Origin of the sequence: Desulfogranum marinum (assembly GCF_016918565.1) — a bacterium.
Taxonomy (GTDB): domain Bacteria; phylum Desulfobacterota; class Desulfobulbia; order Desulfobulbales; family Desulfobulbaceae; genus Desulfogranum; species Desulfogranum marinum.
On the sequence record NZ_JAFFQD010000027.1, the window covers coordinates 1 to 57,671 of the forward strand.

Genomic DNA, 57,671 nt, shown 5'->3' on the forward strand with positions numbered 1-57,671 from the left:
GCAGATCGTTTATGCTGTTTTTTCTTCATGGAAATGGTGACTCCTTATTGTGGTAATTTGGTCGTTAACACTTTAAGGATATTGCCATTTTCATGATTTCTTTTCAACTATCTGCAGGATTTAGGTACTATTTATAGGTAAACTTATGCAGCTTTTTTTTTTGAATGGTTTTGCCGGTGAGAGTAATAACAGGGAAATATCAGATAACTTTGATGGAGGAATGGCAATAGTTGGGAGTACTATAAAAAAATTGACCAGGGATATCTAGTGGTGTTCTTCAAACTCTTTTCGCTTTTATCGGTGAGTATAACAAACTGCCAAGGTTTGCTTTGCTCAGTATTGGCCGGCATGACGTATACTTCCTGATGAGGTTTTAGCACAGAGTACGTAGAAAATCCTCCCGGACCAAAGTCAACATCTTTCCACTAAGCCGCGATTAGTAGGGCAGATCCGGGCCTTCAAGTAACACCCGGGAAGCTTGTCAACCCGGATGTATTCTTATCGAGTCTATAAAAGTAAAAAGCAGAGAGCCATAACCAGTGTCGGTACAAAAGCGTAGATTAGCAGGAGTAGCGGGGATATACCGTTGCTGAAGTAATCTTTCAGGAGTGCCTGCCCTGCTGGATTCGGGGCGTTTGCAATTACAGTAAGTCCACCTCCGGTAACTGCACCTGCTACCACCGCGTATTTCAGACTATCGGTAAAACCGGGGACCAGGGTACTCAGATACGTTATGGCGGCATTATCGTTAAAGGCTGTAAGCACGGTTGCACTCAGCATCAGAGGCAGTTCGTGCAGGCTGCCAAGCACAGGGCCTATCCACCACCCCTGCAGTCCGCCGTGAATGACCAAGCCACCCAGAAAAAAGCCTACAAGTATAGGTGATTTGAGATTAACCGTGTTCTGAAAAGGCCATGTAACATGGGAAAAGCCTATAAAAAAGAGCAGGCCGGATACAAATATTGCCGGGTAATGGGCAGTCGTAATAGTCCAGACCATAAAGCCCACATGGATGGCCGTAATCCAACCCGGAACATCACCGCAACGTTTATCCCAGTTGGGGTCGATAAGCTTTGGTCTTTTGTCTCTGGGGAGTAACCCTGGTACAGAGACACACATTTGCTGGGTCTTGAGGTCTTCAAATTCCTGTTCAAAGGTTTCTTCAAGAAGAGTACAATCTGTGTTGTCGAGGCAGTTACACGCTGTTAAGGTAGACTCTTTCGCAGTACTCTTAATTCGCTCAAACTCTTGTTGTAAATCATGGCCTATGCGCTCCTCAGCCATTTTTAAATCTTGTTTAAGAAAATCGCTGTGGATATATTTTTCCCTGATTTCATTTTTGAGCAGGGAGAGCATAAAGTTCTTTTCCAGGCCGGCAATTTCTTTTTTAAACACCCAAAAGACCATGGTGTTGGATATGAGAATACCAATAACAGCCTTCCAGCCGAAAGTAGTGAACATGAAGGGAAGATTCCAATCCCAGGAAGCCGCGACCATGAGTACCGGTGGGGCGGCAAAATGGGTAAGCGTTCCTCCTACCGAGACATTGACAAAAAGCAGGGCAATGGTGGCATATTTAAATTTATTGCTTGGTTTTAATTCATAAAATTTTTGTGCCAATAGCATCGCAGAAATTGTCATGGCAGCCGGTTCTGTAATAAAAGAACCCAGGATTGGCCCCAAGGTCATGATAGTTAACCACCACGCCGCCAATGTACCCTGAAAAACTCCGGCTATTCGGCTCATAATATTTTCCGATAGTTTCAGAATAGGGCGGGAGGATGCCAGCGTCATGATAACCACCACAAACATCGGCTCTGTGTAATTGACGCCACTTATATAATTGACAAAGGTATGCCAGTCATAGAAGAAAATAACAGCAGCAGTAAGCACCACTGCCCAGAGACCAAAGATAACCTCAACTTCTCCAAGAAAGTGAAAGAGCTCTGCAAGCAGATGGGTAGAGCTTTCTGATGCACGGCCAGACTCGATCTCTTTTTGATGCTCTGCCTTCCACTTATGCGCATAATAAAGGAATTTACTGCTTAGAAATGTATGAATAATAGCAGCCAGAAAAATGAGACTGGCCACCAGGTTAAACGGGGTGTGGCTGATGCGATGTTTAAGAATAGCTCCTATGCCGACAATATCAGCATCATGATAACTTGCAAAGCTTGGTGGGAAATTAATAGCGGCTTCATGTGATTCCGGGCCACCTCCTCCCGCATAGACAGAGGTCGAAAGCAGCAAAAAAAATAAAAAAAGGATGATTTTTGCACACATTTTCATAAACTTCCTTCAGCTTTTTTAGTCGTTTTTTGTGAAAAGCAGATAGCGTACTGTAGAGTTCAATGTAAATAATCTCATATGTTCAGTGGGATAGCCTATCCAGTTTATACTTTTTTGACAAGAATAATACAGGCGGTGTGGCTAAAGATAGGCAAAGGTTTCAATCGTGGATTCTGAAAATGGAAAGCAGGTTTTATGCCATCTTACCCGATGAGATGCCTGTTGAGTATGTGGGGCAATTTTTCAGGAAAATCTGGCCGACCTTTTGCTTCTCAATGGTGACTTACGTTCCATGGCTCTGGGCAAAAGATCCTCTTGGGCATTTGGCCGGCTTGATTTATGGATTCCGCTTGCTTCTTCTTCTGTAACTATTCAGCAGCACCCCACGGAGTCTGCGCTTACCTCTCTCCACGATCTGCCCGCTCAGCATACCGATGTATAGCTAATCGGTCAGCTTGTGAACATTTGGAGCACTGCTGAACAGTTACATTTCGGGGTAGATTGACAGTTTTTAGATCTTTGCTGAATAGTTACCTTCTTCTTTTATTAATTGGGGGTGTCTTGAAAAAATATTGTTACCGGGTTCAGGCTCAAGATAGGTATTGCTACAATTAAATTATGCGGAGGAAAAAATGATTATTGATGCGCATGTGCACTGCGGTATTCAGGACAATTCTCCACCACAGGCTTTGCAGGACTACCTAGACTATAGCAGCGGTTCCGGTATTACAGGAGCTGTTATGTTTCCTCCTGTTGCCGAGATCTATGATCGCTGGGATTATCAGTTTGAAGATACTGTCTATTGGCAGAAAAGACGGCAGCGTGCCAACGAATATCTCTTGTATATCGGTACAGATGATTTTCAGGTATTCCCTTATTTCTTTATCTGGAACGATTTTGCAGTTGAGCAGATAACCATGGAACATAAGGGGATCAAATGGCATCGCCACGATGATGAGCCGGAGTACCGCTATACCAGTGAATTGTGTGAAAAGGCGGTGGAGGAAATCAGGAGACGGAATATGCCGGTGGTATTGGAAGAGGAGCTGGCTAATACCCTTTGCTTTATTCAAGAGATTGCCCCAGGGGTCAAGGTTATTATTCCTCACCTGGGCGGCCTCAATGGTGGTTATGAAGCCATTAAGGCTAACGGCTTGTGGGCACTGCCCAATGTCTATGCCGACACCGCTTTAGCCGCATCACATGAGATGCAGGATTATATTCACCATTATGGTACCGAGCGATTGTTTTTTGGTTCGGATTTTCCCTTTGGCGATCCAAAAAACGAATTAAAAAAAGTCTTGCGGCTGAAGGTCTCAGAGCGGGAAAAGGACCGTCTTGTTGCCGGAAACATTCTTGATTTGCTGGCCACAAGTAATATCACCAGGTAACTAGTCACAGTACAATCTAAATGTTCGGATAAAGTCTTTTCAGTTTTATCCGCGCATCATCCGTCTTAAATTGCCAATGGACCTGCGTCTGCCGGTTGTTTCGATCCAGTCGCGGAAGCAGTGCTGCCATTCTGCCCGCGTTTCTCTCCATTCCGGGTTTGTTGCCATTATGTCGCCCGCGCATTTATAATATCCGCACCTGGCCAAACCGTCACATACAAATTCCGCAATGTCGCTGAAGTAGGCGCCGTGCTCCTGGGGATTGTATGCGTTAACAAGCATAAGGCCATTATCCTGGTCAGTAACAAACAGCTGCTTATCCCGGGCCATGGATCCAAACGTGAAAAAAAAGGAAAAGGAGGAGGGCCCAATTGCTCCTGGGCCAATTCAATGAGTCGCTGCACAAAACTTCTGCCGATAACGGCCATTGCGGTGCCAACCATATGAGAATTGGCGTCTTCATTGACCATGCGGACAAAGCTGTCTTTTACCTGGTGGGACAATGCTTCAAGATCTTCGACCAAAGGTTGTTGAAAGATAGAGTTCACCAACAGCAGACTGTTTTGTGACTCATAACGAACGATATCGGTTAATTCTATGACACCAACAGGCCACCTGTCTTTCATGATGGGAAGATGCTTGATACTGCATCGTAACATCATCAGCATGGCCTCGTACACATATGCGTTATGATCAAGGCTCAATCAGCTATGTTGTCATAACCTCGGCTACTGGAGTATCGTACGGCAGCCCGGAAGCCAGAATACGAATACAAAGATCCCTATCCGTCAGGATACCGATTATCTGTTTTTTTCGGTTTTTTTTTCGAACTCGCTTCTTTTTTCCCCAACCATGACCGCAGGCACATTCTCCTCTGCCATTGTTTGAGCGGCAAGCTGAATGGTGGTCTTGCCGGGCATTATAACCGGTTCGCGAGTGAGCAGGTCTTTCACCTTGACTGTTGTCAGATCATTATCGCCGACAGTAGTGACGGCCTGATGTAGCCGGGTACTGTTTTCAAGTTCTACAAAGTCTGAAAAATCTTCGTTTTTCGAGCAAAAATCATGAAAAATATCTTCAGGTAAACGATAAACCAGCGTGTCTTCAATTGCTTTTGCTTGCAACCGAACCAGATTGTTCATCAACAATCCCATCTGACCGAACAGATCCCCCTGTGCAAGGCGATTATATAACTTGCCGTTGCTCTGGTATATTTCGACAGCACCACTTCGAATCACATAAAGATGATGGATCCTGTCTCCATAGCGCAAGATATCACTGCCTGCCTGGGAATAGGCAACCTCCATCGACGACACTGCACAATTTACAGATTCAACAGGCAAAGTATCAAAAGGCGGGTATTGAATGAGGAAGTCTCTGATTTCAAATAACTCCATATCCATCAAACGTAATCGTCACAGTTTTGAAACTGAGAACTCTCATAAATAATTGATTAAAAGGAGTTTTATCCATTGAAAGGGATTGCAATTTCCGCAGTAATTGAGCTTATTGTCATGCGTACCCATGTGTTGCACCGCTGCGGAAAAAGAACATATACATATTACCGACCAAATAGCAAATACAGGATGACTAAAAAATGTTTGTAGAAGATCATGTAGAGTTTACCGGATTATCGGGAAAGACCTATACATTTGAGGTGTATCCAAAAAGTGCTCAGCTTCCTGAAACCGGCGGTATTTTTATTGTTACGTATATGCATCCGCGTGGTCATCGAGCTGGATTCAAGGTAAATGCTCTTCACGTTGGAGTGGCTGATAATCTTCATGCAGCGGTACATGCTCTCAAAACAGAAGAAATGCTTTTGAAAAAATGCTGGAATTATACCTGCATAATGAACCTTGATACACCTGTTACAAGAGATGCATATTGTGCTGACCTGAATGCGCATCTTTCGTTGGAGAAGGAGAGAGGGGACTGATTGCCTGTTTCGGCAATGTTAAATATGGTATGGCCATGGAAACAAGGATGTGCCTGAATGAGCAATCTCCCCGGCCGTGAACATTTTTGATATCTAAGAATCAGGACCGGGAAGAGTCTAAAATTTCAACCCTACGTTCAGTGATGAGGTCTGTAAAGAGTATGTGCTGTCCAGGCTTAAAATAGAACTTGGACACAATACCCTGGGGTAAAGAGGGACTAACCTTAAACGACGATTAGCCTTTTTTGCGCTGTAAGGGTAAATTAAAGAGCAACAGGCCGGAGAAAATGAAAAAAATTCCAGCGATATGATAGGTCTGAAAACGCTCTTCCAGGAAAATCATGGCCAGTAGAGCAGTAAAAAGTGGCAGTAGATTGATATAGAGACCAGCGCGATTTGCGCCAATTTCGTAAATCCCCCGATTCCAGCATAAGTAGGCAAGAATGGATGGAAAGAACGCAAAGTAAATCAGGCTGAGAATAACCGATTGTGACACTACCCAGGGAGGCTCTGATTGTATTTCCCAAAGGTAAAGTGGTAACAGGAAGACAACACCAACAGCAAAAGTCGCGGTTAAAAAACTCAGTGGGTGAATATCCGGCCGTTTGCGTAGCAGAGCTGTGTAAGTAGCGTAAAGAATAATTGCCAGCAACATAATCAGATCGCCGATTACAAATTCCAGATCCTTCAGTCTCTGCATGTCGCCCCGTATAATAATATAGCCGGCTCCGCCAGCGCAAAGAGCGATGGCAAACATCTGCCTTAACGTAATACGATCACCAAACAGAAGAAAACTGATCAGGACAATAATAGCCGGCATAATGGATTGAGTAAGTGAAATATTAATAGCTGTGGTCGTGTGAGCTGCCGTGTAGAGAAGAACATTGAATGAAGCAATACCTAGCAACCCGAGCAGAAGAATGGTTTTCCAGCCTTTTTTTATTTCGGGCCAGTCATTGCTTACATAGGACCACGTGAATGGGATCAATACCGATAAGGCGATGGTCCAGCGCCAGAAAGCTAAGGTGATCGGTGGAATTTGGTCGGCAATAAACCTGGCCAGGGTTGCATTTCCCGCCCAGAAAAAGGGGGGCAAAATCATCAGCAGGTAGACCCACTTTAAATTAGGTTTCATATCGGCCAAGGTTAAGGTTATCATATTGAAGGTCGAGACATTTTCATATTCCCTTCACTGAAAGTCTTGTCTGTATGCGAGCCCCCGTTGGCAAGGGAGCATTATATTTACAGAGGCGCAAGTTTGATCAGAAGAATTCTCGTTTTATTGCCAGAGGGAAAATAGTGACAGACCGTACACAGCATTTGCAGTCGAGATCCTATATTTTATCTTCCAAAACCTCCCGTATTGTTCTGGACAATTCCTCACGCAGTATTGGTTTTGACAAAAAAGCTTTGATGCCGATGGCATCGGCTTTCTCCCGAGTGATTAATTCACTGTACCCTGTACACAGTATGATGGGTGTTTGCTGCCTGATACTCAATATTTTTTTTGCTAGATCCATTCCGGTCATTTTGGGCATGGTCATGTCTGTGATAATCAGGTCAAAGCTTTCTGGTGCGGCACTAAATGCATGAAGCGCTTGCTGACTGTTTGAAAATGCTGATATCTGATACCCGAGATCTGTTAATGATGTTCTCATCAGGTCCACAATCATCTGGTCATCGTCAACTAAGAGGATTCGTTCAATTCCAGTCTGTAGGACAGTATCCGGTTGTTCGGCCTTGTTTTGGATATCATTGTCGATTTTGGGAAAGAAAATGCATACACTGGTTCCTTGGCCTGGTTCACTGTAAACCTTAATTGTTCCACCACAGTTTTGTACTATCCCGTGCACTACAGACAGCCCAAGTCCGGTTCCTTCCCCGATTTCTTTGGTGGTAAAATAAGGATCAAAGATTTTGCTGAGCGTGGCTCTATCCATCCCGTACCCTGTATCACTAACTTCCAGTCTCAGATACGTTCCTGGGGACAGTGCCACTTCAGAATATGTAAAATCTTCTTTCAATATTGTTCGTTCAGTTAGAGAAACGTTCAGAATTCCGCCCGACTCCCTCATTGCATGATAGGCGTTGGTGCAGAGGTTCATGATAATCTGATGGATCTGTGTTGCATCTGCAAGGATTGTCCCGGAATCTTTTGGAACATCCTGTCTGATCTCTATCGTCGTGGGAAGAGATGATCGTATAAGTTTTAGTGCTTCCTTGATTATAAAATCTAATTGAATAGGTTTTTTGTTCAGTTCTGATTGTCTGCTGAACAAAAGAATTTGGTTCACCAGATTCTTTGCACGGAGTGCTGCATTTACAACCTGGCTCTGCATCTTTCTCGTGTAATCATCAGGGGGAAGCCTTTTCTGGACCAGTTCCGCATAGCCTAATATAGCAGACAAGATGTTGTTGAAATCATGGGCGATGCCGCCTGCAAGCGTCCCCATGGCTTCCATTTTATGGGATTGGGCGAGCATGGCTTCGAGCTTCTCTTTTTCTTCCTCAGCTTTTATCTTTTCTGTCAGCTCGATCCCTGTGCCGACAATATAACTGTCACCAAAGTACTCTATATGTTGAGTCATGTATAAAATCGGAATCAATCTGTTGTCTTTGGTTTGGGTGTAAAATTGAGTGGTTAAGTTCCCGGTTTTAAGGAGTTGTTTTATAGCACTGTTTAAAGTTGGAATATCAGCAACATCGACAAAGGTGGTGATGGGAGCATCTTTTAATTCATCTGGAGAATAACCGAGTATTTTCACATATTGCTCATTCCATTTTTTCATTACATATTGTTTACCTTCAAGCTTAAACAGAAAAAACACACCGGGTAGACTTTCAATGAGATGATTAAAAAATGCTTTTTCTTTTACCAAATCGTTTCTGACCTTCGTCTGTTCGCTTACATCCCTGCCTTCTGCCAGAAGTGAAATGATATTTCCCTTTTCATCACAGATAGGGGAGAGGTTGAAGTCTACGTTAATTGCGTCTTGTTTATCATTTTTATGAATACCTTCAAAACGGCAGAATTTCCCTTTTGAACTGGCGTCGATTGCTTCGTGTAAGCGATTTTTTAATTCTTCTCCTTGCCACCAGGGAGTTTCACAAAAGGGCTTTCCAAGTACATCTGTTTCGCCCTTGGCTATAAACCGCAAAGCAGAACGATTAACCTTGGTTAATATGCCTTCAGGTGTAAGTGTTCCGATAAACTGAATGGTATGGTTAAATATCGCTGAAAGCTCACGTTCCGCTCTGTGCAACATCATGTTTTGTATGTGGATTTCTTTCATTGAAGCCCATACCAAAGCGAAAGTAAGACTCAGTAAAATAAAAGTTAAGCCAACTATTTTAATGACATAGCTGAATTGGCTGTTACGAATATCTGTCATATACTGGCCGGTGCCGATGTAACAATCTAATTCAGTAATACCAATGATATAGGAAATTTTTTCTTGAGCAGATACCTCTCCTGGTCTTTGGTAATGATACGATACATACCCTAGCCCTTCTGGTGATTTTGCAACATTTATTAAAGTTCGTATAATGTAAACGCCATGGGCATCTTTCAAGTCCCACATATCAGTCATTTCTTTTTCAGGTTCAAAGGGTTGGACCAGCATGATTCCGTCATAGGAGCTCATGAAAATGTAATTTTCACCAGTATGGTCATTGTAGATCATCGTTCTAATGAAGTTGCGAACCTGTTGAAGAGCATTATCCTTAGATATTTTCTGATTACGGTAGTCTACGAGTATCGGTTCAATGGAATTTCTGGCAATCTGAACAGCCTGTTTGAGAGAAATCAGTCTTTGCTTTTTCGTTTCGCCCATGTATTGGTTGGCAAGATAACCGGAGGAACAAGCAAATACAAAGCCAAGGATCAGGCCGATACAGATTATTTTTAATCTGGCCGGCCTTAAAATTGATTTTTCACCAGTAACACTCATATTTCCCCTAGATACCTTCAGCCCACAAATAGATTAGTTGATTTTGAAAACATGTATTCCGAATTATTAGACGATAATTAGACATTTTAATCAAATCAGATCCATATAAAATGAAATAAGTAGGGTGGGCGAAATCGATATCGTTGGTATATTTTTAATATTATTAGTTTATTAGGCCTAGTGGGTGGGGTGAAGGTAAGCGTGGGGCGTTGCTAAATAGTTACTATTTTTTTTTACTCGCTTCTCCTGGTTGACCTCGATGACAATACAATCATGATAAACAAGCGGCTATATCTCGTCCAATGAGGAACTAACCCGAATTTCTCATGAACATTGTGTCAACCTGTCAAATTACAAACAATCTTTATATGTTATACAAACTAAGATGAAGTTGAAAGTTTTTCACAATGTTCACCAAAGGTCAGTCCATCCAGCACCATTTTCTTCAGTATTTTGGCAATGAATATAGGCTACTATGATTCATTGCCAAAAACTTTGAAACTGGCGCTGCCTGAACTGATGAGAAATCCAGGCTAATCGACAATATGCTCTCTGTAGCTATGGCCACGCTATCGACTACATGAGTTTGGTTCTTTTTTATAAGACCAATTGTATTTCGTTATCAATAATGCTAACCATCTGTTACCCTTTATACGGCAATGAATTTACATCAGAGGCTGATCTGGTATACTCTGATGTATACAGAAAACGCATCCTCTACGCTTTCAACTCAATATTTATAATAATCATGTCTTTTTTCTTTCGTATTATTCCACTCCTCGCGCTTATTTGTACTATGAGCTTGGTTTCGACAGACCAAGCTAAAGCAGATACACAGAAATATGACCTGGTCTTTGTCTGGGACAAGGACCTCAACAGCGTCCTTGATTATAAAGAGGAACTGGAAACACTTTTTGAGCCGGATACCAGCAAGCACCTTAAAATTGTAAAAAGAGACAATCAGTATGGTGTGATTTATGACTGCAACGCCTCGCTCCAGGCTATCCTTAAAGTGATCGTCAAGCATGGCGCAGTCCTGCAGGAAGCTGGACTGGACCAGGCTTTTGCCGTCCAGGACAAGGGGTATCATGAGCTATTTAATGTCAGTTACGGCTATGGACCCAACTTGGACGCCATGAAAAAAAACTATCAAATAATATATACATATCTTGGGAAATCCGTAGGAAAAGATCTCTATATCGAACAGGATGAGAAAGAGAATTATATGCTGGTCTACCGTCGGAACGGAGATCGTTCTTCGACTTTGGTCGTGGCCAAGCGGCACGGTCGTTTGCTTCGTAAAAAAGGGATAAAAACAACCATCACGGAGGAACTCAACAATCAGGTCGTCTATGGAGAGTCCACTTATCTCCATGGAGAGGAAGAGATACAACCAGCAAGCAAAAATGAAGAGATTGCAGTGCTTCCGACAATTACCGCGCAACAAACTCCTTCGCTGGTTGTATTGCGACCTGAAAAGTTAAAGGTCGCTATCCATGGAAATGCTGCCAAGGCATTAACCCCGGAAGCCATAGCTCCAGTTACAAAACCACCCAAAACCACTGCTGAACTTAGTAAAGCCTCTAATTCCCATATCGAAAAGAAAATTGAGAGGTACATCAAGCAGTTACGCAAGAAAGGTAAAATTCGTGGTGACGAAAAAACCGGTTGGATGGTTTATGACCTTAACCGTGATATCAGCCTGGTTGATATTAATGCCGACCAAACGTTTCAAGCGGCAAGTATGATTAAGCCTTTTCTTGCACTTGCTTTTTTTCACGAGGTTCGTCAGGGTAGACTGATATATGGTCCTGAAAGCAGGAGAAAAATGGAGGCCATGATTCAACGCAGCAGTAATTCAGCAACAAATTGGGTCATGCGGCAGATAGGTGGCCCTGCCACGTGTCAAAGGCTATTGACACGCCATTACAGCAACCTGTTCAAACAACTTCATATCGTTGAATATATACCCCAAGGGGGGCGTACTTACCGCAACAAAGCACTCCCATCAGATTATATACGCTTTCTTCGAGCTCTATGGAACAAAGAGCTTCCCAATAGCAAAGAAATACGTCGGCTCATGTCTCTCCCCGGCCGAGATAGACTTTACTATGGGACACCTATTCCTCAAGGGACGCTGGTTTACAATAAGACAGGAACCACTGCCCATCTCTGTGGCGATATGGGAATTCTTGCCCCTAAAACTAAAAATAGTGAAAGGTTCCCATATGCGATAGTCGGCATTATTGAGCGCAGCTCCCGTCCGTCTAATTACAAACAGTGGATGCAGTCCCGCGGCGGCGTAATCAGACAGGTTTCCACGCTTGTTTATGAAGATTTAAAAAAGAAGCATACATTGCTATGAGCATCGTTAAAAAACGTTTCATCACTCCGGTGTAAACTTACTGCAGCGAAGGTCAGGGAGTAAGCAGGGTGTCTGGACGTATCAACCCTGAACAGTCCTTCTTCGAATGTAAACAGGCATCAGCTTCTTAAAATATAGATATTTGCATTGGCAGCGGCAGTACACAGCTGGAAAGAAATTTGGTGTCGGAGGTCGGAGGTGGTACTACTTTTCAACTATCGAGCCAAATTGTTGAACCTGTAGTCTTCGTGATTTGTCTTCCGTCGAGCGATTGCAACGTGTGATGCAACGAAGTTAAATACACCCGTCAAGCGGATACGGATAAAATGCCGTCGTATCAGTGTAGGACATAATATCAGACGATTTTTTACCTGGTGTTTTGATAGTGCGATGTATGAACAAACAATGAATTAAACCATTATTCAGGAGAGCATCTCCTCTTATCTGTCCACCAATAATTGTAGATGTGGGTATGGTATATCTATATCCTCAGCCTGAAAGCGCTGGACAACTTTTTCATAGATTTCCGTTCGAACTGACCCTACTCCACGTTCAGGGTCTGCTATCCAAATACGAAGTTCCATGTTAATTGCACTGTCGCCGAGTTCCGTGATCCGAACAGACGGCGTCGGCAGCTTCAATACGCGAACACATTCCATACTGATGCTTTTCAGAATCTGACCAGCCTTTTGAAGATCTGTTTGATACGAGACCGAAACGGGAATGCCAATGCGAACCTGAGATGACGAATGGGTAAGGTTAGTGATGTCATTGGTGATGAGTTTTTCATTAGGAATAATATGCTCGACTCCATCTCTTGCCATTACAGTTGTATAGCGTGATTTTACCGCTTTTACCTCGCCCCAATAACCTCCTAAACCTATTACATCTCCTGGTTTGACGGCTTTATCCACTAACAGAATTAATCCGCACACGAGGTTTGAAAATACATTTTTTAGACCAAACCCCAAACCTAGCCCAAATGCGCCTGAGAAAATAGTTAAAACACTTATATCTAATCCGAGCAGATCGAGTGCTATCGCCGCCACTAAAAACCATGCAACTGCTCTAACGAAAAAGACAAGAAGTTGTCGAGCCGAATGACTAACATCATTTTCTGCTTCTAATTTACGATCAATCCATTTCGTTGCTGTCTCAGAGAGCCATAAAAAAAATACAACTAGAAAAATCGTACCAATAATATCCAGCATATTAGTATGTAGGCTACTGACATCAACTCGATGAATTGTCAGCCATCGAACAACAACACCGAGCACTCCGCCAAGGTACAACGCTGAAATGCTCCAGAGAAGAAGAGCGAGTATCTTCACTCGAAATGAATTAGAAACAATGGACGTGACTACACGTATGACCACCCATGCGCCAGCCAGATTTGCAGCCAGTGTCAATAACGTATCGTCAATGTTCAACATGTTTGTCATCGTTACCAAAAGCAGCAATAACACATACACCGACAGATGGAACACTACAAGTGATAGCGACGAATATAGTCGACGTAAAGCATGGCTTTTAATGGATGACTCACTCGATGCAAGCTTAAGCAATCTCCCCCTAGATTTTTTTTGAATTACGATGGCTATGCAAACGACAACTGCGATAACAGTCAACTCATACAAAGAATCTATTTCAAATAAATGTTCCTGCAACCAATGCCACATGGATGACAGAGTGAAAAGGACCATCTTCATTCCCTGGAGTTGGTTCAGCGCATCACCCCAGCTAATTTCTACACTATCACTTGAAATACGAATAATAGACTCAGTTTTTGTCAGTGAAGCCATCTTTGTTACAGTAAGAAGAGGTATTCTAGGAAAGATGAGAGAACCATGATCGGATTATACAGGGATGCAGTGGGAAAATAGTGAAAAGGGGTGATTAGCTCCAAGTATTATCTGATACATAGACATTGCAAACATGCCGTGACTGATCAAGATAACTGATGGAAAATAAGTTACGGGTGTACATCTTGTCAACGTATTAATTCTGTAGTCAAAAAAGATATGCGAATAGTAATCACTATGTCTCGCAGTCATCGAATAGGACATAGAAAAATATGCATCCTTCTCAAAATTGATGTTAGAAACAAATCATTGGACAGCATTTGCTTGTGCTATCCATGTTATATCAATTGAGCCGATAAGAAAGCAAACATTAAGGGGCTTTGTCCCGTGCAGTACGAATAAAATGGAAGACTCCCTGGAGGTACTCAAGGAAAGGTGCAAGATATTGTCTTGCCGTCCAGGGAGAATGAGTCTTCAGCGAATATTTTAAATCAGGTTTGTTGAGAACAGGCTGGATATCATTTGGAACACGATATCTGAAATATATGGGACCAGCGGAAGACTGCTGAAGATTCTCTGGTAGGTGTAAAGAAGAAAGGCCCATATTGACTCCTCCCTGTGTACGGGATTGTGTACAATATAGGCCCTATCTGCTGTCTATCTCTAAATAATTTAATGGTTACTTAAAGTTAGACTATATTGGTGGAGCTATGCGGGATCGAACCGCAGACCTCTTGACTGCCAGTCAAGCGCTCTCCCAGCTGAGCTATAGCCCCGTAACGATTAATTGAGCGATTCTCTACCATGTATTGGGGATGGCTGTCAAGATTAATTGTTTCTTTTTGGTCTGGTAAACCTTAGACGTTGCCAACTACAAGTACAATTGGTAATGTGCCATGTTCATTGTTGATGCCGATAAAATAAAATACTTCCCGGCACAAAGATCTCGTAAAGAATGCTGAATAGGCAGTTAAAAAATATCTCATTTAATAGGTGATTTCGGAATGTTTTCTCCGTTTAATTTTCTTTTTGGTTGGATGTCCAACGATCTTGCGGTTGACCTTGGCACTGCCAACACCGTTCTTTATGTGAAGGGCAAGGGCATCGTCCTTCGCGAACCATCGGTTGTGGCTGTTCGTCGTGATCAGCGCGGAAGCCGGGTGTTGGCTGTGGGTAGAGAGGCCAAAGAGATGCTGGGGAAGACTCCAGGTAACATCGCCGCTATCAGGCCCATGAAAGATGGTGTTATTGCTGATTTTGAAGTGACCGAGGCCATGCTTCGTTATTTTATCAACAAAGTACACAATCGAAGAACTTTGGTGCATCCCCGGATCATCATTTCCGTTCCTTCCGGTATCACTCAGGTTGAAAAACGTGCTGTGCGTGAATCTGCGGAATCGGCAGGGGCCCGCGAGGTGTATCTGATCGAGGAGCCCATGGCCGCCGCAATTGGTGCTAACCTGCCTATTACAGAACCGACCGCTAACATGATTATTGATATCGGAGGTGGTACAACCGAAGTAGCTGTGATCTCACTAGCGGGCATTGTCTATGCTAAGTCTGTGAGGGTGGCCGGAGACAAGATGGACGAATCGATTCTGCAGTACATCAAACGCAAGCATAATTTGGCCATTGGTGAGCGAACTGCAGAGGAGATAAAGACAACTATCGGCAATGTGTTGCCTGAAGAGCCATACGAAACCATGGAGATCAAGGGACGTGACCTTGTTTCCGGTATTCCCAAGACATTGACCATAACATCCAAGGAAATTCAGTCCGCCATTGCAGAGCAGGTCGATGTCATTGTCGATGCTGTACGAGTGGCGCTAGAAGTAACACCCCCGGAGTTATCAGCAGATATTGTTGATCAGGGGATCGTGCTTACCGGTGGTGGTGCGTTGCTGAAAAATCTTGATAAGTTATTGAAAGATGAAACAGGTATGCCGATTATCGTTGCTGATGACCCACTGTCTTCGGTTGTGCTTGGGTCCGGCCAAGCTTTGGATAATTTGGAAATTCTTCGTGAAATTGCCATTGATTAGTCTGTAGCATTCTCATAGTTACGATGCGTGCCATTGGTTGTTACCTACCGGTTGCTGTAAGCAGCTGGGGGTAAGGCCAGGCGTGCAATGTGAACTGATAGCCGGCCTGCTCTCGTTATGGGGACAGGCGTCTTCTTTTTTCCAATGCGTAAGAAAAGTACAAGGAAATCAAACAGCCGCTTTCGGTTATTCAGGTTGGTCATTTTTGCCGGCTTGATTATGACTTTGGCATTCATTTTTCTGGTGTCCACCTTAGGCAATCAGAAATTTGGTGGACTGCATAAACTTGTCCTTGAAACCACCGGACCTGTTCAAGAGGTAGTCACCTCCGGCGTGAACTATCTGCTTTCTTTCAAGCAGGGGTATCTCGAAGTACTGGGTGTCCGCGAGGAAAATAAGCGGTTATGGAAAGAGTTAAAGGAATGTCGGGCGTTGTTGCATAAGAGTAGGGAAGCCATGGCAACCAATGCTCGATTGAAAAAATTACTTGCCTTTAAGGATGCAGCTGATTTTCCAGTTGTTACCGCATCGGTTATAGGGAAAGATCCTTCGATGTGGTTCCGTTCTCTTATTATCGATGCAGGGACCAACAGCGGTGTCGTTAAAGGAAGCCCAGTGGCTAATAGCGAGGGGATTATCGGCCAGGTTATTACGGCTTCTCCCAGTTACTCCAAAGTGCTGTTGGCCATTGCTCCTTCCAGTGCGATTGATGTTTTACTGCAGAAGTCCCGAGTCCGTGGCGTTCTTAAAGGGTCTGGCAAGTTAACTTACCGGCTTGAATATGTATTGAAAACCGTTGAAATTGAAGAGGGAGACGTTGTTGTTACTGCCGGATACGGCGGGATGTTTCCCACTGGAATGCCGGTTGGGGTGGTCTCAAAAGTGATACGCAAACGACGCGGCATGTTTCATGAAATAGAAGTGACCCCTTCTGTTGATTACAAAACACTCGAAAATGTATTTGTTCTGCAGCGCAACGAATCGGCTGTGGACGAGTAGTTGTGTGCAGTCTTGCCGTTTTCCTGCTTTGTGGCAGCAGGTAAGGCGGGCTGGACAGCAATAAAGGGAAGGATAATGCAATGATTGTTATCGGTTTCACCGTGCTTGGTGTGCTGTTGGTTGTTCTGCAGACTAGTGTCTGCATGATCCACCCGGTCTGGTTGCTTGCTCCTGATTTTTACTATATTCTGGTAGCCTATCTGGCTTACCGTCTTGATCTGTTGCGAAGCTTGATCATCCTATTTTTTCTGGGGTGTGTTTTGGATGTTTTTTCCGGAACTATCCTGGGGATGTACTCTTTGCTCTGTTTCAGTGCTTTTTTTCTCTTGCGCTATGCTGCCCAAAAAATGCCGGTGAGTGAGTCTCTTTACCAGGTGCCGCTGGTAGGCGTTAGTTATCTGGTTATTTCGTGGATAACCTATATCCTGGTGTCGATTTTTGAACCTGGAACGTTGGTAGAGTGGTACTGGTGGAAGATGATGGTCCGGACATGTTTGATAGTGGCTTTTGCGTTCCCTTTGTTTCGTTTTTTTGAATATGCCAATCATTGGTTAAGCAAAGGGCTTTTTGCCTGGAAAAAAGTTCGGGTAAGGACCGATAACAGGTATCGGAGCTAGGCCGAATTTCTCGTGAGCATTATGCTGTTTGAAAAAATAAATGATTTCAATCTGATGCTTTAAAAATAATCAAATACACAATCAAAAACTGTTCACCGAAGGGCAGCTCATATTGTGCCGTTTTCTTCTGTATTTTTGCAGTAAAAGGTAAGCGTAGACTACGCTTACCCCGAGTCTCCGCTTACCTTTTACTGCCGCTAACTTAGAACCTGGCAGCGCCTGAACTGATGGGAAATCCCGGCCGGTTGGTGACGTTCATAAATAGTTTTTTAATCCTATTTGACTATTATGTTCAAAACCCTATCCTCAGATTACTTGCTGTATGGCCTGCTGCAAAACTTGTCGCACGCACGAACTTAGGCTAAAATCCTCATTTATGGATAGCCACTGGTTGAAAATGCATCGTTATTGTAAGACACTATGAAAAATATCAGACGGAAAAATCGTCGGCGTCCAGAGCCGATGCTAGCTGCGGAGCGCAAAAAAGACCCAGGGGTTACTAAGCTGACCCCCCGTGATGATAACGAGCTTGACGCGTATAAAAAACGGGCTCTTTATGCCGCTTTCGTGCTTCTCTTCTTCTTTGCCGTTATTATCAGCCGATTGTGGTTTCTCCAGATGCAAAAAGGAGAATATTACAGGGAGTTAGCGGATTCCAATCGAGTTCGTTACCTGGAAGTGGCTGCACCAAGGGGCAATGTTGTGGATCGTTATGGTCGGGAGATAGTGACCAATCGCCCTTCGTTTAATGTGGTGTGGGTACGTGAAGATAACAAGATTGATGATGAATGGCTGAAGAAAATCACCAGAATTTTAGGGGTTGATGTATCTGATATACTCGAAAAAATAAGAAAAATGGCCCACAACCCTGGTCATATACCCGTGCGTCTGGCTGAAGATATAGACTGGGAAACCGTTGCCAAGATAGAGAACAATCGCATGGATCTGCCGGGTATTAAGATTGAAGTGGTTCCGCTTCGGGTCTATCATTGGGGTAATCATGCCTCACATTTAATCGGCTATCTTGGCGAAATAAACAAAAAGCAGCTTGCTGCGTCTGAACCAGGGATCTATCGCGGCGGCGATTTGGTCGGTAAAATGGGTTTGGAGCGGCTGCGTGAAAAAGATCTGCGCGGTGAAAAGGGGCGGAATTATATGGAAGTTAACGCCCTTGGATTTGAACAGAAAAACTTGAAAGGCATTGAGCCGCTACCTGGTAATGATTTGCGCTTGACTCTGGATATGGAACTGCAGAAAGCTGCAGAAGAGATCATGGATGAACAGGATTATGCAGGGGCGGTTGTTGCCCTGGAGGCAAATTCCGGGCGATTGCTGGTGCTTGCCAGTGCTCCTGCTTTGCATCTTGATGAATTTGTGGGGGGCATATCACATAAGGCGTGGAACGCTATGTTGGATAACCCGCACCACCCATTGGTCAATAAGCTGGTACAGGGGCAATATCCTCCAGGTTCTACGTATAAAATCATTACTGCACTTGCAGGGTTAGCCGAAGGAGTTATTACGCCCGACTCAGTCATCTATTGTCCGGGGCATTATCGCTTTGGTAACAGGACCTACCGGTGTTGGAAGCGGGGCGGCCATGGGGCTGTTAATTTGAAGCGGGCCCTCTCCGAATCCTGTGATGTCTATTTTTATCAAGTCGGGCAACGCCTTGGGGTGGACAGGCTGGCAAAGTATGCCAAATTATTTGGCCTGGGGGAAAAGACCGGTATTGAGATGGAACATGAAAAACCGGGGCTTGTTCCCACTGCTGCCTGGAAGAAAAACCGGTTTGGGAAATCCTGGCAGGAAGGGGAGACACTCTCAATCGCTATCGGCCAGGGGTTTAATTTGGTTACGCCGGTTCAGTTGGCATTGATGACCGCTGCCCTTGCCAATGGAGGCACGCTGTATAAACCGACGCTTGTAGAGGAAGTAAAAGATCCTGATGGTCACGTTATCGAATCGTTTACGCCGGTGGTGCTGGAACGACTCAGAGGACAGGGGCGAAATCTTAAACTTGTTCGGGAAGGGCTGGTAGAGGCTGTAAATGGAAAACGCGGTACAGGCAGGCGGGCCAGAGTATCGGACAAAAATATTATGGTCGGCGGTAAAACCGGTACTGCGCAGGTAGTTCGCCTTAAGCAATACATTCATCTTAAGGAAGAGGATATCCCGTATAAGTACAGGGATCATGCACTTTTCATCTGCTTTGCTCCTGCGGAAAATCCGGAAATTGTTGTTGCCGTTGTGGTGGAACACGGTCTGCATGGCGGTAGCGCTGCAGCACCGGTGGCCAGAGCGGTGTTGGAAAAATATTTTGCCGGTAAGTATGCGCTGGAAGAGATTGATACTGTGGTTGTTCCGCAGCGTATGTTGGAAGGAGATAGTCCGTTGCTAGTCAACGATATTGCCGGAGATATACTTCGGCAGCAAACTCAAGTGATACAGTAAGGGTTCATGTTACGTTTTGATCGTCGATTAATTCTTCATTTTGATTGGGTGATGCTGCTCATGCTGGTTTTGGTATCCGGTATGGCACTGGCTAATCTCTACAGTTCTACTTGGAATGGGAGCGGGAGCGCTTCGCCTGTATTTTTTAAGCAGCTCTATCTCTTTGTTGCGGCTTTGTTTTTGATTCTGCTCTTTATTTCGGTTGATTACATTGAGCTGGCAACCTTTGGTTATCTGATGTATGGCGGGGTGGTCCTTTTATTGCTGTATACCACTTTGTTTGTGGATACCATTGCCGGTACCCAGCGTTGGATCAATCTTGGTTTTTTTAAGCTGCAGCCTTCTGAACCGGCAAAGTTGACCCTGGTACTTGTGCTCGCTTCCTGTTACTCCAAAAATGAAGTCCGTGACGGCTATCGCATCCGGGATCTGATTAAGCCGGGCATTCTTACGGCTATTCCCTTTGTACTAATCATGATTCAGCCTGATTTGGGGACGGCACTTATGCTTGGCATCCTTTTTGTGTCCATGACCCTGTTTGTCAAGCTGCGTTGGTCAACTGTCGGCATTCTTGGTGGTGCCGGCCTGGCGTGTGTTTTATTTGGATGGAAATACCTGCTCAAAGATTACCAGAGGCGGCGTATTGAGACCTTTCTCAATCCTGAGGGCGATCCGATGAACCACGGATACCAGATAATGCAGTCAAAGATTGCGGTTGGAAGTGGTAAAACCTTTGGTAAGGGGTTTATGGAAGGAACCCAGGGACACTTGAATTTTTTGCCTGAGCGCCATACTGATTTTGCTTTTTCGGTATGGGGAGAGGAGTGGGGCTTTGCCGGAGCAGTGTTTTTTCTCAGCTGCTATTTTTTTCTGCTTCTCTGGGGGATTAATATTGCCCTGAGTGCAAGGGATAAATTCGGGGTACTGCTTGCCTATGGGCTGGTAATGATGATTTTTTGGCAGGCCGTTATTAATCTTTTTATGATTATGGGCTTTTTACCGGTTGTGGGAATTCCGCTGCCTTTGTTCAGCTATGGTGGATCCTCCTTGATAACAACCATGGTTGCTATTGGTATATTGATGAACATACGTATGCGTCGGTTCCAAACTACCTGATGAAGCTGCGAGAAGGGAAGTTGAGAGTTTTGCCCAAAATGCGTAAAATGTCACGACGCAGGAGGGCAAGGTTTTTACGACTTCATCAAAACCAATTGACGTAGCCCTTCGATAAAAAGCGGTTCAGTGTTCAGGCCACTGGTTACTGTATACCGCATGCCCAGATCTTCGGCTAATTTTCTGTACTCGATGTCCAGCTCGTAGAGTGTTTCCACATGGTCGGAAACAAAGGAAATGGGCACAATGAGCAGATTTTTGCACTGGTTGTGGGCTAATTTTTCAATTGTTTCCGGTGTTGACGGTCCTAGCCATTCTACCGGCCCACTTCGGCTTTGATAGCAGAGGTGACCTTTCTTTCCCGTTCGCTCTTCAAGGGCTGCAATGGTCTTTTGCAGGTCGTCCACATAGGGATCGCCTTCTTCAATGAAACGCACAGGCAGACTGTGTGCACTGTAAACAATTTCAGCCTTTTCCCCTGCAAAGGAAAGAAGGCCTTCATCGATTTTTGCGGCAAGGCTCTCTATGTATTGTTGTTGAGCCGGCCAGGAATCGATTTTTGTTATGCCGAGATTGAGCCCTAATTTTTTTGCGGTGTGGTCCACGTCGGAAAATGATGAGCCGCTGGTTGCTATTGAGTAATGAGGATAGAGGGGGAGAGCAATGATTTCCTTGACCCCTTCGGCAACCAGTTGGGTAAGGACCACTTTTGCAAAGGGATGCCAGTAGCGCATGCAGGAACGGACCGTAAAGTTGCCATCGTGTGCAAGGGCTTGCTCAAGAGCTGCTGCCTGCTGGTCGGTAATTTTACGAAGTGGTGAGCCGCCCCCTATTTTGCTGTAGTTGACTGCGCTTTTTGGTGCCCTGCGCCTGGCTATGAGGGCAGCGATCGGTTTTTGTAAAAATGACGGACCTAGTCTGATAATTTGTCTATCTGAAAAAAGGTTGTAGAGAAATGGTCGAATATCTTCAATTTTTTCGGGGCCACCAAGGTTTAAGAGGAGCACGCCTTTTTTAGTATGTGTAGTCATAAAGCAAGAGTAACCAGCGTTTGGCGTTTAGGTCAAGAAAATGTAATCCTACCCCTTGATTTATAAGATAAAGAATGGCTATAGTCAAAGTATGGTTACTTTGTTTTCTCACACTTCCTCATCTTTCTTGTCACATCCCATTATTGTTCAATATTATGCTATGCTCGGGGGAGCAGTGGTGCGTTTGTGTCGAAGTCTGTCAGGATTGGGAAAACAGAGTTCTGTTGAGAGGCGGCATGGGGCCGCCAACGCTATAAACAGTGGAGGATATGTATGGAACTGAAAATCGAAGCCAAAAATCTCGATATGCGAAAAGGTTGGCAGGATAAAATTGAGGGAGAGCGCGATAAGCTTATCCGTCATTATGCCGGTTTGGTGCATCATCTTCGCGTAACGATTGAGGCTACCCCTGGTTATAAAGAGGGGGGATACGAGGTTCGCTTGGTCGCTTCTGTACCTAACGATACTGTCGTTGTAAAACGTTGGGGAGAAAATGTCAGGCCACTGTTGGTTGAGGCATTTGATGTGCTTGGTTTACAGCTCAAAGAGAAGGTAAGGAAAAAACAAAACCACAAAGGAGCCAAGGCTGCACTCGGAGCAACCGTGGATACCGCAGCATCCGGAGTGATTAGACGGCTTTTCCCCGAAGAAGCCTATGGGTTTATTGTCACTGGTGATCAGCAGGAAATATTCTTCCATGCTGGAGCTCTAAAAGATATTTCCATGAGTGATTTATCCGAAGGTGATGCCGTAACGTTAGCTGTTGAGGAGGGCGATAAAGGTCCTCAGGCATCATGGGTAAAGAGCGCTTCCCTCTGATAGGTATTTTTTAAATTACTAACAGCCCCTGCCGTTTGGCAGGGGCTTTTTATTTACCCCTATACCTCAAACCCTGGTAAGGGCCTCTGAATACTTATTTTTCAATCGTTTTCTTCTACCCGCAATATGCCATGACCACTCAAGAGATATACATCATAGACGGTAGCGCCTATATTTATCGTGCCTACCATGCAGTGAGGCCGCTGACCAATAGCAGTGGGTTGCCGACCCATGCTATCTACGGTTTTGCAACCATGCTGAAAAAACTCATCAACGAAAAGAGCCCACAATACCTTGCCATCGCTTTAGACAGCCGTGGGCCGGTTTTTCGGCACGATATGTTTTCTGAGTATAAGGCAAATAGGCCGCCGATGCCCGACGATCTCGCTGTTCAGGTGCCCTATATACATTCGCTGATAGAGGCTTATAATATTCTCAGTCTTGCCGAGACCGGGCAGGAGGCTGACGACCTTATCGCCTCGTCGGTTGCCAGGATGACTGCTCTTGGGTGTCGAATTGTCATTGTATCAGGCGACAAAGATTTACTGCAGCTTGTTTCCGACCAGGTAACCCTGTGGGATCCTATGAACGACCGGCTTATGGACGAAGGGGCTGTTGAGGAAAAATACGGTGTTTCAGTTGCAGGGCTGCTCGATTATTTTGCCTTAACCGGCGACAGTGCCGATAACATTCCAGGTGTACCGGGGGTCGGGCCTAAAACAGCACAAAAACTGATGAGCCGGTATCAAACACTGGAGGGTTTGTATGGTGCTGTTGATGAGTTGAAAAAGTCGAAGATGAAGGAGCGAATTATTGCCCATCAAGATGATGCTTTTCTTTCAAGAGATCTGATTCGGCTCAACCGGGAGGCTAATGTTCCGTCGCAGCTTGAGCAATATGTTGTTCAGCAGGTAGACCATGATAAGTTGCGCAGTCTGTATACTGAGCTCGAGTTTCATTCTCTTCTGAAAAATGAAGTCAAAACCACCAAGGTGAGTACGGATGCCTTTTTTCTCGTCCAGGATGAGGAGCAGTTAGATGGGCTTTGTCAGCAGCTCGCATCGGCTTCCCATGTGGTGCTTGATACTGAAACCGACTCTTTAAATACTCGGGTTGCAAATCTCGTGGGTATCTCTCTGTGTCTCGATGATAAAGCTGCCTGGTATCTCCCCTGTGGGCACGTGGAAGATGGGCAAAGAGTCTCCGGTCAACTTGATAAAGACGTTCTTGTTGAAAAATTACGACCCTTTTTTGAAGATGAGGAGGTCGTTAAGGTGGGACATAATCTAAAATATGATTATGCAGTGTTAGCCTCGCCACGCAATGGTGGAGTGCAACTCTCGGGGCCGCTGCATGATACAATGATAGGTGCCTGGTTACTTGATCCGGGGCGGAGGTCATATAAGCTGGATGATCTCTGTGAAGAAATTGACCTTCGTCTCACTTCTTTTGCTGAAGCGGTGAAAGGAGATAAAAAAGATGATGCGTTTACCAGGGTCGAACTCAATGCTGCAAAGGATTACAGCTGCGAAGATGTCTATGGTGCATGGCAACTTTTTACCAGACAGCGTGAACAGTTGAAAGAATGGGGCTTGCTCCCATTACTTGAGAATGTGGAGGGGCCATTGGTCAGAGTCCTTGCCTCCATGGAAACAGTGGGTATTGTTGTTGATGCCGATACTTTGGCAACCCTTGCCCATGATTTTGGGCAAGAGCTTGTTCGTTATGAGCAACAGATCTATGCTGCTGCCGGCAAAGAGTTTAATATACAGTCCCCGAAACAGCTCGGCGACATTTTGTTCGAAGAACTTGAGTTGCCGAAGGGGAGGAAAACGAAAACCGGATGGTCAACAGATGTCAAGGTTTTAGAGAAATTGAAAAATTATCATGAGTTGCCTGCGTTGATTCTCCAGTATCGCAATATCGCCAAACTCAAGTCAACATATGTGGATAAATTGGCAGCGCTCCGTGATCCGCAAAGCGGTCGAGTTCATACTTCCTATAATCAATGCGGGACCGCTACCGGAAGGCTTAGTTCAAGCAATCCTAACTTACAGAATATTCCGATAAGGACAGAAGAGGGAAGGCGCATTCGATCAGCCTTTGTTGCTGAAAGCGGATGGCAGCTCCTGGCCGGCGATTACTCCCAGGTCGATCTTCGGGTAATGGCGCACTATTCACAAGACCCATCCTTGATTGCTGCTTTTAAGAGAGGGGATGATATCCATCAGCAAACCGCTTCACAGATTTTCTCTGTTGCCTCGGAGCTGGTAACAGCAGAAATGCGCCGAGCAGCCAAAACAATTAATTTTGGCATTGTGTACGGCATGTCGAGCTATGGCCTGGCCAACCAGCTCGATGTAAGCAGGAAGGAGGCGCAGTCATTTATTGATCGCTATTTTGCTCATTTTTCCGGAATAAAGGATTTCATGGAAAAGGTTGTAGCTGAAGCCAGGGAAAAAGGGTTTGTTACAACATTGACAGGGCGAAGGAGAAGCGTACCCGAAATAAATAGCAGTAATCGAACTAAACGCGAATTTGCGGAGCGTATCGCTATTAATACACCCATTCAAGGCACTGCCGCCGATATTATGAAAAAGGCCATGTTGCAGGTAGATGGAGAGCTGAGGAAGAGCGCTTTTCAGGCCAGGATGATTCTCCAGATACATGATGAGCTTGTTCTTGAAGTACCTGACGGAGAGCTGACAGCAGTCGCTCGGTTATTGCAGGAATCAATGGAAAATGCAGTCGTTCTTGATGTACCGCTGACAGTGCATCTTGATTCTGGTCAAAATCTTGGCAAAGATGAACGTATTTCGTTGATATAATGAGCGCTGCATACTGCCCTTAGTGTTTTTTTCCACGATTAAGGATATTTCTTATAGCCTGTTCCGTTTTTTCGGATTTTTTATTTTTGTTGTTGCAGATAGGGCGACATTCAGGTTCTGAAAACGGCTATTGTCGGTGTTTGAGTATTTTTAAGACAAGGAGCGAATATTGCATTAAAATGGGCAACGGGTATATTTAAATTGGGAGGAGAGAATATGAGTCCTCGGCAAGCAATACGAATTCTGATGCTCAGTCCCATTTATTTTCGTTTAAGTCCTGCACAACGGTGGAAATTAGTGCGCGAATATTGTCAACTCATTGAATTGTGTAAATCGTAATGTATTTTTTCGGTGATTATGTAAAATGATGCCGCAGGCAATACGCAGGGAAGAGCGGCGTAAGCATCCACGTTATAAGGTAAAGCAAGGGACGCTGGCCTTTGTGGAAGCAAATCCTTGCGAAATAATTGATATCAGCGAATCAGGAATGGCCATCAATTACGTCGCATTTAATGAAAGACGTATTAGCAGTTACAAATTTGATCTTTTTTCTTCAGATAAAGAGACGTATCTGCCACACATTCCTGGTGAAATAGTTACTGAAATAGCACTCGTCCCCCCATCCCCCTTTAGTGTAATCCGCACTAAACGACTTGGTGTTCAATTTGAGGACCTCACTCTGGATCAGCGGTCATTACTTCGGTATTTTATAGTCCAAAGCGCTGGTAGAGGAGTCTAACCCAAATTTCTCATGAGCATTGTTTCCACTTGTTTAACTCTAGGTTATCTTCAATTATTTTTTTATGTTGAGCAAAGTCGTATGACAGTGCAACTTTGCTCAATGGTTAAGAGAAGTTCGCGCTAAAGCCGCTCACCCAAAGGAGCAAAAATACGAGCTGGTTCCCCTGTATACACCTGGCGGGGGCGGTGAATCTTGGTCGCAGGATCCTCCCGCATTTCTTTCCATTGGGAAATCCATCCCGGCAGGCGACCAAGGGCAAACATGACCGTGAACATGTTGGTCGGAATACCGATGGCCCGGTAGATGATACCTGAGTAGAAATCAACATTGGGGTAGAGATTGCGATTGATGAAGTAGTCGTCATTGCGTACGATTTCTTCCAGCGTCTTTGCTATCTCGAGCAGTGGATCGGAAACATTCAATACATTCAATATGCCGTCGCAGGCTTTTTTAATGATGGTTCCGCGAGGATCGTAGGTCTTGTAAACTCTGTGGCCAAAGCCGGATAACCTGAACGGATCATTTTTGTCCTTGGCCTTGGCGATATACTTTTTATAGTCTGCCCCGTCGTGATAAATGGCTTCAAGCATTTGGATAACTGCTTCATTTGCACCGCCGTGCAAGGGGCCCCAGAGGGCGTTTATACCGGCAGAAATAGATGCGTACAGGTTGCCACCTGAACTACCGACAAGGCGGACGGCTGAAGTTGAGCAGTTTTGCTCATGGTCTGCATGGAGTATCAGCAGTTTGTTCATCGCTGCAACCACTTCAGGCTGAACCGTATATGGTCTAACCGGCGTGTCAAACATCATGTTGAGAAAATTTCCGCAATAGGAGAGGTCGTTACGCGGGTAAACCAGAGGGTGACCAATGGACTTTTTGTAGGAAAAAGCGGCAATGGTTCGGATTTTTGAAATCAGCCGACTGGCCGTGTTGTTAATGTTTAACAGCGGGTCGTCACCCATCTCCGGGTAGTAGTTGTGCAGAGTGTTTACCATAACGGAGAGAATGGACATTGGTGAAGCGTTGGGCGGGAAATGATCAAAAAAATGAATCATATCCTCATGGAGAAGGGCGTATTCTTCCAGTAAGGTTCGAAACTCCTCCAGTTCTTCCCGATTAGGCAGTTTGTTGTGCAGCAATAAGTATGCTACTTCAATAAAAAGACATTTTTCAGCCAGGTCTTCAATGTCATACCCGCGATAGCGTAAAATACCCTTGTCGCCATTGAGATAGGTGATGGAACTGCTGCATGAAGCTGAATTTTTAGAGCCGACATCATACGTGGTAAATCCTGTATCTTTCAACAGTCTTGAGATGTCGATCGCCTTATCTCCTTCTGCGCCTTTTAAAATTGGCAGTTCGTAGGTGTTGTCACCAATGATCAACTGTGCGTGGGTGTTTTTTTTAACTATATCGGTCATAAGCTGTTTTTTCCTGCGAATAAATTGCAATGCCGATTAGTCCTTGAAATACAGGATGAAGAGTAACTGGCACTACAGATTAAAAGGAACACCTCGGAAAAAAGATGCGATGGTCCACCGGTTAAGGTAGATTAATGAGGTGTTGTTTCGATTCCGTTCTAGGATAAGAACATCGTTTTGAGGACGTTGAACTTTTCCACGGTTGAGGCCTACTTTGATTACCAACCAGAAATACTACTTTATTTGTGAATAAAAATCAAGTTTGTAAGTCTGGAATGGGGAAGGGGGCTCGGTTGGAAGGATCAGTTTTAGCGTGATAAAATAGATAAATAGCCTCTGTGGAGGCCGAAGGTTGGTTGTTGTATGCAAGACGAATTGAAAGAAATGCGAGAGAACATCAAAGAGGTCATGGAATATGCAGTTCCTGACGGTTTTTTTGACAAGGCAGAGGATTTGCTCGACGTGTATCGCGACGACAGAATCGGTCTCAATGTACTCCTTGAATTTTACCGGACACTTCCCGGAGCCAAAGAAGCTTTGATTAAAGATATAGTTTTATTTGCTCGCCAGCATGGAGTATTTTTGTTGGGAGCAATGACCGGTCTTAGAGAAGGTTACCTCTATCTGGTATCCAGCGAAGGAATTGAGTTTCAGGGGACCGTGGGTGACGGATTTCTTGCCCGGGAGCTCCTTGATTTTTTTCAGTACGAAAGCGAGGAAGAGTTCAAGCGAATCTGTGCCGAGCATAAACGGTTCGTTTCCTATGATCCGCTGCAGATTGATGAGGATATATGCCCTGCATGCCATGCCTGTACCGGTGAGGAACATGAACTGGGGTGTCCTGTGGAAATATGCCCTTGGTGTGGGGGGCAATTGGTTTATTGCAGCTGTCGTTTTGAACAATTGGGCTTGGATGCCATAAGTACTGAACAGGATCTGCTCCAGCTCGAAGCTCTGCTTGAGGAGCGGGGAAGGATTCCGTACTCTCCTGAACAGCGGCCGAATTATGCCGATGAAGGGCCCGGAGTTATCATTGAGTAAATGAGTTGATTATTGTTGTGGTGTGGAAAGAGAACAATAAAAAAGGCCGTGTCTGAGACACGGCCTTTTTTATTGTAAACGCTACGGAGCGCGAAAAATTATTTTACTTTAAGTGACTCCATATATTTAAATAAATCAGAGTCAGATGAAAGCACCAGCGAAGTGTTGTTGGTGATAATGTCACGATAACTTTCAAGACTTCTTATAAAAGCATAAAATTCCGGGTCTTTTGAATACGCTTTACCATAAATTTTGGTGGCTTCGGCATCAGCCTTACCTTCTATTTCGACGGCCTCACGCTTTGCTTTAGAAGTGATTTCTTTCAACTCTCGTTCTACCCGACCGAGAATTTCGGCTTTTCGGCCTTCACCAAGAGAGCGTTTTTCAGCAGCGATACGCTTACGTTCAGAAATCATACGGTCATATACCTTCTCACGTACCGAATCGATGTAGTTAACTCGCTTAAACATAACATCGATTAGTTCGATGCCGTATTGGGGCATAACCTTAGCCGCAGCTTCAAGGACCATCTGGCTGATTTTGTCACGTCCCAATTGAGGGGGTACTATCAGGTCTCCAGCCTGGCTGGTGGAGGTCATATAGTCCTTGGTCCAATCTGAACTACGGATTATTTCAATCAGGTCGTTCTTGTTGACAAGGTCACGCAGGGTACCGTCAAGGATATCATCAAGCAAAGTACGGGCACGATTTTCAGTACCAACAGCCTGGAGGAAACGCAAGGAATCGATAATTCGCCAGCGTGCCGTGGTATCCAGGTAAATAAAAGTCTTGTCGTTGGTCGGGATCTGATTTGGAGAGCCATCCCACATCAGAATTTTTTTCTCAAACACTCGAATATCCTGGATAAAAGGCATTTTGAGTTTTAAGCCGGCTTCCGTCTGCGGCTCACCAACCGGCGCGCCGAACTGGGTAACAACAGCTTGTTCCCCTTCTTTAAGGATATAAAAGCCGTCCCAGACGGTAACCCCTGCAGCTACTACAATAATTAATCCTAAAATTTGAACTATTTTCTTCATGGGTCTCACATGGTTAGAGTAGAAACATTAGACAATGTACTGTCATGTTGTTACTGGGGGGTTGGGGAACTCTGTTTCTGCCTTTTTCCCGTCAGGTCCAGAAATGGAATCACTGCCTGGTTGTTTTTATCCATCACGTAAACTTGTTCAACATGGGGAAGGATTTCCTGCATCGCTTCCAAGTACATGCGTTGCCTTGTTACTTCTTGTGCCCCTTGGTATTCTTTTAAAATAGCATTGAACCTGTTGGTTTCTCCTATCGCGCGGTTGGTCCGCTCAATAGCATATCCACGTGCTTCTTCAACGGTTTGTTTTGCACTACCACGCGCTTTGGGGATAACCCGATTGTAAGTTTCCTCTGCCTCATTGACCAAACGTTTCATGTCCTGATCGGCAATGTTAACCTCATTAAAGGCAGGTTTTACCTTTTCCGGTGGGTTAATATCCTGAAGCTGCAGAGTACCAATTTTCACGCCGCATTCCAGGTTGTCAAGTTCTCCCTGCAGTTCTTTTTTTGCATCTGCAGCAAGAATTTCACGGTTACTTAGTACGTAGTCAAAATCCATGTTGCCGACAATCCTGCGGGTAACCATTTCCGAGGCATCGCGCACTGCCTGGGAAACATTGCGAACCTTGAACAGATACTTCACCGGGTCGCTGACTATATATTGGACGATCCAGGCGACCTCAATGACGTTTTTGTCGCCGGTCAACATCAAGGCCTCCATATCGAAACCGCTTCGGTTAAAATTGCTTGTTTTACCGGGAGTCCTGGTGCGAAAACCAAATTCCTCTTTTCGCACTGCTTCCACATTTACTTTATACAACTGTTCAATAAACGGAATTTTAAAGTGCAGTCCCGGGTCGGTTGTCCGCGAATACTGACCAAACCTGAGCATAACCCCTACTTCGCCCGGCTGAATAGTGTAAAAGGAAGAGTAGATAACTTGAAACAGGAAAACAGCAGCAACAATCATTACCACCTTCCCCATTCCGGCAAACATTCCAGGTCCTTCGGTCGGTGGTTTCCCTTCGTCGTCACCTTGTCCGGTTGGCTTTTGTTGGTTGGTAAAAGATTCTCTTATTTTGCGGATAAGCGCAGCAAGAAAATCTTCCGGTGAAGAGGGGCGCTTTTTTTGTCCCCAGGGTGGTTGTTCGTTCATTGGCATGGATGTACCTCTGGTTATTCAGGTTGGCGGCAGGAGGATAATGGATGGGCAACCCTGTACTTCTGCAGCAATTTGTAGACGTGCAAAAGAGAGGGTGACCATCACTTTCTGCTGAATTTTTAATAAACGCAATTTAATGTATGCACATTGGTACCTGACGTCAATCCTGAATCATCATAAAACAGGAGAAAGAAACCCTGTGTACACTCACTTGCAGGTTAAGGAGGTGCTAATGGTGGCTCCAAGCAGTTCCCCAGCATACCAGAAGAAACAAAAGCGAGCCAAGCATGAGTAGATATTGCACCTGGTTGGTGGCTGCCGTTCTGACCAGTTTTTGACGATTGCATACTACGCCTGTAAGGATACCACTGAGAAAACCGAAAAAGTGGGCGCCTATATCCGTGGACGGGCCGGAACTGCCCAGTAAGGCGAGCAAAGCGGCCCCTGCTCCTAAAGGAAGAAGATAGTGTTTAAGAGAGGTTTTTTGCCCGGATCGAAGTCTGATGCCTGCCAAAATACCGATGGCGGCAAATACAGCAGTGGAAAAACCGACGGATAGGTGCGGTTGGTCGCGGACCACGATATTGATCCAGTTCCCGACAGCGCCGGCCATGAGCACCATGAACCAGCAAAGGCCATAGCCGACGGCACGACTAAGCAGAAGGATAATGTTAGCTCCAATCAGACAATTGCCCACCAGGTGCACGATATCAGCATGCAGGGTTAAGGCCGTCACCAACCGCCACCACTGGTTTTCAAAGAGAATTTTCCGGCTGTCAATGGCACCGGTTTCAAACCAGGGATTATCAGGATACCATCCCCCTGTATGCCAGTAAAAAACTGCAAGCAGACCCATCAGCAGGATGGTCGTTTGCGGATAAAAAAAAGGTGGTTGCCATACTTGCTCAGGCAAGGGAGGCCAGTTTTTGTTTTCTTCTGTGTATTTATTTAGCTGTAATTGAGCCGTGTGGGCCTGGTCCCTGTTGACTTGAATTGACCGATTGACCGAGTCAATGGAATGATCGATATCTATAGCGGTGAGAACAAGGGAAAATGTGTTAAGCTGTTGGGGTGAGCCGGTAGCTATATCTACCAGGTCTGGTATGTTATCTTTCTGAACTGTAGAATACATTGGAAGTGTTGTTGGTGTATCAGGCGTCACCATCAGTTGCTGCGGACAGTACCTTGACCCACGGTAAAAAGGCATTATGTTTGTTGCATCTCACTAGGAGATACTGTAAACACTCAAACTCTAAATCCCACCTTTTTTAATGGCTGGGCAACAAAAAAACATTGCTGGAAAAATAATTATGATGACACACTTGAGTAAACTGGCACCATTTTTTCTGATTCTCTTTGCAGTAATGTTCTGTGAGGCAGGAATCACGACAGATTATGCCGATGCCCGTTCCAAATTTGGCGGAAGGAGCTTTAGTCGCTCGACCCCTCAAAAAACGTATAAATCACCGGCTCAAACAAAACAGGCTCAGCAGGGCCAGAAGTCCGGTTTTGGCAGAGGTCTTGCCGGAGGATTATTGGGTGGTGCCCTTGGCGGTCTTTTGCTTGGTAGCATGTTTGGCATGGGCGGTAGCGGTATGGGAATCCTGCCGCTGCTGTTATTAGGTGTTGCCGGTTACTTTTTGTATAAGCGGTTTGTCTCCAGACCGACAGGTTCTTCATCCGCAGGGTATAAACCACCGCCATTCGATAAAAATACCTTTTCCGGTGGTGCTTTTTCCGACCAGGCCAAAAGTTCTGCTCCACCAGTGCCGCCCATTCGGGAGGCCAACACTCTTGAGGACGGAATTGCGGAGATCCGAACCACTGATCCGGGATTTGATGAAAAATATTTTGTGGAAATAGCCTCAGATGTATTTTTTAAAATCCAGGCAGGCTGGATGCGGCGTGATCTTGCCAGCTACAGTCATCTGTTGGGAAAACAGTTGGCGGAAGAGTATGAAAAGCATTTTGCAGAGATGAAGGCCAAAGGCCATATCAATAAGCTGGAGAGCATTGCTGTCAGGAAAGTAGAAGTAATAGATGCCGGCAAGCAAGGAAATGAAGATTTTATTACCGTCTTGTTCACTGCCAATTTGCTTGATTATACAGTGGATGATAAAACCGGCGACCTGGTTGAAGGAAGCATGACTGAACCCGTGAAGTTTGCAGAAAAATGGACATGGGCCAGGCCGGAGCGAACTGAAGACTGGAAGCTGGAAGGCATTGATGTGGTTGAAGACTGATTGTAATATCTGTTTATAAGTAATTGAAAGCTGCATACTGGTAATCTGGTATGCAGCTTTTTTTTTAGGGTTCGGAAATCATTGAAGTCAAGGTCCTTGCCAAAAAACTTAATTCGTCCTGTATACTGCTTGTTTGATGCACTTTTTCAGTGTGACTTTAATTATTAGAGGAAGCTTTTTCAGAAAGGGGCGAATTTCGTTGTATGGGGGAGCAGTTGTCGCTAGGATGGCTTTTTTTGAGAAAGAATCCTTTAGAGGAACCACGACTATTTAAAACACTATATGATGCAAAAAGAGACCGTTAAATATACAGATGTTATTGTACCCGTCTTTAACGAAGCGGAAATACTTCCGGAGTTTCACCGTCGGGTGACAGCCTTGGCCCTCCCTCTGAACCTCATTTATGTAGATAATGCCTCGACTGACAGGTCTGTGGACATTATTTCGTCTTTTGATCATGTTACCCTGATTCGTCATGCTACCAATGAAGGGTATGGCGGGTCGCTGCTGGATGGAATAGCAAATTCGGACAATGAAAAGATCGTTATTATCGATGCTGACTGTGAGTATCCGCCAGAGGCCATTCCTGATCTTATAGAACAGCTTGACCGTACCGAGGTAGTCTATACCAGTCGCTTTTTGGGTGGACGAAACCGGTTTATGCCCCTGACCAAACGTTTGGGCAATCAACTTATATCATGGCTGTTTAACCTGCTTTTTGACCAGAAAGTGACTGATCTCTACACAGGATGCAAGGCGTTTAACCGCTCAGCCCTGTATGAAGTGCAATTATCTCGTAAAGGATTTGAGCATGTGTTGGAGCTCGGCGTCGCCTTTGCACGCAGAAAGATTACCATCAAAGAGATTGGTGTTGAATTCACGCCTCGCCATACGGGAGAAGCGAAAATGCAACACCTTTCCGAGACCTTGAAGTATCTCTATCTCACTGTCTATTATTTTTTATCCAGGTGAGGACATGAGTAAACTTGTAGGACTGATACCAGCAGCAGGAAAAGGGGTACGTGCGCGTCCCTACACGAGTCTTGTTCCAAAAGGAATGCTTCAGGTTAATGGTAAACCCAACCTGGAGAGGATCATCTGTCTGATGCGGGATCAGCTCGGGATAGATGAAATTTATATGACTGTCGGCTACCTTTCCGGGGTGATCAAAGATTACTTCAAGGATGGCTCGTGGCTGGGAGTTACGCTGCATTATATCGACAATAGCGAACTCGATAAGGGCTTGGGCTGGTCAATCCTGCTCGCAGGACGCGATCTCAATCGTCCCTGTTGCGTTATGTTGAGTGATGAATGCTATGTCGGTTCCAATCACGCAGAACTGCTCGATATCGATTATGAACATGCGCTTGCCACCTGTACGGTAATGGATGCTGATGATACCAAGCTCATTAAGCGCAACTACTCGGTTCATAAAGAGGGCGGCAGGGTGCTGAACCTGGTGGAAAAGCCCCAAGTGCTGGAAAATAACCTATTGGGGTTGGGAACTTTTATTTTAACTCCTGATTTTTTCCCTCTTCTGGCCGATGCCTTTGACCAGGCCGCCGATGGATATGTTGAATTTGTGACCTTCCTTGACTCGTTATGCAGCAAGGAGCCAGGTGTCCTTTGTTTTGAAATTAAGGGGACCTACGTCAATATCAATGATCGGGATAGTCTTAATCTTGCTCGCTATTATGAGCGCAATATCACCTTTGACGAAAATCATATTACCCTGCTTCTTTACTCCGAAGGTGTTGAGGAAAATATTGATTTTACCATCAATCGTTATCGGCGAAACCGCTCGATTGATACTGTTTATGTGGTGGTGCCGTTTGTCAATTCCGTAGAGAAAAAGATCAGGTCCTGTGGGGCAGAGGTTATCCGTTGTCCGCAGGATATCGTATTGTATGGCGAAAAAATGCGGTATGCACTGGATCGTGTTACCGGAGATATCATTGTCATGGCTGAAGCTGACTACACCTTTCCAGAGCACGATATCTGCAAATTGCTGCAGTACATCAAAGAGGCCGATATGGTGGTCGGTACTAGAACCACCAGGCAGTTGATCGAGCAGGGCTCAGATATGCGGGGATTGGTCAGGATTGCTAATATCCTGCTAGCTAAATTGATAGAGATGCTCTGGTGGCGGCGCGAAGTGAGAATTTCAGATGTTGGTTGTACATTCCGGGCAATGTGGCGGTCGTGCTATGATGATCTCAAAGACAAATTGGAGGGCAACGGACCTGAGTTGCTTGCTGAGATGGCGGTGGAGATATTAAATGACCGCAAGCGGATGATAGAAATTCCGGTCAACTACTATAATCGTAGCACAGCAATGTTTGAAAAGTATCGAAACCGAAAGACTTTTCTCCGTATCTTACTGATGATCGCCGGAAAACGATTAGCCAAAAGCCGATAGCCGGAGGCTGTTGTATCTGGTGGAGGGGGGAGGGGTCCCGCTGCGTAGGTTGATGTTACTGCAGAGGGACCATGAGGGAGGTTTTACGCCGGTTCAGGTTCCTGAATGTCAACCACTGAAACTTCAAAATAGAGTGTCATGCCTGCCAGTGGATGATTGAAGTCAATGACCAATGTTTTTCTTTTATCCTCATATACAAAGCCTTCCACCTTCTGGCCTTTGGGACCGACCGCTGTTATTTTTTCTCCCACCATCCGTGCTTCCATTGGGACATGTTCACGCGGGACCTCAAGCAACGCATCAAGTGTAACTTCGCCGTATCCCTCTTCGGGTTCCACAATAAAGGTTTTCTGTTGGCCTATCGACATTCCGGTAAGCTCTTTTTCCATCCCTTTAATTATTTCGCCTTGGCCGTGGGTGTAAACAAGCGGATCTTCTTCCAGGGTACTTTCATACACCCTGCCGTTCTCCAATTTAAGCACATAGTGGACGGTAACGGATTTCCCTTCACTGACGTTCATATTTTCCTTGTTTGTTGGATAGTTGGTATTGATAGTTGGTATAAAGCTACTCAGTGGTTCTGCGAATAATTTCTTTTGAGGGGATAAGGGCTGTGGCCGTGGCTGAAACAATATTGCCGGCCACGCCAGGGCCGTCGCCGGCAACAAATAATCCCTCCACTGCTGTTTCCAGGTTATTGTCAGTTGCAACCTGGGTTGCAAAAAATTTTATTTCCGGTGCATAGAGCAGAGTCTCGTCATTTGCCACTCCCGGTACAATCTGGTTGAGCTGCTGCAAGCCATCCACCAGGTTGGTGAGGATCCTTTCCGGCAAGGCCATGGCAATATCGCCGCAAACAACATTGGTGAGAGTAGGTTCAATGTAGCTATTGTGGATTCGGTTCCAGGTGGATCGTCTGCCTCTTTTTAGATCACCAAACCGCTGTAAAATCGGCTTGCCCCCGCCTATGAGGGTGGCCAGCTTCCCAATGGATTCACCGTAGGCCTGGTTATCTTCAACCGGGTCTGTGAGAACAACTTTGGAGAGAAAGGCAAAGTTGGAATTTTCTGATTTACGGTCCATTAGCGCATGGCCGTTGACACAGACAAAGTCCTGGTAGTTTTCCAACGCAACATACCCTCCAAAATTGGTACAAAAGGTCCGAGTCTGATCATCATACTTGGCAGTGCGAATAAAGAAGGTCGGATCATAAATAATGGAGCAGAGATCCTGCATGATCTCATTATGTACTTCAACCCTTACTCCCACTTCAATGCCGCGTTGGGAAACATCTATATTGTGGCGTCTGACAACTCCTGCAACCCATTCTGCACCAACTCTTCCAGGAGCAAGGATGACGTGTGGTGCCTTGTAGGTCCCTTTTTGGGTAATGACTCCGGTAACCTTGTTTTCGGTTACAATAACATCTTCAACTACTTCGGAATGATGAAGGGTGACCCCTTTATCGGCAATATATTGTCGCATTCCATCTATATGACGGGGAAGATTGTCGCTGCCAAGGTGTTTTTGTTTGATGATCAAGAGGTCGATGCCGCATTTTCTGGCCTCTTTACGGATAGAGTAGGCTGCTTCACGATCAGTGGGGAAAACCTGGCCGTCCATACCGAAAAGGTTGAAAATTTTTTCTGTCTCGTCGATCAATGCACAGGCATCAGAGGTTGAGAGAAATTGTGTCAGGTCGGTTTTTCCAAGTTTATGGATGAAGTTGAGCTTGCCGTCTGAAAAAAGTCCTGCTCCACCTATACCACAAAGAATATTACACGGTTGGCACTTGATACAGCCTTTATCACCAATGGGGCATTTTCGCTGCAGGGGTGGTTTCCCTTTTTCAATGACCAACACCCGGAGTGAGGAATGTTCGCAAAGGTAGTAAGCGGCGAAGAGCCCTGCTGGACCGGCACCGACGATGATGACATCATATTGAGGGGTAACCTTGGAGGTATTCATTCTCTGTTTCTCATTATAAAGATTGGTGCTCTAGCTCCATGCATATATGGTTTGTTCATTGAGGCCGCCTCTCTTTCTGCCATATTTATTCTGCCTTTGCCAGAGCAATTTGCACAGGGTAAGGCTATTGGTCGAAAAACAGTTTGCGCATCTCTTACATGAGGAATACCATAAAGAATAAGGACTTGATTTACAAAAAGACCTGACACTGGAGTGGGCATTACCATTGGAGGTAGTCTTTTGGTTGGAGCCCTGTAGTTCAACAGCTCGGATGGAGAATGGAAGTATGCAAGCAGATGATTTGATTGTTCAGCAACTTGGGGAATGCCGTTTCCATTCTCCCATGCAAGGTGTCATTTTTACCGATGTTGCAGAATCAGTTTTGTATCATAACCAGTACCAGGACCTGCAACCCTATGTAGAGGAAGGGTCGGTTCCACCTTCCTTCCAAGTGGCAGGTCCACGGGAAAAAATTTTTTTTGATCCTGCAACACTTTCCTGCGGTATTGTCACCTGCGGTGGCCTTTGTCCTGGGCTTAACGATGTGATAAGAGCCATCGTCTTGAGCCTGCATTATCATTATAATGTGAAAAAGGTGTTTGGCTTTCGCTATGGGTATGAAGGGTTAAACCCGACATATTACCATACTCCGCTTGAGTTGACTCCTGATTTGGTGGAAGGGATTCACCTGAAGGGAGGAAGTGTTTTAGGGTCGTCCCGTGGTCCCCAGGATGTTGGGGTTATTGTGGATACGTTGGTCCAGCTGAACATAGGGATTCTTTTCACCATCGGCGGAGATGGAACCCTGCGCGGCGCAGCGGCCATAGCGGAAGAAATTTCGCGACGGGGGCTTCATATTTCGGTGATCGGTATCCCGAAAACCATAGACAATGATATCTGCCATGTGGATTTTTCTTTTGGTTATGAAACCGCAGTGGCGGAATCTCGCCATTCAACCTATACCGCCCATGTTGAGGCTGTCGGCGCGCGAAACGGGGTGGGACTGGTTAAACTGATGGGACGTGAATCAGGCTTTATTGCTGCTGCGGCAGCCTTGGCCAACAATGAGGTTAATTTTTGTCTCATCCCCGAGGTCCCTTTTGAAATGGAAGTTTTGCTGGAAGCACTTGAACGTAGGCTTCGCCTACGTGGGCATGCTGTGATTGTGGTTGGCGAAGGGGCCGGACAAAATCTTTTTTGTGGAGATCGGGGCGAGGATGCATCAGGTAACTGCAAACTGGGGGATATCGGCCTGCTTCTGCGAGATCGGATTAAAGAGTATTTCAAGAAAGTGGGAATGGATATGACTCTGAAATATATTGATCCCAGCTATATGATCCGTTCCACGCCCGCCTCCGCATATGATAGTGCCTTCTGTTTACAGCTTGGGCATTATGCCGTTCATGCCGGGATGGCGGGGATGACCAATGTACTTATTGGGCACTGGAACAGCCGCTTTACCCATGTGCCTATTCCGCTTGCGACCAAAGGGCGGAAAAGAGTTGATCCCAATGGGCGATTATGGTCCAGCGTGTTGGCGGCCACCGGGCAACCGGTAAACCTTGTTTAGCAGCGAGGAATGCTAAAAAAAGGGGGGAAGGGAAAATGCAAAACGATACCCACCTGATATGGATTGACCTGGAGATGACCGGTTGCGATCCTTTTACCGATCACATTATTGAAGTGGCGTCAATTATCACTGATTCCGACCTTGAAATTCTCTCGGAAGGGCCGGTCTTAGCCATTCACCATGAAGAGGATATATTGGCAGGTATGGATGAATGGAATGTTTCGCATCATACTCAGTCAGGGCTCATCGACCGGGTCCGGCAAAGTACCATCAATTATCGAGAGGCAGAGCTTCTTACCCTTGCCAACCTTTACCAATGGGTGCCGGAAGGTAAGTCGCCCATGTGCGGTAACTCTATTTGCCATGATCGTAGGTTTCTCGGTCGATTTATGCCGGAGTTGGAAGCCTATTTCCATTATCGAAATATTGATGTTTCAACCATCAAGGAATTGGCTCGCAGATGGTCTCCTGAGTTGGCACAGGGGATGAAAAAACGTCATGAACACTTGGCCCTGGCAGATATAAAAGAATCCATAGAAGAACTACGATATTATCGAAAATGTTTTATCAGCTGTCAGTCTTGACCGCTGTTTCATGGATAGCACAGCGGTCAAGGCCACACCGTATATCAGTTATCTACCTCAACTCCCCATATCTCCTCAGCATATTCCTTGATTGTTCTATCACTGGAGAATTTACCGACCCGAGCTACATTGAGGATCGATCTGCGAGTCCACTCATCTGTATCAATAAAGCAGTCATTGACCGTCCGCTGACACTCCAGGTAAGATTCAAGGTCCAGCAGCAGGTGGTATTTGTCATTTTCATTGAGCAGGTCGTTGATCAGGGGACGAAAAAGGTTGACGTCCCCATGGCTGAAGACGCCTTTTGCAAGGGCATCAATAATCTTGCTGACCACCGGGTTTTGTTCGTAAATCTGGTAAGGCTTTCTGGATTTACATTTCTTCTCATATTCAGCCTCTTCGGCTGTCATTCCGAAAATAAAGATATTCTCTTCGCCTACTTCTTCCCTTATTTCAATATTAGCCCCATCCAGAGTGCCGATGGTCAGTGCTCCATTTAAGGCGAATTTCATGTTTCCGGTACCAGATGCCTCTGTACCTGCAGTGGATATCTGTTCGGAAAGATCTGCTGCAGGGATAATTATTTCAGCAAGAGAGACATTATAATTGGGAATAAAAACAACCTTGAGTCGGTCTTCCACCCGTGGGTCATTGTTTATGACTTCGCCTACTGAGTTAATCAGTTTGATGATGAGTTTGGCTCGGTGATAGGACGGAGCAGCCTTGCCCGCAAAAATAAATGTCCTTGGTTGAATATTGGCATCAGGAGTGGTGAGCAACCGCTGATAGATTTCAATAATATGGAGCACATTAAGGAGTTGCCGTTTATATTCATGTATACGTTTGACCTGGATGTCAAACATGGAACGCGGATCTACCACTATACCTGAGCGTTTTTGGATCAAGGCTGCTAGTCGCTTTTTGTTGTTTAGCTTAATTTGCCGCCATTGATGGCAAAACTCTTTGTCCGTGTGATACTTCTCCAGCATACGGAGCTGGTCAAGGTCGGTTACCCAATTATAGCTTATTTTGTCGCTGATAAAAGAGGACAGTTCGGGGTTACATTTCAGCAACCACCTGCGGGGTGTTATCCCGTTTGTTTTTGAGTTGATCCGATTGGGATACATTTCATGGAAATTGTGAAAGAGGTGCTTCTTCAATAACTCTGTATGGAGGGCGGCTACTCCATTTGTCGAATGGCTACCGATAATTGCCAGGTTGGCCATCCTGACCCTTTTGGGCTGATTTTCGTCGATGATTGACATTTCCGTAAGTTTGCGCATGTTGCCGGGGTAGCGTTCATTGACTTCTTCTAAAAATCTACGGTTAATTTCATAGATGATTTCCATGTGCCGCGGTAATACCCGGGAAAGCATTTCTACTGTCCATGTCTCAAGTGCCTCCGGCGTAAGGGTGTGATTGGTGTAGGCAAAAGTTTTTACGCAGATATCCCATGCCTCGACCCAGCCCAGTCTCTCATCATCAAGCAGGATCCTCATCAGTTCGGGGATGGCTATAGCCGGGTGGGTGTCATTGAGCTGTACCGCAACCTGGTTGGGGAAATCGGTAAATGTTCTATTTTCTTTGCGATACCTGCGGAGAATGTCATGGAAGGTGGCGGCGACAAAAAAGTATTGTTGCTTAAGACGCAATTCCTGGCCTTCCCGGATTTCGTCTGATGGGTAGAGCACCTTGGAAATGGTTTCAGAGCGGACTTTATTTTCTACTGCGTTGATATAGTCGCCGGCATTGAAAAAGCTAAGGTCAAGTTCCCTGGATGCCTTGGCTTTCCACAGGCGCATGTTGATCACATGGTCGTTGTTGAACCCTGGGACCAGCATATCACAGGCCATGGCCATGATTACTTCGGTATCCACCCACTGTGGACGGTAGTTGCCTTCTGCGTCAGTCCCGCTACTGACCCTTCCATAAAAATGAATAGGATACATGAACGAGGTTCGCTCGTAAATCCAGGGGGAGCCGAGGCGCATCCAGCTATCAGGTGCTTCAAGCTGGTAGCCGTCGACAATGGTTTGGTTAAACAGACCAAAGTCATACAGGATGCCATAACCATAGGCAGGAATCTTCATGGTGGCTATGGAATCCATAAAACATGAGGCAAGGCGTCCCAGACCACCGTTACCCAATGCTGCATCTTCTTCGTATTCACGCAGCTCTTCCAGGTTGTATCCCAGTTGTTCCAAAGCTTCGGATACCTGACCCAAAAGCCCCATGTTGATGATTGCGTTGCCAAGTGAGCGGCCCACTAGAAATTCCAGTGACAGGTAATAGACCCTTTTTTTATTTTGGGCATAGACCGTTTTTTGAGTGGTAAACCATTTTTCCATGAGCATATCGCGCAGGGCATAGGAAAGTGCCCTGCACACATCCTGTTTTCCTGCCATGTCCGGATCACGTCCTTGAAAGCTGACTAGATGGTGGCGGATACATGCTTTGAATTCTTCAATGCCGGTTTCGCCGAAAATGGATGCATAGGCATTTTGGGAAGTGGGGGAATCTGTCTGCAGGTCCATAGCCTCTCCTTGGGTTGATGAAAGGTAGGAAAAGAAAATAATCAGGGGAAAAGTCATTTACTGATATGTTGAGTGTAATGCAAGATGCTTTGTTTTGCCAATCAATATGATACAATCAACCTGTACAAGCCCGTGAATATTTTTTAAGGTATGAAAAAAGGGAGTAAGTTTTTGTGTAAGTTCTAACCTGTTTTGGTTCCGCGAATATTTCATCACTATAGTGGCAGCTATGAAAAAGACGAATTCAGCGACAACAGGCCAAAGGGGATCATTCCCCCTCTTTAACAGTGAACAGTCGGCCGGTGCTGATCTGCTGCAAGGGATCGTAGATCATTTTCCTGATCCTGTATTTGTGAAAGATAGAAACCATCGCTGTTTGTTTGCAAACAAGGCATTTGAAGATTTTTTCGGCCGCAGTGCAGAAGAAATAACGGGGCAGGCATGTTGTGCGCTTTACCCGAAAGACCAGGCTGATTTGTCCAGGCAAAGCGATGAATTGATGTTTTCTACAGAAAGCCCGGTTGAAAATATCGAGCAGGTCGTCGATGCCCGGGGCCGTGTCATCAGGATCGTTGCCCATAAGAGCATCTACCGGGATGGGAGTGGGCACCCGTTTCTTATAACTGTGCTAAGAAATGTGACAGAAGCAACGCGGGAGCAGGATTATGAACGCCAAGTGAACAAGGTTTTGAAAGAGCTTGCTCTTGGTGGGAGCAGGGAAAATATCCTTGGCATGATCCTGGAGATTGCGGAGGAGCAGTTTAATGGGGTCACAGCCTCTATTTTGCTTGTCGATCATAAGGAACAAAGGTTGCGCCTTAAGATTGCTTCCAAGCTGCCCGAGTATTTTACTGCAGTGGTTGATGGCACTCCCATTCGCGATGGCATGGGATCCTGTGGTACGGCGGCATTTAGAAAAGAAAGGGTTGTTGCCGAGAATTTACAAACCCATCCCTACTGGCAAAGGGTGAAGGATATCACCCTGCGGGCAAATCTCCATGCGTGCTGGTCAGAACCGATCATCATGTCGCAGGGCAATGTGGCAGGAACATTTGCTCTCTATTACGACAGAGTCAAGGTTCCTGGGCCAGAGGAAATGAAACTCATGGAAACCATGGCGCAGTTAGCCGCAATAACCGTTGAACACCATAAGGTACAGGAAGAGAAGGCCCTGCTGCGTAAAATGATGGCTAATATCATAGATTCCATGCCATCTGTGCTCATCGGTGTGGATGCCGGTGGAAGAGTGACCCAATGGAACAAGGAAACCGAAAAACTGACAGGTGTTCCTCCGCAGCGTGCGCTTGGGAAAAAAGTGGGCGAAATATATCCGTATTTTCAACCCGAGGTTTTGCAAGAGATAAACCAGGCTTTACTGTGCAGGGAGATAAAGCCTAACCTGAAAAATAACCGCAGCATAGATGGAAATACGCTCTATGAAGATATCACCGTTTATCCCTTAAGTTCCAATGGGATAGAAGGGGCTGTTATTCGGATAGATAATGTGACCGAACGGGTGCAGCTGGAGAAAGTAATCATCCAGGCTGACAGAATGATGTCTATCGGGGTACTGGCGGGCGGCATAGCTCACGATTTTAATAATATCCTGGTTGCTATCCTGGGGAATCTTAACCTCGCTGCCCAGTATCTTGAACGCGAAACAAAAGCCTTTGAGTTGGTGCAAAAAGCCGAAGATGCTTCCTTTAGGGCTAAAGGTCTTGCCAATCAATTGCTGACTTTTGCCAAAGGTGGCGAACCGGTTCGGCGGATTATGTCGCTGGAGACGTTGATCAAGGAGTCGGTGCAATTTATGCTTGCCGGCAGCAAACTGCGCAGTCATTACAGTTTCCCTGAAAAATTTTGGCCGGTGAATGTCGATCCGGATCAAATTAGTCAAGTGGTACAGAATCTTGTTGTCAATGCAAAACAGGCCATGGCGGATGGCGGTGTGATTGATATTGGCTGTGCTAATCTTGCTCGAGGTGCACCCGATTTTCCACCGCTGCTGGAGGCTGATCGATGTATTGCCGTTACAATTCGGGACTATGGAGCCGGTATTCCCGATGAAATAAACGCTCAGATATTTGATCCCTATTTCAGCACCAAGCAGACAGGAAGTGGATTAGGACTCGCTGTTTGCTATTCTGTTATAAAACGGCATGGTGGTTATATCACTACCCGCAAGGTGGATGGAGATGGTGCTGCCTTTGTTTTTTATCTTCCTGTGGTGAATGTTGAGCACAAGGCCAATGCGTTGCCTGCGCCGGAGAAGGTCACCAGGGGAGGTGATGGGACCGTGCTGATCATGGATGATGATTTTGCTGTTTGCGCTTTGCTCAGTTCCATGCTGCAGCATTTGGGGTATGAGTGCTTAACCACCCACGATGGAGCCGAGGTGCTAAAAGCGTATGATGCTGCAATCGCAACAGCTCCAGTGCGATTGGTTATCATGGACTTAACCGTCCCCGCCGGCATGGGAGGTAAGGAAGCGGTACAAAAGCTTCATGCCAATCATCCGGACGCAAGGGTCGTGGTCACCAGTGGGTATTCGAATGATCCCGTCCTTGCCAGGTATAAAGACCATGGTTTCTGCGGGACTTTGCCCAAGCCTTTTCAGCTGAAAGATCTGGCCTCCGTGCTGCAGGATGTACTTGAAAAGTGATAGCAGGTAGAGCGGTTAGAAAAATAGATGGCATCCTACTCGATACTATAAATTAACATCATAAACTTGGGTCAAGGTAAAGCCCCATGCTGCAGGGGGGGGCATGCTCAATGGAGGATCCCGCTCCGGCATCCACCTAGTTCTTATTTTTTTTCACTTCATAAGTATCAGCTACCCGGTCCTGAAGAACAACGGAACCAAATCCTCGAGGATCGGTGGTGCGATAGAGGTCTTTAGCCCTGTCCCGGCATTTTTTGCAGCTATTGAACGGTATCGTAAAGGCGTGGACATAGTTGTTGAGTCCTGAGGCCGTTACTTCTGTAAAACCCGGGCAGTGTGGACAGGTGTGATAGGATCTCTCTTCCTCCACATCAAAACCGGTGGTGTCGTAAAATATTCGTTTACTGGTTTTGACTACTTTCTCGCCGGCCAAATCCTTTTTTAACCGGTCCCGCTGTTTATACAGTTCCAGGGCCTGGTCGCAGACTGTGGCAATGTGGCTGTTCATATCAGCGGACTGGATAAAATTTCGTGGATCGTAGTCCGGTTCTTTGACGTTGGACGTATCCAGGCCGGCCATGGCCAGGATAATTCCCAGGTTTGTATAAGGGAGCGCACCTTCGATGGAATATCCTCCCTCAAGCACACAGATATCCGGGTTGAGCAGGCGATTGAGTCGGGCATACCCTTGGGCAGTGAAGTTCATGTTGGTGATCGGGTCAGTGTAGTGATTATCCTGTCCTGCTGAATTGATAATGATTTCCGGCTGAAAATCATCGAGAAGAGGCATGATAACCCGTTCCATGGCCATGTCAAAGCCTTCTTCCGATGTGGCCGGGGGCAGGGGAAGGTTAATGGTGTAACCGGGTGCTGAAGGACCACCTGCTTCATGGATAAAGCCGGTTCCCGGATAGAGGGTACGCCCGTCTTGGTGAAGCGATATAAACAGGGTGTCCGGGTCGTTATAAAAAATATCCTGAGTGCCGTCCCCATGGTGGCAGTCGGTATCTACTATTGCCACTTTTCTGACCCCGTAATGACGACGGATATATTCCACCATGATTGCTTCTATGTTGACGATACAGAAACCACGGTCGCCGAAAACAGTCTGCATGGCATGGTGGCCTGGTGGCCTGACAACGGCAAAGGCCTTTTTTACTTGTTTGTCCATGACCGCCCGAGCCGCCCTTATGGCGCCACCTGCTGATATAAGGTGGGATTCGGTGAGGAGTTTTTGTGATGAAGGGACGCAGATGTGGACGCGGTCGATATCCTTGTGTTGTGCTATCTCCGGGTTGAAGAACGAAATATTTTCCACATCCTCAAGACCTTCTTCGATAAGCTGATCTTTGGTGTAGAGGAGGCGTTCTTCCCGTTCCGGGTGGGTTGGACTGATGCACCAGTCAAATGCCGGGAAAAGGACCAGACCTGTTGGATTCGGTGCGGTGGGCATAAAGTGTGACATGTTGTGTTCCTCTTCCTAGAGTTGTTCGAGGCCAGGCCGGATCTGTGCCTTGAGAGAAATGATTTTTCCGGAGCTGCTGAACCCGCGAACGGTATTCATCTCCTGACGCTCGAGAAAATCAATTTCCGGTATTTTTTCCATCCCAAATTCTGCAGCCATAGTGGTGATCACTTCGGTGAGCCTCGCTTCGGCATCACTCATATCAAAATAGGACCGCACTGTACCCCTGTAACCGGTTTCGGGGATGGAAAGCGTACCGTCTGAGGTGTCTGCATATAAGGTGGCCTGCAGGGTGGGCCGTGTTCTACCTGAGCCGATAGCATTGGCAACTTCATAGTGCTCCGGCACACTGCATGGGAGCTGTAACGTGTCTGCCAGTATCTGTTGTATTGCCTTGGCAGGTCCTCCGACAAGAATGATTTCTTTGGGGTTGATTCTTTTCAGGTTGAGCAGTGCTGCCACAGTGTAGACCGGTCGACTGAACACTTCCTCAATCATTTGCTCTACGACTTGGTTTATCCGATTGGCAAAGGCTTGCAACAGTTGTACTGCTGTCTTTTCGGGCGTTTGGTCCGGGATCAATTGCAGCATGGCTTGTTCCGCCTTTGCTCCATCACCTATCTGAAGTGTTTTGAGGACGATCATTGCATCTGTGGGCGTAGGAACGTTACCTCCCAGCGCCAAAGGCGGGCCCTCTTTTTGCGGGCCTATGGAGAAATCTTTGTCTGTGTAGGAGACTGCACTGTCTCCTCCCAGGCCGATACTTTTGGTGTTTAATGCCCTTATCAGGGTTGGTCGTTCCTTGATGGTAACCCCATATGGTTCCAGCAAGGGGGAGCCGTCAGCAAAAATGGCGATGTCCGTGGTTGTCCCACCTATGTCGAGCAGGACCGCGTCGTGGATATTTTTTTGCAGGGCAAGGCAACCCATTACGCTTGCAGAAGGACCGGAATGCACACTCTCACAGGGGGTGTCACTGGCAGCTGTAAAGGGGATGGTGCCGCCGTCAGCTTTGAGGATATAGCACGGGCAGTTAATTTTCAGCTGCTGAAGACCGTTTTCCATGGCCTCTTTAAAAAACATGAACCGTGATTTTAATGCCGCGTTAAGCCAGGTTGAATAGACTCTTCTTGGGAAGTTGGGCAGGCCGGATATGCGATGGCCCATGCTGATGTGTGGAAAACTGTCTGCCAAACGGTCATGGGTATCTTGTTCGTGGCTGTTGTTACGATGGGAAAATTTGGTGACCACGCCTATGCTTTCAATCCCCTTGTCTTTAAAGGTGACTGCAGCATCATCAATAGTGGATTGGTCCGGGGATTTAATTATATGACCGCGATGATCAATGGCACCGTTAAGAAAACAGACATGTTCTCCGCAATCAAGAAAGTTTGGATTCATTCCAGGACCTGCCTGGATGAACATCCCGACCTTGTCAAAGGTTTCGTTGACAATGGCGTTGGTACAGAGAGTGGTGCTGAGATGGATTCGGGCGAGATCTGCAGGAGAGTCCGGGAGCAATGTTTTCAGGAGGGCTATAATGGAATCACTCAGGTTGTCCTGGTCAACTTGCACTTTATTCTTTACCAGTATTTTCTCTCCGTCCAGCAAAACTCCGTCTGCGTGGGTTCCGCCTACATCAATGCCGATAATAAGAGCCATGTTTGCCTCTCCTTAAAAAGGATTTTCAATCGCCGGTAGCTTCGATTGCCTTTATCGTATTTTTTTAATGAATAGCAGCAGACTACCCCTAAGAAGGAGAGAAAGACAAGAGAATTTTCCGGTGGTACAGACAACAGACGTGGAATCGCAATGAAAGACAGATCACATTGTATGTTGTTAAGCAAGAAAAAGATTTGCTCCTCGGCAGCACCCCCCGACCCTGCACGTTATGCGTGTCGAGCATACCGATGTATCGAAGTCGGAGCGTATCTGCTATTCGGTCAGCTTGCAAATATTTGGAGCACTGCTCTAACATTACAGTTCGGGGGAGATCGGCAGATTTTAGCCCGTATTTTTCATTAGTTCCAGCAGCGTCGGATTCGAGGGTTTTGGCAGTGAACAGGTAAGCGTAGACTCCGGGTAAGCGTAGACTCGGATGATTACCTCTGTTTACTGCAAAAATACTGAAGCTGTGTAGGGGTTGCAGGCAAAAAACGGGTAGCGGTGAGCGATTACTTATACTCATTTAGTAAACTCCGGCTCATAACCAACGGTAACGGTGTTGTCGGTGGTATTGCGGATGCTTAAGAAATGCTCATTGCCGGCGGTAAAAGGGTAGCGTGGGTTTGTACAAGGGGTAAAACCGAACTTTTCATAGAAGTGAAGAGCGCCCACAACAAACACAGTGTTTTCCTTAATCTCCTTCCGGCGAAGGGAAAAACGGAGTAACTCAGAACCAATTCCACGATTTTGAAACTCAGGATTGACAGCCAGTGGTGCCAGATGCAAGCCACAGACCCTATGCTCTGTATATGCATTTGAATAGGCAATATAAGCGACCACCTTGTTGCGGATAATACACATCCATTCGTGCAGCGTTCTTTCTTTTTTATGGAGGTTTTCAACAAGCTGTTTTTCATATCGGCTTCCTGGAAATGCTTGTTGGAGCAGAGCACTGACTTTCGGTCGGTCTTCTGTGGTAACTGGTCGTATTTTCATTGTTTGTTTGTGGACGTTAGTGGAGTTGCGAGGATCTGTTGTTTCTTTTATAGGTGGTGACTATAGTTTTGTATGGCAGTATACACATATGAGATCGTCTGCCTTGGCTTCTTTCTCGCAATCCGGACAGTTTTTTGGGATGAGGTTCCTGGTGCCGGCCACAATTGCCGGCGGCGCCTTTTTTTGTTGTTCTATGAGGGTAGCGATTTTATGCATTCCCTCTTTTACTTCGATTTGCAGTTTTCGCAACAGTAAGAGTACCATAAGCACCATCATCATAGTCGTACCGACACATATCAGCAGTAACCAGTAGAATTCACTAACAGAAATCATATTGTCCTCCCTGCATCGTTATATGTTCTTGAGGCTTTTCAGTCAGTATACCCTGCTCTTTTTATCAGCTGCCGCATTGAGCTTCCCGGTACTTTTATGGATCAGTCACCGGTGAGTTTCCACTTTTTCTCATCCCGGATAAAAGTAAAATGGGCTTTATGAGGTTGGCCATCACAGTTTTCAGAAAAAGAGGCAAAGGGTGTATTTTTGTGAGAGCTATAGATGATATAGACTGCAGCTTCTTCTTTGGCGTCATCATGGACTATTGCTGTGATTTTAGTTAGCCTAAGTTCGCAAGCTTTTACCAATACTGATTTGTAGAGTTTTTTTGTTATAAAAGGGGATGCTTTATCAGTTAACTCAATCGTTACGACACTGTTTTGAACATCATGCATGTATTGCGGCCGGGCTGTATCGATATGGGAAAGCTTGATAAATCCGCCTTGAGCTAATCTTTCCAGGCGACTCAGCTGTTGGTTGTCTATCTCAAGTCCTTTATGAGGAATAAAAAGGACATTATTGCCGTAAAGAGTGAACGGCACAATGTCCGGGTGTGGAAATACTTCGTTTTTTAAAATTTGAGTAGCCCTGTACTTCGTCAAGCTGGGGTCCAGATACATTCGCACACTCACGCCACCAACGAGCAGGAACAGGAACAGTAATAGAAGTATGGCAAGTTTTTTGTTTGGAATATTCATCCCTATTTATAGGTACTGCGTAACCAACGGGGTAATATCAACAAGAAATATATTTTTACACAATATCAGCTATATCAGCAACGTGTTTTTTGTGACGTAGTGTGGAAGACGGAAATATGCGTAGGTGGCTCCGCCTCGTCTACAGCAGCAAGAGCAGCACCGATTATACCGGAGAAGGCATGCGGGTAAGATGTGCTGATTTTTTTCGAGCTCATTTTTGCTGAAGAATAAAGAGGTTCCCTTGTGTACTTGCTGTCAGCATGTAGTTTGTAAATGGATTGAAGCTCGATAGGGCGGCTTTTTTTTAGTCTTGCTGCTTTTTCTTTTCTTCCTTCAACCGGCTTAGCCGGTGTTCAGTTTCCAGCGCCTGCTGCAGAGGGCAGGGGTTGTCAAGAGTTTCTCCTGTCCGATAACGGCTTAGCATGAGTTGGGATTTTTGGGCCAACATTCGACGGACTTCTCTTCTGCTTCCTTTTTTGCGAATAATGTGCATTTGGTCGTAGCCGGTTGTTTGATGACGCAACCAGGCTATAACAGCCGCTTCTACCCGCTTGTGAATAGGGATACGGGTGGTTCTGGCTACCGTTCCGGACCCGATAGGTGTTGCAAGATCAGTGACTGATTTTGCCAGGCGTTCTGCAGTTTGCCTATGTGCAGGGTGAAAAGCGAGAAAATCCAGGGTTGCCTGGTAAAAATCCTCGACATATTCGGCATGTTTTCGTTCTTTACGTTTCAGTTGAGCAGCCCTCTGTCGCTCGTACTCCGGGGTGGAACGTTTGCGCTCAAGCTCTTGTTTAGCGGCTTCCACATGGCCTTTTTCGGCCCATATCCCTTTAGAGATGGTCCGTTTTCCCTTTTTGACCTGGACCTGCCAGGTGATGCATCGACTTTTGACACTTCGGGTGAGCGGACCGTCCCCTGCCTTAAGAAAGACCCACTCCTGAGGTGGGGTCAACACGTTACCGTTGGTATCAATTACAGTTTTTTGTTTGGGGCCTGGTTGGACAATACGGTTTTGAAAAGGCATGGCTGAAAGAATAAATCCTGTTTATACAGTTTAAGGTAAAGCTCGGGTCTCTGGTCCTTGGTAGATGGTTCCAAAGACCGCAGTAAGTGTTGTCGCAAGGTAACTGTTCACATACATTCCACAGAGTCTCCCAATGGTCGCTTATTTGCGAATAATCGAGCCTGTCAAAATATGAGACACCTCTGAGCAGTTACAAGCTTTAGGTGTAATAAATCAAAGAATCACCAATCCCGTGAGTTACGTCGCAAGATTTGACGCAAAGCATCGATGATATAATTCTTTATTGCGTTATATCCTGCTTCAGCACGAATTTCTCATCAGTTCAGGGGGGCAGGTTATTTTTTTTTAAATGAGAAAATGTCCATGAGAAATTCGGGTAAGCCATGATTATTCGTCTTATTGGTATGGCATGGTTGCAGAATTGGCAAGATAATTTATGGTGTTATCCTATTCCGTTGCACAGTACCAACGGTTCGTGTTGTTAAAAAGGAGAGGGACGTATTGGTAAGGGCGCATCTCACCTGAAAATGTAAGGTTGTAAGCATGGAGCGTTTTTTGGTAAATGATGTCTTCAATAATCAGGGCTTAAACACATCGATGAAAGTATGAAAAGTATTATTAGCGACCCACATAAAGATCCGTTGGGAGCCATGATGCTGGATTACCTGCATGGAGATTACGAGGTTTTCGCAGAGGTGGCTTCCACCAGGTTCAGTATGTCGACCATGTCTGCCAAGACCATGTTTAGAACATACGCGGAGATGGATGAGCTGGAGCGTGAGGCGCTGCACTTGTGCAGAGGGACGGTGTTGGATGTGGGGGCAGGGAGCGGTTGTCACAGCCTGTGCTTGCAGGAGCAAAATGTGGATGTAGATGCCTTGGACATATCACCCGGTTGTATCAAGGTTATGGAAAAGAGAGAGGTGAAAAATCCAATCCATAACAATCTTTTTTCTCTGGAGAGCGGAAACTATACCACCATCCTCATGCTCATGAACGGTCTTGGTATTTGTGGTTCACTTGACGGCTTGAATCTTTTTCTACAGCATGTCCGGAACCTATTGGCTGAGGATGGGCAGGTTATTGCCGACTCTACAGACTTACGGTTACTGTATAATGATGAAGATGAGGAAGATGAATCTTTCGATGACAGTGACTACGGAGAAACTGAATTTATCATTACCTACGACACTCTAGTCTCCGTGCCTTTTCAATGGATATATGTGGGGTTTCCTGTCTTGCAGATGCTGGCTGAGTATAATGGGTTTGAATGTCAGCAGATTGCTACTGGGCAAAACGGTCACTATCTTGCCAGGATGTATAGGAGCTGAGAGGTGGGGAGGGAAAGAGTAAGGGGCGGGTCGTGACAGCCTCTTTTTTTCTTTATCGCGTTTAATCAGCTGTTGAGCAATTTTGGCAAAAGAATACTTAACTCCTCCAGACGATAGGGCTTGGCTATAGCGCCGGTGAAACCGTATTTTTGGTAGTCAGCCATCACCGGATCCCTGCTGTATCCGCTGGAAACAATCATCTTTGCCTGTGGGTCGAAGGCGATCATTTTTTGAGCAGCCTCCTCTCCACCCATGGCTCCGGCAACAATCAGGTCCATGATTACCAGATCAAAAGGGCTGCCGGCTTTATGCATGTGCATATAAGCCGCGAGAGCTTCTTCTCCGTTTTCAACTACCTGGCAACTATACCCAAGATGATCCAACATTGCCTCAACAGCATTCAGGATTGTTTGGTCATCATCCATAACAAGGATATGACCGCTGCCCTTTGTTACTGCTGATTCTGTTGTTTTCAGATGTGGAGAAAAATGAGCCTTTGCTGCAGGGATAAGAAAGGTAAAGGTGCTGCCTTTTGCTGAGGTGGCTTCCACTACTATGCAGCCCTCATGTTTTTTGAGAATGGAGTAGGCCGAATACAGGCCCAACCCATTGCCGCCTTCTTTGGTAGTGAAATAGGGATCAAAAACTTTGTCAAGATACATGCTCTCTATACCAGTGCCCTGATCCCGAACAGATACCTTGACATAATTACCTTTTTTTACGCCAAACGTATTTTCAGCTTCCAGGGTTGTATTGGCTGCACACACATCGATAATTCCGCCGTCAGGCATTGCCTGATCCGCATTGATAAGGAGGTTGGTCAGAACCTGACCGATTTGGTCTACGTCAGCATACATATTCCACAGGTCATCAGGAAACGTATATGTGGAGAGCGATTTTGTCCCGCTTAATGCCAGTTGACTGTTGGCCTTTATGACCATGGAAGCAGGAGCCGTCTCTCTTACCGGGTCCCCTCCCTTGGAGAAGGTGAGAAATTGCCGGCATAGTTCCTTGGCTTTGAGGCAACCGTTTTCAGCATTGGTCAGGCGATCATAGATTTTGTCGGTAGGGGAGACCTCCATCTTTGCAAAAGAGATATTGCCCATAATCGTCATTAAAATATTATTAAAATTGTGAGCTATACCGCCGGCAAGACGACCAAGGGATTCAAGCTTCTGGACTTTTAGCAGTTCTTCTTCTATCTGTTTTCGGTGGCTAATATCCTCATATGTCCCAAGTAATCCGACTATGGCATCATTTGCATCTCGAAGCGGAACCTTGGAGGTCGATAGCCAGATCCGTTTGCCCTCCGGTGTTGTCTGCGGTTCTTCATAATTTAATTTGGGGTTGCCTGATCTAATAACCTGAAAATCATCCTTCCGGTACAGCTCTGCCTGTTCCTTCCATGGCATACTATAGTCATCACGCCCTATTAATTGTTCCGGTCGTTGAAAGCCTGCATCCCCGGCAAATAAGTGGTTGCACCCCGTATAGTTTAAATTGTTGTCTTTCCAGAAAATACGAGCTGGAATGGTGTCAATGACCAGCTGCAGCAGTTTATGGGCTTCATTCATTTTTTGTTTACTTTTTGTCAGCGCTCGTTCGGCATTTTTTCTTTCGGTGACATCATGCAGGGTAACAAAGACCTGATAAGGGTTTTCCTCCCCATCTCGAAAAAGTGGAATAGCGTTGATGCTCAGCCACACATAGTCTTGTTTTTTTTGATTAAAAACAGCAGCTAAAAAATTTTTTACCGGTTCTTTGGTCTTGTATGCAACCATTGACGGGTGTCGTTCAGGAGGAAGGGTGGTTCCGTCTTCGGTTATCACCTGCCAATGAGGGGTTGTAAGTTTGGTGGCAAGAAATTGTTTTCTGCTGACGCCTAACATCTTCGGTGCAGCTGCATTACATTCGATAACCTCGCCTTCGGCATTTCGAAAATATGCTCCTTGGGCCATATTTTCGAAAAGTGTTTTATATCTTTTTTCGCTGGTTTTTAGTTGTTTCTCCTGAACACTAACATGAGCACCGACTTGATTGTGTTGGCCAAGGTCGTCGGTTGCGCAAACAATTTTTTCTCGCAGTTGGCGCTCCAGTTCCTGGACCTTTTTTGCAAGTTGGTTATAGGTTGGCTTGTCGGGCATGATACTGTCTGTGCTTTGTTCAAAGGATGAGTATGAAAATTCGCTTTTAGTATACCATAAACTACCTTCATTTTAGAATAATAACGACAGTTAAATCAGGAACTGAAAAGGTGTTTTTCTTTGTTGCTCAGTTCTTTTGGTTTTGGAGAAGGCAAACCGCAATCAAATCATATCCTCATCAATTCTAATTATATGTTGTATATTTTCCTATGCTACAAACGATCAATTGAATCCACTTTCTAGGGTTGCACTTCCAGTGATGGCTTTTCGGCAGCGTGTAGTGTTATGGAAATTTTCCTTATCGACGGCATTGGCCCTTTTTTTGTTGAATATATTAAGACCAAAAAGAAAGTTAACTGGTCGAAAATACCGTTTCATCATTTAAGTAAAGAGGCGGAATGTTGCGTTCGTCAGTTTGCAGAAATTGCAGATAATCTGGAGATATTTGCCCAAAAGGTAAGCAAGGTGGGGTACAACGGCATCACCTTTGATGATGTAGCTCACCTGACGCCGGACAAGTGGTTGGAGCCGGAAATAAACCGGACTGTCAGGATGTATGGTGAGCAATATCAGAAATTGTTTACGATCTGTAGCCGTTACGGACTTGATGTCTACCTCACCATGGACATATTATCGCTTACGCCAAAGCTGAAAGAGCAGATTAATGGCAATTTTCAGCGGATACGCCAATTTATCCAGCGACAGCTTGAAACTGTCCTCCATGCCTATCCCGAAGTAAGGGGCATTATTCTGCGTATTGGCGAATGTGACGGAAGGGATGTTCGAGGCGATTTTAAAAGTGAACTGGTCCTGCGCCGGGCAAAACAGGCAAATAGTCTGCTTAGAGCAGTGTTACCAATCTTCGAGCGCTATCAACGTTACCTGATTCTCAGAAACTGGACCGTAGGGGCCTATCCCATCGGTGATTTTTTATGGCATCGTAGCACCATTTCCCGAGTACTGGAGGATATCGAGAGTCCCTGGTTTATCCTTTCTCTCAAATATGGCGAGTCGGATTTTTTTCGCTATCTGCCGCTTAACACAAGTTTTTTCCAGCTTAAAGTCAAAAGAATCATAGAATTGCAGGCGCGGCGTGAATATGAGGGAGCCGGCGAGTATCCATCTTTTATTGGGTGGGACTACCAGGAGTATGCACGCCAATTGGAGCAGGCCAACAATATGGTAGGTATCAGTGTGTGGTGCCAGACAGGAGGATGGCTGCCTTTTCGGCGATTAACCTATCTTGAGGAAGCCGGATTTTGGAATGAACTCAACAGCTTTGTCTGTATAAAGTTGTTTAAGGAAAAGCTGGAGGTAGAGCAGGCTGTCGCTTCCTTTGCAGATAGTACTGGCTGTCATGACCCGGTTGCACTGCTTGAGTTACTCAGGCTGAGTGACGAGGTAATCAAGGATCTGCTTTATATTAAAGAACTGGCGAGGCAGAAGCTGTTTTTTCGTCGGGTCAGGATACCGCCGTTGCTTTCGGTTTTTTGGAATAATATTTTTATTAATCATTCGGTTCGCAAAGTACTGAGAACCCTTGTGGTATCAGGTGAAAACTGTGTGGAAAGTGGGTACAGATCTCTTGAAAAAATAGAGAAGATGGAGGTGCTGGCAAAAAAACTTGCATTGCCTGCAGATGATATTCGTTATATGTATGACACGTTTGCCATTCTAGCCCTGGCGCGGGAATATTATTTTTCACCCTATGATAATGGCATTAAAAAACGAATCAGCAAGGCAAAGAAAAAATATAAAAAAAAGTATCCAAAGGGTAGTCGACCTCGTTACCGTGTGAAAACCAACTTTACACCTTTTGCGGTGAAACGGAGCCATCTGCAGTGGTTGTTTTACCTCTTACTGCGCAGGAAGCGTGGGTATCGGGTCTTGGACCATTTGCTTACCCTTCGATTCTTGGCAATTATTTTTCGGGGGATGGTGGTACTCAGGCCAAAATTGATTCCAAAGTTTGGCCGTAAACATGCCATGGGAATAGATACTCTTTTTAAATAGCGACAGCAGATGTTTTGCTCTGCCACCACAGGTTGAATAATCACTCTCCCTTGGAGAGTGTAGGATAATGTCCTCTTTTCCATATTCGCGTTATTATCAAAAAGATAATGTTCGCAGCTACACCTTGATCTGCGAAAAAAATTCTATTATCCGATCACCTCCTAAGACATACACAAGAAAAAAATATGATGAGCCTGCCCGACCTCCTGCTAGCCCTGCTTGCTAATTTTGCATGGGGGTTTAATTTTATTGCCGGCAAAATAGGCGCCGGCAAATTTCAGCCCCTCTTTTTTACCAGTATCCGATTTTTGTTCTTACTGATCATCATGCTGCCCTGGCTCAAGCCGGCACATGGCCATATGAAACCTTTGCTCAGGGTCTCTTTTTTATTGGGGGTTGTCCATTTTGGGATGGTCTTTATCGGTTTGAATGCCGGGGGCAATATTGCTTCCATTGCTATTACCACCCAACTCTATGTTCCTTTCTCAGCCATTCTGGCAACCCTTTTTTTGCGGGAACGCATATCTTTTATTCGCATAGTTGCTATTGCCATTGCTTTGCTGGGGGTAATGGTAATCGGGTTCGATCCAACCGTGTTTAATCATCTGGATGCCATTTTATGGGTTTCGGGAGCTGCTTTTGCCATGGCAGTCGCTACGATATTAATGCGGCAGTGTCCAAATCTCGGCGTTTTCAGGCTACAGGCATGGATTGCTGCGGTAGCCTTACCTTCTCTGCTGCTGTTATCGATAATTTTTGAGTCCGGGCATGTACAGCTCATACGCCACATCCATTTAAGCGATTTATGGTCTCCTTTGTATTCAGCAGTCGCTGCCTCAGTGGTAGGGCATGGGATTGTCTATTACCTTTTAGGCCGTTATCCGGTTTCGTCGGTAACGCCGCTCATGTTGCTGGCTCCTATCCTGGCCTCGATATTCGGTGTGTTTTGTTTTGGTGACGAACTTGG

Annotated in this window: 44 protein-coding genes and 1 tRNA gene (1 of these 45 running past the window's edge); 22 read left to right on the plus strand and 23 right to left on the minus strand. The window is 45.6% G+C overall.

The window, feature by feature from the left end; all coding sequences use genetic code 11:
* Positions 1–507 precede the first annotated feature (507 nt).
* A complete protein-coding gene (locus JWH17_RS14705; protein WP_205223389.1) occupies positions 508–2,289 on the minus strand; it encodes a putative Na+/H+ antiporter in 1,782 nt (593 codons plus the stop codon).
* A gap of 292 nt (positions 2,290–2,581) precedes the next feature.
* Here JWH17_RS14705 and JWH17_RS14710 point away from each other — a divergent pair, with 292 nt between their 5' ends.
* Together JWH17_RS14710 and JWH17_RS14715 are read left to right on the plus strand one after the other, a co-directional pair.
* Positions 2,582–2,731: a hypothetical protein gene (locus tag JWH17_RS14710; RefSeq protein WP_205223390.1), complete on the plus strand. Its 150-nt coding sequence runs from the start codon at positions 2,582–2,584 to the stop codon at positions 2,729–2,731.
* 190 nt (positions 2,732–2,921) lie between these two features.
* Entirely contained in the window at positions 2,922–3,680 is a 759-nt protein-coding gene (locus JWH17_RS14715; protein ID WP_205223391.1) for an amidohydrolase family protein, read from the plus strand.
* A 45-nt stretch (positions 3,681–3,725) separates the two neighbouring features.
* Here the strand turns inward: JWH17_RS14715 and JWH17_RS24885 are convergent, their stop codons facing one another.
* On the minus strand, positions 3,726–4,010 hold the full coding sequence (locus JWH17_RS24885) for a DUF294 nucleotidyltransferase-like domain-containing protein (protein WP_205223392.1): 285 nt from the start codon (positions 4,008–4,010) through the stop codon (positions 3,726–3,728).
* A gap of 470 nt (positions 4,011–4,480) precedes the next feature.
* Positions 4,481–5,083 carry a cyclic nucleotide-binding domain-containing protein gene (locus tag JWH17_RS14725; protein WP_205223393.1) on the minus strand — a complete coding sequence of 201 codons (603 nt, stop codon included), beginning with the start codon at positions 5,081–5,083 and terminating at the stop codon, positions 4,481–4,483.
* Positions 5,084–5,277: 194 nt separating this feature from the next.
* Between JWH17_RS14725 and JWH17_RS14730 the strand changes: the two genes are divergently transcribed.
* Positions 5,278–5,619, plus strand: coding sequence for a hypothetical protein (locus JWH17_RS14730; protein WP_205223394.1), 342 nt, complete (start codon positions 5,278–5,280; stop codon positions 5,617–5,619).
* Between the two features lie 235 nt (positions 5,620–5,854).
* Here the strand turns inward: JWH17_RS14730 and JWH17_RS14735 are convergent, their stop codons facing one another.
* Positions 5,855–6,754, minus strand: a complete 900-nt coding sequence (locus JWH17_RS14735; protein WP_205223395.1) for a DMT family transporter — start codon at positions 6,752–6,754, stop codon at positions 5,855–5,857.
* Between the two features lie 199 nt (positions 6,755–6,953).
* Positions 6,954–9,569: a cache domain-containing protein gene (locus tag JWH17_RS14740; RefSeq protein ID WP_205223396.1), complete on the minus strand. Its 2,616-nt coding sequence runs from the start codon at positions 9,567–9,569 to the stop codon at positions 6,954–6,956.
* A gap of 796 nt (positions 9,570–10,365) precedes the next feature.
* On the opposite strand from JWH17_RS14740, the gene JWH17_RS14745 reads away from it, so the two are divergent.
* Entirely contained in the window at positions 10,366–11,934 is a 1,569-nt protein-coding gene (locus JWH17_RS14745) for a serine hydrolase (protein WP_205223397.1), read from the plus strand.
* Positions 11,935–12,374: 440 nt separating this feature from the next.
* Here JWH17_RS14745 and JWH17_RS14750 read toward each other — a convergent pair whose 3' ends face one another.
* The 3 genes from JWH17_RS14750 to JWH17_RS14755 form a co-directional block, all read right to left on the minus strand.
* Positions 12,375–13,736 carry a mechanosensitive ion channel family protein gene (locus JWH17_RS14750; RefSeq protein WP_205223398.1) on the minus strand — a complete coding sequence of 454 codons (1,362 nt, stop codon included), beginning with the start codon at positions 13,734–13,736 and terminating at the stop codon, positions 12,375–12,377.
* Between the two features lie 370 nt (positions 13,737–14,106).
* Positions 14,107–14,340, minus strand: a complete 234-nt coding sequence (locus JWH17_RS24660) for a DUF6538 domain-containing protein (RefSeq protein WP_369125061.1) — start codon at positions 14,338–14,340, stop codon at positions 14,107–14,109.
* Between the two features lie 96 nt (positions 14,341–14,436).
* Positions 14,437–14,512: transfer RNA gene (locus tag JWH17_RS14755), tRNA-Ala, on the minus strand.
* A gap of 228 nt (positions 14,513–14,740) precedes the next feature.
* Between JWH17_RS14755 and JWH17_RS14760 the strand changes: the two genes are divergently transcribed.
* The 5 genes from JWH17_RS14760 (at position 14,741) to rodA (ending at position 20,964) form a co-directional block, all read left to right on the plus strand.
* Entirely contained in the window at positions 14,741–15,778 is a 1,038-nt protein-coding gene (locus JWH17_RS14760; RefSeq protein WP_205223399.1) for a rod shape-determining protein, read from the plus strand.
* Between the two features lie 144 nt (positions 15,779–15,922).
* The gene (gene mreC / locus JWH17_RS14765) at positions 15,923–16,777 is read left to right on the plus strand and encodes a rod shape-determining protein MreC (RefSeq protein ID WP_205223400.1); all 855 of its coding nucleotides are present in this window, start codon (positions 15,923–15,925) and stop codon (positions 16,775–16,777) included.
* A gap of 80 nt (positions 16,778–16,857) precedes the next feature.
* Positions 16,858–17,394: a rod shape-determining protein MreD gene (gene mreD / locus JWH17_RS14770; RefSeq protein WP_205223401.1), complete on the plus strand. Its 537-nt coding sequence runs from the start codon at positions 16,858–16,860 to the stop codon at positions 17,392–17,394.
* A gap of 420 nt (positions 17,395–17,814) precedes the next feature.
* On the plus strand, positions 17,815–19,848 hold the full coding sequence (gene mrdA / locus JWH17_RS14775; protein ID WP_205223402.1) for a penicillin-binding protein 2: 2,034 nt from the start codon (positions 17,815–17,817) through the stop codon (positions 19,846–19,848).
* A gap of 6 nt (positions 19,849–19,854) precedes the next feature.
* On the plus strand, positions 19,855–20,964 hold the full coding sequence (gene rodA, locus JWH17_RS14780) for a rod shape-determining protein RodA (RefSeq protein WP_205223403.1): 1,110 nt from the start codon (positions 19,855–19,857) through the stop codon (positions 20,962–20,964).
* A 74-nt stretch (positions 20,965–21,038) separates the two neighbouring features.
* On the opposite strand, the gene hemH is transcribed toward rodA, so the two are convergent.
* The gene (hemH, locus tag JWH17_RS14785) at positions 21,039–21,992 is read right to left on the minus strand and encodes a ferrochelatase (protein WP_205223404.1); all 954 of its coding nucleotides are present in this window, start codon (positions 21,990–21,992) and stop codon (positions 21,039–21,041) included.
* 273 nt (positions 21,993–22,265) lie between these two features.
* Between hemH and JWH17_RS14790 the strand changes: the two genes are divergently transcribed.
* From JWH17_RS14790 to JWH17_RS14800, 3 genes are all read left to right on the plus strand, one after another.
* On the plus strand, positions 22,266–22,811 hold the full coding sequence (locus JWH17_RS14790; protein ID WP_205223405.1) for a cold shock domain-containing protein: 546 nt from the start codon (positions 22,266–22,268) through the stop codon (positions 22,809–22,811).
* A 131-nt stretch (positions 22,812–22,942) separates the two neighbouring features.
* Positions 22,943–25,639 (plus strand): DNA polymerase I, encoded by a 2,697-nt coding sequence (gene polA, locus JWH17_RS14795; protein ID WP_205223406.1) that lies wholly within the window; start codon positions 22,943–22,945, stop codon positions 25,637–25,639.
* A 364-nt stretch (positions 25,640–26,003) separates the two neighbouring features.
* Positions 26,004–26,378 carry a PilZ domain-containing protein gene (locus JWH17_RS14800; protein WP_205223407.1) on the plus strand — a complete coding sequence of 125 codons (375 nt, stop codon included), beginning with the start codon at positions 26,004–26,006 and terminating at the stop codon, positions 26,376–26,378.
* A gap of 122 nt (positions 26,379–26,500) precedes the next feature.
* On the opposite strand, the gene JWH17_RS14805 is transcribed toward JWH17_RS14800, so the two are convergent.
* The gene (locus JWH17_RS14805; protein WP_205223408.1) at positions 26,501–27,805 is read right to left on the minus strand and encodes a citrate synthase; all 1,305 of its coding nucleotides are present in this window, start codon (positions 27,803–27,805) and stop codon (positions 26,501–26,503) included.
* 363 nt (positions 27,806–28,168) lie between these two features.
* Between JWH17_RS14805 and JWH17_RS14810 the strand changes: the two genes are divergently transcribed.
* Positions 28,169–28,846, plus strand: a complete 678-nt coding sequence (locus JWH17_RS14810) for a hypothetical protein (RefSeq protein ID WP_205223409.1) — start codon at positions 28,169–28,171, stop codon at positions 28,844–28,846.
* A gap of 98 nt (positions 28,847–28,944) precedes the next feature.
* Here JWH17_RS14810 and hflC read toward each other — a convergent pair whose 3' ends face one another.
* The 3 genes from hflC to JWH17_RS14825 form a co-directional block, all read right to left on the minus strand.
* On the minus strand, positions 28,945–29,883 hold the full coding sequence (hflC, locus tag JWH17_RS14815; RefSeq protein WP_205223410.1) for a protease modulator HflC: 939 nt from the start codon (positions 29,881–29,883) through the stop codon (positions 28,945–28,947).
* A gap of 50 nt (positions 29,884–29,933) precedes the next feature.
* A complete protein-coding gene (gene hflK / locus JWH17_RS14820; RefSeq protein WP_205223411.1) occupies positions 29,934–31,052 on the minus strand; it encodes an FtsH protease activity modulator HflK in 1,119 nt (372 codons plus the stop codon).
* A 229-nt stretch (positions 31,053–31,281) separates the two neighbouring features.
* On the minus strand, positions 31,282–32,217 hold the full coding sequence (locus JWH17_RS14825; RefSeq protein WP_205223412.1) for a rhomboid family intramembrane serine protease: 936 nt from the start codon (positions 32,215–32,217) through the stop codon (positions 31,282–31,284).
* Positions 32,218–32,362: 145 nt separating this feature from the next.
* Between JWH17_RS14825 and JWH17_RS14830 the strand changes: the two genes are divergently transcribed.
* The 3 genes from JWH17_RS14830 (at position 32,363) to JWH17_RS14840 (ending at position 35,714) form a co-directional block, all read left to right on the plus strand.
* Positions 32,363–33,295: a Tim44 domain-containing protein gene (locus tag JWH17_RS14830; RefSeq protein WP_205223413.1), complete on the plus strand. Its 933-nt coding sequence runs from the start codon at positions 32,363–32,365 to the stop codon at positions 33,293–33,295.
* A 282-nt stretch (positions 33,296–33,577) separates the two neighbouring features.
* On the plus strand, positions 33,578–34,267 hold the full coding sequence (locus JWH17_RS14835; protein WP_205223414.1) for a glycosyltransferase family 2 protein: 690 nt from the start codon (positions 33,578–33,580) through the stop codon (positions 34,265–34,267).
* 4 nt (positions 34,268–34,271) lie between these two features.
* Complete coding sequence (locus tag JWH17_RS14840; protein WP_205223415.1) at positions 34,272–35,714, plus strand: sugar phosphate nucleotidyltransferase; 1,443 nt, start codon at positions 34,272–34,274, stop codon at positions 35,712–35,714.
* An 83-nt stretch (positions 35,715–35,797) separates the two neighbouring features.
* Here the strand turns inward: JWH17_RS14840 and JWH17_RS14845 are convergent, their stop codons facing one another.
* Together JWH17_RS14845 and JWH17_RS14850 are read right to left on the minus strand one after the other, a co-directional pair.
* Positions 35,798–36,235, minus strand: coding sequence for an FKBP-type peptidyl-prolyl cis-trans isomerase (locus JWH17_RS14845; RefSeq protein ID WP_205223416.1), 438 nt, complete (start codon positions 36,233–36,235; stop codon positions 35,798–35,800).
* Positions 36,236–36,281: 46 nt separating this feature from the next.
* Positions 36,282–37,682: an NAD(P)/FAD-dependent oxidoreductase gene (locus JWH17_RS14850; RefSeq protein WP_205223417.1), complete on the minus strand. Its 1,401-nt coding sequence runs from the start codon at positions 37,680–37,682 to the stop codon at positions 36,282–36,284.
* A 286-nt stretch (positions 37,683–37,968) separates the two neighbouring features.
* Between JWH17_RS14850 and JWH17_RS14855 the strand changes: the two genes are divergently transcribed.
* Positions 37,969–39,252: an ATP-dependent 6-phosphofructokinase gene (locus tag JWH17_RS14855; protein ID WP_205223418.1), complete on the plus strand. Its 1,284-nt coding sequence runs from the start codon at positions 37,969–37,971 to the stop codon at positions 39,250–39,252.
* 35 nt (positions 39,253–39,287) lie between these two features.
* Positions 39,288–39,836, plus strand: coding sequence for an oligoribonuclease (orn, locus tag JWH17_RS14860; protein ID WP_205223419.1), 549 nt, complete (start codon positions 39,288–39,290; stop codon positions 39,834–39,836).
* Positions 39,837–39,880: 44 nt separating this feature from the next.
* Here the strand turns inward: orn and JWH17_RS14865 are convergent, their stop codons facing one another.
* On the minus strand, positions 39,881–42,370 hold the full coding sequence (locus tag JWH17_RS14865; RefSeq protein WP_205223420.1) for a glycogen/starch/alpha-glucan phosphorylase: 2,490 nt from the start codon (positions 42,368–42,370) through the stop codon (positions 39,881–39,883).
* A 229-nt stretch (positions 42,371–42,599) separates the two neighbouring features.
* Between JWH17_RS14865 and JWH17_RS14870 the strand changes: the two genes are divergently transcribed.
* Positions 42,600–45,032, plus strand: coding sequence for a hybrid sensor histidine kinase/response regulator (locus JWH17_RS14870; protein WP_205223421.1), 2,433 nt, complete (start codon positions 42,600–42,602; stop codon positions 45,030–45,032).
* Between the two features lie 136 nt (positions 45,033–45,168).
* Here the strand turns inward: JWH17_RS14870 and JWH17_RS14875 are convergent, their stop codons facing one another.
* From JWH17_RS14875 to JWH17_RS14900, 6 genes are all read right to left on the minus strand, one after another.
* Positions 45,169–46,497 carry a histone deacetylase family protein gene (locus tag JWH17_RS14875; RefSeq protein ID WP_232371108.1) on the minus strand — a complete coding sequence of 443 codons (1,329 nt, stop codon included), beginning with the start codon at positions 46,495–46,497 and terminating at the stop codon, positions 45,169–45,171.
* Between the two features lie 15 nt (positions 46,498–46,512).
* A complete protein-coding gene (locus tag JWH17_RS14880) occupies positions 46,513–48,159 on the minus strand; it encodes a hydantoinase/oxoprolinase family protein (RefSeq protein ID WP_205223422.1) in 1,647 nt (548 codons plus the stop codon).
* A 522-nt stretch (positions 48,160–48,681) separates the two neighbouring features.
* On the minus strand, positions 48,682–49,158 hold the full coding sequence (locus JWH17_RS14885) for a GNAT family N-acetyltransferase (protein ID WP_205223423.1): 477 nt from the start codon (positions 49,156–49,158) through the stop codon (positions 48,682–48,684).
* A 60-nt stretch (positions 49,159–49,218) separates the two neighbouring features.
* A complete protein-coding gene (locus JWH17_RS14890) occupies positions 49,219–49,491 on the minus strand; it encodes a hypothetical protein (RefSeq protein ID WP_205223424.1) in 273 nt (90 codons plus the stop codon).
* 101 nt (positions 49,492–49,592) lie between these two features.
* Entirely contained in the window at positions 49,593–50,189 is a 597-nt protein-coding gene (locus JWH17_RS14895; protein ID WP_205223425.1) for a hypothetical protein, read from the minus strand.
* Between the two features lie 304 nt (positions 50,190–50,493).
* A complete protein-coding gene (locus JWH17_RS14900; RefSeq protein ID WP_205223426.1) occupies positions 50,494–51,216 on the minus strand; it encodes a DUF2293 domain-containing protein in 723 nt (240 codons plus the stop codon).
* Positions 51,217–51,821: 605 nt separating this feature from the next.
* Here JWH17_RS14900 and JWH17_RS14905 point away from each other — a divergent pair.
* Complete coding sequence (locus JWH17_RS14905; protein WP_205223427.1) at positions 51,822–52,547, plus strand: class I SAM-dependent methyltransferase; 726 nt, start codon at positions 51,822–51,824, stop codon at positions 52,545–52,547.
* 65 nt (positions 52,548–52,612) lie between these two features.
* Here the strand turns inward: JWH17_RS14905 and JWH17_RS14910 are convergent, their stop codons facing one another.
* The gene (locus JWH17_RS14910; protein WP_205223428.1) at positions 52,613–54,691 is read right to left on the minus strand and encodes a PAS domain-containing hybrid sensor histidine kinase/response regulator; all 2,079 of its coding nucleotides are present in this window, start codon (positions 54,689–54,691) and stop codon (positions 52,613–52,615) included.
* A 285-nt stretch (positions 54,692–54,976) separates the two neighbouring features.
* On the opposite strand from JWH17_RS14910, the gene JWH17_RS14915 reads away from it, so the two are divergent.
* Both JWH17_RS14915 and JWH17_RS14920 read left to right on the plus strand, forming a co-directional pair.
* Complete coding sequence (locus JWH17_RS14915) at positions 54,977–56,704, plus strand: hypothetical protein (protein WP_205223429.1); 1,728 nt, start codon at positions 54,977–54,979, stop codon at positions 56,702–56,704.
* Positions 56,705–56,889: 185 nt separating this feature from the next.
* Positions 56,890–57,671, plus strand: partial view of a DMT family transporter gene (locus JWH17_RS14920; protein ID WP_205223430.1) — the 5' portion only. It continues 118 nt past the right edge of the window; only the first 782 of its 900 coding nucleotides appear in the window; it begins with the start codon at positions 56,890–56,892; the stop codon falls past the right edge of the window.

Excerpts from the sequence above, each read along its gene's own strand:
- JWH17_RS14705 (WP_205223389.1), bottom strand. The coding sequence starts at position 2,289 with ATGAAAATGTGTGCAAAAATCATCCTTTTTTTATTTTTTTTGCTGCTT.
- JWH17_RS14710 (WP_205223390.1), top strand. The coding sequence starts at position 2,582 with ATGGCTCTGGGCAAAAGATCCTCTTGGGCATTTGGCCGGCTTGATTTA.
- JWH17_RS14715 (WP_205223391.1), top strand. The coding sequence starts at position 2,922 with ATGATTATTGATGCGCATGTGCACTGCGGTATTCAGGACAATTCTCCA.
- JWH17_RS24885 (WP_205223392.1), bottom strand. The coding sequence starts at position 4,010 with ATGGCCCGGGATAAGCAGCTGTTTGTTACTGACCAGGATAATGGCCTT.
- JWH17_RS14725 (WP_205223393.1), bottom strand. The coding sequence starts at position 5,083 with ATGGATATGGAGTTATTTGAAATCAGAGACTTCCTCATTCAATACCCG.
- JWH17_RS14730 (WP_205223394.1), top strand. The coding sequence starts at position 5,278 with ATGTTTGTAGAAGATCATGTAGAGTTTACCGGATTATCGGGAAAGACC.
- JWH17_RS14735 (WP_205223395.1), bottom strand. The coding sequence starts at position 6,754 with ATGAAACCTAATTTAAAGTGGGTCTACCTGCTGATGATTTTGCCCCCC.
- JWH17_RS14740 (WP_205223396.1), bottom strand. The coding sequence starts at position 9,569 with ATGAGTGTTACTGGTGAAAAATCAATTTTAAGGCCGGCCAGATTAAAA.
- JWH17_RS14745 (WP_205223397.1), top strand. The coding sequence starts at position 10,366 with ATGAGCTTGGTTTCGACAGACCAAGCTAAAGCAGATACACAGAAATAT.
- JWH17_RS14750 (WP_205223398.1), bottom strand. The coding sequence starts at position 13,736 with ATGGCTTCACTGACAAAAACTGAGTCTATTATTCGTATTTCAAGTGAT.
- JWH17_RS24660 (WP_369125061.1), bottom strand. The coding sequence starts at position 14,340 with ATGGGCCTTTCTTCTTTACACCTACCAGAGAATCTTCAGCAGTCTTCC.
- JWH17_RS14760 (WP_205223399.1), top strand. The coding sequence starts at position 14,741 with ATGTTTTCTCCGTTTAATTTTCTTTTTGGTTGGATGTCCAACGATCTT.
- mreC (WP_205223400.1), top strand. The coding sequence starts at position 15,923 with ATGCGTAAGAAAAGTACAAGGAAATCAAACAGCCGCTTTCGGTTATTC.
- mreD (WP_205223401.1), top strand. The coding sequence starts at position 16,858 with ATGATTGTTATCGGTTTCACCGTGCTTGGTGTGCTGTTGGTTGTTCTG.
- mrdA (WP_205223402.1), top strand. The coding sequence starts at position 17,815 with ATGAAAAATATCAGACGGAAAAATCGTCGGCGTCCAGAGCCGATGCTA.
- rodA (WP_205223403.1), top strand. The coding sequence starts at position 19,855 with ATGTTACGTTTTGATCGTCGATTAATTCTTCATTTTGATTGGGTGATG.
- hemH (WP_205223404.1), bottom strand. The coding sequence starts at position 21,992 with ATGACTACACATACTAAAAAAGGCGTGCTCCTCTTAAACCTTGGTGGC.
- JWH17_RS14790 (WP_205223405.1), top strand. The coding sequence starts at position 22,266 with ATGGAACTGAAAATCGAAGCCAAAAATCTCGATATGCGAAAAGGTTGG.
- polA (WP_205223406.1), top strand. The coding sequence starts at position 22,943 with ATGACCACTCAAGAGATATACATCATAGACGGTAGCGCCTATATTTAT.
- JWH17_RS14800 (WP_205223407.1), top strand. The coding sequence starts at position 26,004 with ATGATGCCGCAGGCAATACGCAGGGAAGAGCGGCGTAAGCATCCACGT.
- JWH17_RS14805 (WP_205223408.1), bottom strand. The coding sequence starts at position 27,805 with ATGACCGATATAGTTAAAAAAAACACCCACGCACAGTTGATCATTGGT.
- JWH17_RS14810 (WP_205223409.1), top strand. The coding sequence starts at position 28,169 with ATGCAAGACGAATTGAAAGAAATGCGAGAGAACATCAAAGAGGTCATG.
- hflC (WP_205223410.1), bottom strand. The coding sequence starts at position 29,883 with ATGAAGAAAATAGTTCAAATTTTAGGATTAATTATTGTAGTAGCTGCA.
- hflK (WP_205223411.1), bottom strand. The coding sequence starts at position 31,052 with ATGCCAATGAACGAACAACCACCCTGGGGACAAAAAAAGCGCCCCTCT.
- JWH17_RS14825 (WP_205223412.1), bottom strand. The coding sequence starts at position 32,217 with ATGGTGACGCCTGATACACCAACAACACTTCCAATGTATTCTACAGTT.
- JWH17_RS14830 (WP_205223413.1), top strand. The coding sequence starts at position 32,363 with ATGATGACACACTTGAGTAAACTGGCACCATTTTTTCTGATTCTCTTT.
- JWH17_RS14835 (WP_205223414.1), top strand. The coding sequence starts at position 33,578 with ATGATGCAAAAAGAGACCGTTAAATATACAGATGTTATTGTACCCGTC.
- JWH17_RS14840 (WP_205223415.1), top strand. The coding sequence starts at position 34,272 with ATGAGTAAACTTGTAGGACTGATACCAGCAGCAGGAAAAGGGGTACGT.
- JWH17_RS14845 (WP_205223416.1), bottom strand. The coding sequence starts at position 36,235 with ATGAACGTCAGTGAAGGGAAATCCGTTACCGTCCACTATGTGCTTAAA.
- JWH17_RS14850 (WP_205223417.1), bottom strand. The coding sequence starts at position 37,682 with ATGAATACCTCCAAGGTTACCCCTCAATATGATGTCATCATCGTCGGT.
- JWH17_RS14855 (WP_205223418.1), top strand. The coding sequence starts at position 37,969 with ATGCAAGCAGATGATTTGATTGTTCAGCAACTTGGGGAATGCCGTTTC.
- orn (WP_205223419.1), top strand. The coding sequence starts at position 39,288 with ATGCAAAACGATACCCACCTGATATGGATTGACCTGGAGATGACCGGT.
- JWH17_RS14865 (WP_205223420.1), bottom strand. The coding sequence starts at position 42,370 with ATGGACCTGCAGACAGATTCCCCCACTTCCCAAAATGCCTATGCATCC.
- JWH17_RS14870 (WP_205223421.1), top strand. The coding sequence starts at position 42,600 with ATGAAAAAGACGAATTCAGCGACAACAGGCCAAAGGGGATCATTCCCC.
- JWH17_RS14875 (WP_232371108.1), bottom strand. The coding sequence starts at position 46,497 with ATGTCACACTTTATGCCCACCGCACCGAATCCAACAGGTCTGGTCCTT.
- JWH17_RS14880 (WP_205223422.1), bottom strand. The coding sequence starts at position 48,159 with ATGGCTCTTATTATCGGCATTGATGTAGGCGGAACCCACGCAGACGGA.
- JWH17_RS14885 (WP_205223423.1), bottom strand. The coding sequence starts at position 49,158 with ATGAAAATACGACCAGTTACCACAGAAGACCGACCGAAAGTCAGTGCT.
- JWH17_RS14890 (WP_205223424.1), bottom strand. The coding sequence starts at position 49,491 with ATGATTTCTGTTAGTGAATTCTACTGGTTACTGCTGATATGTGTCGGT.
- JWH17_RS14895 (WP_205223425.1), bottom strand. The coding sequence starts at position 50,189 with ATGAATATTCCAAACAAAAAACTTGCCATACTTCTATTACTGTTCCTG.
- JWH17_RS14900 (WP_205223426.1), bottom strand. The coding sequence starts at position 51,216 with ATGCCTTTTCAAAACCGTATTGTCCAACCAGGCCCCAAACAAAAAACT.
- JWH17_RS14905 (WP_205223427.1), top strand. The coding sequence starts at position 51,822 with ATGAAAAGTATTATTAGCGACCCACATAAAGATCCGTTGGGAGCCATG.
- JWH17_RS14910 (WP_205223428.1), bottom strand. The coding sequence starts at position 54,691 with ATGCCCGACAAGCCAACCTATAACCAACTTGCAAAAAAGGTCCAGGAA.
- JWH17_RS14915 (WP_205223429.1), top strand. The coding sequence starts at position 54,977 with ATGGAAATTTTCCTTATCGACGGCATTGGCCCTTTTTTTGTTGAATAT.